The following is a 56194-nucleotide window of genomic DNA, read 5'->3' on the forward strand; positions in this document are numbered from 1 at the left end:
GAAGCCGTGATCCGCCTGGAGCACGGGCAGCCGATCCGCTTCGGCGCCGACCGCGCCAAAGGCGTCGTACGCGACCCCGCGACCGGCGACCTCAATGTTGTCCCGGTTACACCTGAGACCGAGTCTCAGATCCTCATCCACGACGCGCACTCGACCTCGCCGACCCAAGCCTTCGCGCTCTCCCGCCTCGCCGACCCGGACACCCTCCACCACACCCCCATCGGCGTCTTCCGCAACACCCAACGCCCCGTCTACGACACCCTCATGTCCGACCAACTTGACACCGCCATCGAACAGAACGGCAAAGGCGACCTCGCCACCCTCCTCGCCGGCAACGACACCTGGACCGTCATCGGCTGACCGCAACCCACATCAGCCCCCTGCAGATTTAATTCGAGTACAGCTTGACCTGAACCGCGCTTCAGGTTGGAAGGTGGATACATGAAGCCGAGCGAAACAACCCCCCGCCGTGTCGAGTTCTTCTACGACCTTGTCTGTGTTCATTCCTATCTCGGGTACGCCCGGTTCTCCGCGGCCATCGAGCGGTATCGCGAAAAGGGCGGAGAGGTCGAGGTGGTCTTCCGTCCCTTCCACCTGTCGTCGGACGAACCGGTCACCGGGCGGCCGTTGTTCGAGGTGCACCGGGACGCCTTCGGCGAGGAAAGGGCCAAGGCCATTTCCAAGGACCGGTCCTTCGGCGCGGAGGACGGCCTTGACGTGCACTTCGACCGTGCGATCTTCACCAATACGGGCGCCGGGCACCGCCTGGTGCTCGCGGCGGCGGAGCAGGGCAAGGGCGAGCGCATGGTGGAGCGTTTGTTCCGTGCCTATTTCACCGACGGGGTGAACATCGCCGAACCCGAGACGTTGCGACGCCTCGCGGACGAGGTCGGGGTCGTCCCGACCGATGTGGGCGACGAGGCGCTGAACGCAGGACTTTCCCGCGTGCGCGAGGCGAAGGTGAGCTCCGTGCCGCTGTTCGTCTTCGATGACGGCGCGAGGATTTCCGGAGCGCAGGCGATCGAGGAGTTCTCGGAAGCACTGGAAAGGGTTCCGCACAGCAACTGAGCCGATTGTTCGGCCGTTCACACGTAACACACGCTATACACGCAACACACACGCAGCGGGTTGCGCCGGGAAAACCGGCGCAACCCGCTGCTTTGCGTGCCCGCACACCCATCGCGAACCCCGAGGAGACGACATGCCGTCGACCGAGCTGATCTGCGTGGAAAAGGGCTCCCCGACCCCCGAGGAGCTTGCCGCCCTCACCGCCGTCCTGCTGAGCCGTCAGGCCCTGGACGCCGCCCCGGACGACACCTCCCGTCACCACCGCGCGACCGCCCGCTGGAGCCGGCCCGACCGGACCCCGCGCTCCCCGGGCCCGCGCAGCTGGCGTGCCTGAGCCGTGCGAGCCCACCGCGCCCACGCACCCGCGCCCGTCCGTACCCGCCGAGGAAGGAACACACCTGTGATCACCGATGAGGCCGAGCTCACCGTCCGCCGTCGCCCCGACCCGCGCTCCCTGCACGCCACACCCCTGCCGGTGCCCCTCCTCGCCGGTGAGGACGAGACCGACGCCGGTGAGCCGCACATCCTGCGCGGACTCGACTGAGGCCCCCGCCACCCCGTCCCGCCCCACCCCGCCCGCCCACTGCCCATCGCCCGGCCCAGCCCTGCCCGCACGACCACCGGAGCCCAGATCTTTATGCCTGCCTCGCGTGCCTTGCCCGCCTCGCCCGCTCCCACGTCTTTGGGAGTCCGCCGCATCCTCCTCGATGGGGCGGGCGTCACCCTGTCCGCGCTCCTCGCCGAAGCCCCGCCGCACCACCCGCCGCGCGCCACGATCGTTGCGCTGCACGGCGGAGGGATGAGCGCCGGCTACTTCGACGGGCAGGCGCACCCCGACCTCTCGCTGCTCACCCTCGCCGCGAGCCTCGGATACAACGTCCTGTCCGTGGACCGGCCCGGTTACGGCACCTCCGCGGCCCAACTCCCGGACGGCCAGACCCTGGTGGAGCAGGCGGCCACCCTGTACGCGGCCCTGAAGCACTACGCCACGCAGTACGAGACCGGGGCCGGGTACTTCGTCCTGGCGCACTCCTACGGCGGCAAACTGGCGCTCACCGCCGCCGCCGACGAGCAGGGCGCCGCCCTGATCGGGCTCGACATATCGGGCTGCGGCCACCAGTACGCCGTCGGACCCGACGACCTGCCGGGTGCCCGCGGCCACGGTCGCTGGTCGCTGACCTGGGGCGCGCTGCGTTACTACCCGCCGAACACCTTCCTGAGCAGCGCCTCGCTCGTCGCGCCGATGCCCGCCCGTGAGGGCAGGGAGGCCGCACTCTGGCCGACCACGTTCCCGGACGTCGCCGCCCGCGTGCGGGTACCGGTCCGGCTGACCTTCGCCGCGCACGAGGCGTGGTGGCGGCACGACGAGACAGCCGTCGCCGACCTCACCGCCCGCCTCGCCTCGCCGCGTGTCGTCATCGACCGGGTCCCCGAGGCCGGGCACAACATCAGCCTGGGCTGGGCGGCCCGTTCGTACCACCTCAAGGCCCTGGCGTTCCTGGAGGAATGCCTCGCCGGGCGGGTGTGAGCGCTTCCCATGCAGACGTTCCGCTCGCTCGCCGTACGCAACTTCCGTCTCTTCACGGCGGGCCAGGTCGTCTCCGTGGCGGGCACCTGGATGATGGTCGTGGCCCAGGACTGGCTGGTGCTCTCCCTCACGGACGACTCCGCCACCGCCCTGGGCATCGTCACGGCCCTGCAGTTCACACCGCTCCTCCTGCTCACGCTCTACGGCGGCCGGCTCGCGGACCGGCACGACAAACGGCTCCTGCTCACCGTCGCAAATGTGACGTCGGGGCTGCTGGCGCTGCTGCTCGGTCTCCTCGTGCTCGGCGGCCGGGCCGAACTGTGGCAGGCCTACCTCTTCGCACTGGGGCTCGGCACCGTCAACGCCCTGGAGATTCCCACCCGCATGGCGTTCGTGAGCGAGATGGTCGGCGCCGAGCTGCTGCCCAACGCATCGGCGCTCAGCGCCGCGTACTTCAATGTCGCCCGCGTCGTCGGACCCGCCCTCGCGGGCCTGCTGATCAGCAGCTTCGGCATCGGTCAGGTGATGGCGCTGAACGCGCTGAGCTACGCGGCGACCGTGGTGGCGCTGCGCATGATGCGGCCCGGCGAGCTGCACCGGGCCCCGCGCCCGGCCTCGCGCGCCCGGGTCGTCGACGGGCTCCGTCATGTGCGGGGCCGCCCGGACCTCATGCTGCCGCTGGCGCTCGTCGCGGTGATCGGGGTCTTCGGGTTCAACTTCCAGCTCACGCTCCCGCTTCTCGCCAAGACCGAGTTCCATTCCGACGTCAGCGCGTTCGGCCTGCTCACCGCGGCCCTGGCCGCCGGGTCCCTCGCGGCGGCCTTCGTGACCACCGCGCGCCGGGGCCGACCCACGAGCCGCACGGTCCTGGTGGCCGCGCTCGGCTTCGGTGTCCTGGAGACGGCCACCGGTCTGGCGCCGTCGTATGCGGCGGTCGTGGTCCTGCTCGTGCTCACCGGCTTCGCGACCGTCTGGTTCGCCCAGGCGGCGAACCACCGCATCCAGCTCGGCACCGACACGGAGTTCCGCGGCCGGGTGATGGCGCTCTACACCCTGGTCTTCCAGGGCTCCACGCCGCTCGGCGCCCTGTTCGTCGGCCGGCTCAGCGAGGAGGCGGGCGCGCGCTCGGGCCTCTACGTCGGCGGGCTCGTCTCCTGCGCGGCGGCCGTCGCGGCGCTGGCGGTCGACCGGGCCGCACGGCAGCGCCCCGCGTCAGATGCCCATGCGGACGCCGATCCCGTCGAGCACACAGTCCAGACCTGACTCGAACTTCGCGCCCGGGTCCCCGAAGTGGCTGGCCGCGCTGGCGCTGCGCTGGTAGGTGGGGTAGCGGCCGGTGCTCATCAGCCAGGTGAACTCGGGGGCCATGGCCATCTTGACGTCATCGCTGTGGGTCCAGCCCTGCCCCTTCATGAGCAGCTGCATCGACGCCTCGGTGTAGGCGCTGCCGTACGCGTAGGCGTTGACCGTCTCGAACACGGCCATGCTCAGCTCGGGGCTCAGCCCCGCCGCGTCGAGCGCGACCAGAGCCTGCTCGTTGACGGCGAGACGGTTCGGCGTCGGCGCGAACATGGCCTTCGAGAGCCTGGCCAGCCAGGGGTGCGCGAGCACCAGCTCACGGGTGTTGACCGCGAGGACGCGCATGGTCTCGCGCCAGTCACTGGGGTCGTCGGGGACCTTCAGGTCGCCGTAGACGGTGTCGACCATCAGCTCCAGGACGTCGTCCTTGCCCGACACGTACCGGTACGCGGCCATGGGCGCGACCTCGAGCTCGGTGGCGAGCCGTCGCATGGTGACGGCGTCGATGCCCTCGGCGTCGGCGATGGCGACGGCGACCGACGCGATCCGGCTCGAGGAGAGCACCTGGGCGCGCGGAGCGGCGATCGGCCGCTCGAGGCGCTCCCACAGGGAAACCTTGTCGTCGTCCCCGCACTGCGATGCGGCGGGGGACTTCTTCTCACTGGCCACGAGTGTGGCCTCCTTCCCGTTCACCTGGATACAGCGTATCAGCAGTAGACAACGTACACACTGATGTGTACGTTGTATTTGTCGCCGGATACAGCGTACACAAACATCATCGAGGAGCTTCGCATGGCCGAGAAGAACGAGGGCCCCCTGAACGTCGCGGTCATCCTGGGATCGACCCGTGACGGGCGCTTCGGACCGGTCGTCGCCGACTGGGTGCTCGGTCACCTCGGCCAGCGCGACGACATGACCGCCGACCTCGTCGACCTGGTGAAGACGCCGGTCCCCGCGGTCCTTCCGGACTTCACCAAGGCCCCCGAGCCGGCCAACTCCGCCCTCCTGGAGAAGATCTCCCCGCGGCTCGAGGCGGCCGACGCGTTCATCATCGTCACGCCGGAGTACAACCACAGCTTCCCTGGCGGCCTGAAGAACGCCATCGACTGGCACAACCCGCAGTGGCACGGCAAGCCCGTCGCCTTCGTCTCGTACGGCGGCCTGTCCGGCGGACTGCGGGCGGTGGAGGGGCTGCGCCCCGTCCTGGCGGAGCTGAACGCGGTGACCATCCGCAACACCGTCAGCTTCCACAACTACCCGGCGAACTTCGACGCCGAGGGCAAGCCCACGGACCCCGCCTGCGACGGCGCGGCCAAGTCGCTGCTCGACCAGCTGGCGTGGTGGGGCCTTGCCCTGCGCGACGCCAGGTCCATCCGCCCTTACGCGGCCTGATCCACCACCTCTGATTGGGGAGTCGCGATGACGACCATCGAAGCCGGGCAACCTGACACCACGGCAACCGAAACGAAGAACCCGGCACGCCAGAGGTCGATCTACTTCGGCGTCTTCGGGCTGATGCTCGGCATGTTCCTCGCCATGCTGGACGGCCTGATCGTCGGCACCGCGCTCCCCACGATCGTGGGTGACCTGGGTGGCCTCGACCGGTTGTCCTGGGTGGTGACCGCCTACCTGCTCACCACCGCCTCCTCCACCCCCATCTGGGGAAAGCTCGGCGACATGTACGGCCGCAAGGGCTCGTTCATGACCGCCGTCGTGATCTTCCTGATCGGCTCGATGCTGTCGGGCGTGGCCCAGGACATGAACCAGCTCATCACCTTCCGGGCCGTCCAAGGTCTCGGCGCCGGCGGCCTGATGGTCGGCGCGATGTCGATCATCGGCGTACTGGTGCCGCCGCGCGAGAGCGGCAAACTGCAGTCCATGCTCGGCGTGATGATGCCGATCGCGTACGTCTCCGGACCGCTCATCGGCGGGTTCTTCACCGACCACCTGAGCTGGCGCTGGGTCTTCTACATCAACGCGCCCCTGGGAGCGATCGCCCTGGTCGTGGTCGGCCTGGGCATCCGCCTGAAGCGCGAGCGCTCCAAGGCGAAGATCGATTACCCGGGCGCGGCGCTCCTGGTCACCAGCGTCCTGGCGCTGACCCTGCTCTCGACGTGGGGCGGCAGCAGCTACGCGTGGCTCTCCCCGCAGATCCTCGGTCTCGTCGCGGTCGCGGTCCTGGCGTTCGCCTGGTTCGTACGGGTGGAGAAGCGGGCCGAGGAGCCCCTGATGCCGCCGCGGCTGTTCCGCAACCGGAACTTCACCATCGTGCAGGTGCTCAGCCTCCTCGTGGGCGCGGTCATGTTCGGCGCGACCAACTACCTGCCGCAGTACATGCAGTTCGTGAAGGGCCTGTCGCCGACCGCCAGCGGCATGCTGCTGCTGCCCCTGATGTTCGGCATGCTGGCCGTGCAGATCACCGTCGGCCGGCTGATCAGCAAGACGGGCAAGTACCGTATCTACCCGATCCTCGGCGGCGCCTTCAGCGTGGCGGGCACGCTGGTCCTCCTGATGCTCCAGGTGGACACCGCGGTGGCCCTCGTCTCCGGCCTCACGCTGGTGCTCGGAATCGGCCTCGGCTTCATGATGCAGAGCACGATCCTCATCACGATGAACAGCGCGGAGCCCCGCGACATGGGCGCTGCCAGCGGTTCCGTCACGCTGATCCGTACGCTCGGCGGCTCGCTGGGTGTCGCGGCGCTCGGCGCGGTCTACGTCAACAACCTGTCGGGCGAGCTGACCGCCCGGCTCGGATCGGCGGAGGCCGAGAAGCTGACCAAGGACGGCGCCAGCATGACGCCCGAACTTCTGAAGGGCATGCCCGAGAAGATCCGGGACGCCTACGAGGCCGCGGTCACCAGCGGCCTGCAGGGCACCATCATCGGCGCGGCTGTCCTGGCGGTGCTCATGTTCGGCATCGCCTGGCTGATCCGCGAGGTCCCGCTGCGGACGGTGGCGGCGCAGGACCTCGAGGACGCCGAAAACGACGAGGGCGCCGAGAACGCCCAGAACGCAGAAAAGGTGGCCTCCGTGGAAATCACAGAGACCACGGAGACCACAGAGACCGGTGAGACGGAAGCGCGCGTCGATCACACGGCGAAGAGCATCCCGGTCAAGTCCACAACCCCCTGACCACGGTCCGGAGACCGGTACGGGCTTACTTCCCCCGGAGCCCGTGCCCGGCCCCCGGCCGTGCCGCAGCCCCTCGTCGTACCTTCCGGTACGGCGAGGGGCTCGCGGCGTTTCAGGCCCTGTACGACGCTGCCAACTGCTCCAGCGTGGCGACGATGTCGTTGGGGCTCGGCTCGGCGAGCGTGTCCCGGTGCAGGCCCCGGACGCCGTCCTTGAACGACGGGTCGTCCAGGATGCCGACGAGCTGCTTGCGCACGGTGTCCACGTCGAAGGGATCGTTGTCGACGACGAGACCGGCGCCCCGCTCGGCCACGAACCGGCCGATGTCGGTGACGTGCGGTCCGTCCTCCGCGCAGACGAGCTGCGGCACCTGATGGGCGACGGCCGCGGCGAACGTCCGCCCGCCGCCGTGGTGCACGATCGCCGAGCAGGTGGGCAGGAGCAGGTCGAGCGGCACGTACTCGATGCAGCGCACGTTGTCCGGCAGCGTGCCCACCTCGGCGATCTGCGCGTCGTTGAGGGTCGCCACCACCTCGACGTCGAGGTCGGACAGCGCCTCCACGAGACCGGCCAGCGGGAACCTGCCGGCGCCCGCGAAGACCTTGCGCATGCTCACCCCGGCGGACAGCGCGACACGCGGCCGCTCCGGCGCCTGGCGGAGCCAGTCGGGGAGCGCGGCGGAGCCGGTGTAGGACACCGGCCGGACGGGGACGTAGCGCAGGCCGACGGGCAGGCGCATCGCCGTGGGCATCGGGTCGATGCTCCACTGCCCGACCAGCAGCTCCTCGGAGAACTCAAGGCCGAGCCGGTCGAGCAGGGGACGCATCCGAGTGGCCATCAAGTCGTCCTCGGAGCCGGGCCGCACGCCCGACAGGCGCAGCTGCTCCCGGGTCCAGCCCATGTCGTCGACCGACCAAAGGAAGCGTGCGTGCGGTACACCGACGGCCTCGGCGGCGATGCCGCCCGGGAAGAACATCGGGTCCCAGATGATGAGGTCGGGGCCCCAGGAGCGGGCGTACGCGATCAGGTCGTCCACCGCCGAGGCCGCGCCGTCCGTCGGCGGCCCGGCGTTGCAGAGGCTCATGAACGCGCTCAGCATGGGGCGCGGCGGCAGCGGCTTGCGCGTGTGCCACACCGGCGACTTGTCCCGCAGGGACTCGGCGAGGGACGCGAGCAGGGCGGTGCCCGACTCGATCTCCTCGTTGATCGCGGCGAGGAAGCCCGCCTCGCCGATGGGGACGGACGTGAGCCCGGCCTTGACGACCGTGTCGACGAGTTCCGGGGGACTGGCGACCCGGACCTGGTGCCCCGCGCCGGTCAACGCGTCGGCCAGCGGGACGATCGGATAGACATGGGCCGTCGCCGGCACCATCGCGAACAGAATCTTCATGGGAGGTCTCCGCGGTGGGAAGGGAGTGGTGGAAGGGGTGGTCAGAGCCGTTCCAGCTCGCGGACCACGTCAGAGGGCAGGGGCAGTCCTGCGATCTCCCGCGCGAGCTCGCCCGCACTGCGGCGGTACGAGGCGTCGCCCAGGATCTTCTCGGCGGCCGCGGCGGTCTCCTGCGGGCTGTCCTGCCCCGGCAGCAGGGTGAGGGCGCAGCCCTGTGCGGTCAGCCGCTGCGACGCCGGAATGGCCAACGGGCCGTTGGGGAGCGAGAGTTGCGGGACGCCCGCGTTCATCGCGGTCATCATGGTGACCCCGCCCCCGTGATGGATCATCAGGTCCGCGGTGGGGGCGACGACGTCCAGCGGGAGCCAGCCCGCGCGGATTTGGGCGGACTCGGCGCGCAGTTCGGCGGCGATGTCCTCCGGTGCCGCGATGACCAGCTCCACGTCCAGGGCGCCGATGGTCTTCGCCATGTCGCGCAGGAAGGTGAAGCTGTTGTCGTGGCCGTCGCGCGAGGCGCGGCTGCCGGACGTCAGACAGACACGGGGCCGGTCGCCCTTCGCGTACATCCAGGGCTCCACGACCTGCTGCTGGTTGCCGGGTATCCAGCGCATCAGCTGCGCGGGGGCGGCGCCCGGGGGCTGCAGGGACGGCGGGCAGATGTCGATCAGGAGGTCGGGCTCCGGAAGCCGGTCGAGCCCCATCTCCCTCAGTTCCGGTTGGAGTTCCGCGTCGGCTCCGGGGTGGATCGTGTCGGCCTCGGAGATGTCCCAGGCGTGCCGGACGACGGGGATGCCGAGCCGGGCGCCGAGGAGTCCGGCCGCGTACGACATGGTGCCGCCGACGATGACGTCGGGCCGCCAGTCGCGGGCCAGCTCCAGGAGCGGCCCGATGTTCGCGGCCGCCATCCGGCCGAACGCGCCCCCGGCGAAGGGACCGCCCTCGGCCGGGCCGGCGGGCAGGGGGAGTTCGCGCCCGGAACGGTCTCGGCTGATGAACTCCCACAAGGGGCGGTCGGTCAGTCGTACGGCCGGGAGTCCGACGCCCACCACGGCGGGCATCGCCTGTGCGTGGGCCGCCATGAAGACCTGGTGACCGCTGTTGCGTGCGGCGGTCGCCAGGGGTGCCAGGGCATAGACGGTCGCCGAACTGCCGGAGGCGACAAAGAGAATGCGCATGAGAAGTCCCACCGTTGGGCCGGTAGACCGGCGGTGAACGTGATCCTTGCTGGGGCTGGCGCTACTGGGGCCTGTGCTCGCCCCGCGCGAGCTGCTCCAGGTCGGCGACGACGCGCGAAGGCGACGGCATGTCCGTCATCTCCCGGCGCAGCTCCTGGGCGGCCTTGCTGTGGCCGGGATTCGTGAGCAGCTCGGTGAAGGCGTCACGGAGCGATGCGGGGTCGTTCTGGGAGTCGGCGTCGTCGAGCGTGATGCCCGCGCCCGCATCGGCGATCCGGTCGCCGTGCGCGAACTGGTCGGCGAACTGCGGCACCACGAGCTGGGGCAGGCCGAAGGCGGTGGAGGTCATCGTGGTGCCCGCGCCACCGTGGTGGACGACCGCCTCGCAGGTGTGCAGGAAGAGGTTCAGCGGTGCCGGATCCACCAGGCGTACGGTGCCGGGCAGCGTGCCGAGCGCCTCGCGGTGCCGTTCGTCCACGGTCGCGATCACCTCGACGTCCGGCTGCGCGCCGAAGACGTGCAGCATGCGGCGGAGCATCGGCACCCCGTTCATGTCCAGGGTGCGACCGCCGAGCGAGACCGCCACCCGGCGCGGCACGTTCCCGGCCCGGGGGCCACCGACCCACTGGGGCAGCCTGCCGTTGCCGTTGTAGGGCACGTACCGGATCGGGGTTCCCGCGGTGGTGCCGGGCAGTTGGAGCGAGGGCGGGCAGGGGTCGAGCACCAGCGCGGGGTCGGGGTAGGCCCCGAGGCCGAGCCGCTCGGACATCGCCCGCAGGGACTGCCCGGCCTGGGCGTGCGCCGTGTCCGAGAGCGGATCGACGCCCCACCGGTGGCGCACGACGGGGGCGCCGGTCAGGGCGCCGACGATCAGTGCGCTGAACTCCAGCGGATCGCACACCACCAGGTCGGGGCCGAAGGCACGCGCCGTCTCCACGTAGGCCTCGCAGAGGTAGCGGGTGTGCACGGACCAGCCCATGCCCGCCTTGCCCAGCTTGCTCTCGTGCTCGGCGCGGGGCTGCGCCTCGATGGGCCGCGTCCCCTCCTTGACCGTGTCGGCCAGCAGATCCTCGACGTGGTAGGCCGAGCCGACGCTCACGCCGTTGAGGCCGGCCGCGGCGACCGCGGGCATCACATCGGGCTGGCCCGCCACCAGCACCTCGTGTCCGGCGGCCCGCAGCGCCCAGGCCAGCGGGACCATCGGGGTGAAGTGCGTGGGGACGGGCGTGGACATCATCAGAACGCGCATCAGGTCTCCTTGTGGGGGGTGGAGAGGTCAGTCCGCGGCACGCCGGCCCCAGGCGGTGATCAGCAGGGCCGTCAGGTCCCGGCCCTCGGGGGTGCCGAGCAGGTCGAGGAAGTCGGTGAGCTCCGCGGCCGTCACCAGGCCGTTGTCGACGAGGCTCTGGCCCTCCTGCCGCAGCCGCAGCCCGATCAGCTCGTCGTCGGCCGGGGACTGTCCGGGGCCCGCGCCGGTGAGGTGGCTGCCGACCGAGGTGAAACCGGTGCGGGCCAGGGCGGCGGGCAGCCCGCGTGCCCAGCTCATGTCGGCGCCGACGGACCTCATGTGGTCGACGTAGCCGCGCAGCAGGGTGCGGCCGACCGCGGTCGGTGCCTCGTCGGCGGGCAGGTAGTAGAAGTCGGCCACGACGAGCCAGCCGCCGGGGGCCAGCCACTCGCGGGCGCGCGCGAGAGCCGCGTCGGGGTCCCGCAGGTGCTCCAGCGTGGCCCGCGTGAAGATGAGGTCGAACGAGCCGGGTTCGAGGTCGAGGTCCTCGATGTCGGCCTGCCTGACGGTGAGGTTGGCGGCCTGCCCGGTGTCCAGGAACGTCGTGTCGACGTCGACGGCGAGCACGCTGCCGAGGTGGGCCCGCCCGGCGAGCCAGTAACTCATCGAGCCTGCTCCGGCGCCCAGTTCGAGGCAGCGCCAGGCCGGGTCGAAGGGGAGGCTGTCGAGCACCTCGACGGACATGGGGTCGTACTTGAGCTCGAACAGCCGTATCTGGCTGAGCGGGGACACCGACCCGGTGGTCAGTGAGCCCGTGCTGTGCGCGCTCGCCCCGGACCCGGCGGTGGCCGCGTCGATCTGCTCGGCGAGGGTGCACAGGACGAGGTGCGGGGGAGCGGTCTCCAGTCGCGCGACGGCGTCCTGCCCCGCGCGGTTCTCCGGGTGGTCCATGTAGGCGCGGAAGGATGCCTCGTCCACCCACTGCGGATAGTTGACGTAGGTCGAGCCGTCGTCGCCGATGTACGGCGTCGCGGAGACGAAGCCGGGGTGCAGGTGTTTCCAGCCGCCCGCGTCACGCAGCAGGGCCGCCAGGGCGAGGGCGTTGTCGCGCCCTCCGACGTGCCGCAGGGCGTAGCACATGATGCCCGCGGGCTGGTCGGCCGCGGGCCCTTCGAGCCCGCTCTGGGGGACGCCGCCGAAGGAGGTGTGCGAGAGGACTCCGGGCTGCTCGGACAGGGTGCGCAGCGGGCTGTCGGCGGGGCTGTTCTCGGCGGTGGCGACGAAGTGCTTCTGCTCGGCCCACTCGACTCGGCTGACCACCGTCGTACGGTCGAGGCTCAGGTGGAGGCGTGCGGAGAGGAATCCCTCGCGTCCGCTGACCCACCCCCGTATCTCGGCGGCGAGCAGGTCGACGAGGCGCTCGGCCGTGGCGGGCGCGTCGGTGCGCAGCTCCTCGAAGACGGCGTATCCAACTGCGGTCTGCTGTGCGGGTGTTGTCGTCATGGGTTTCTTCTCCTGGGCTCGGGTCACTTGCGGTGCCGCGCGGTCAGCTGTTCGAGGACGGGGACGATGGCGCCGGGGCTGGGGACGGCCGCGGCCTCGTCACGCAGCTCGACGGCGCCCTGCAGGAAGGACGGCTCCTCGAGGAGCCGGACGATCCCGTCCCGCAGCCGCCCCGGGGTGAAAGCGCCGCTGTCGACGACCAGTCCGGCGCCGCGCTCCGCGACGTGCCCGGCGATCGCCTTCTCGCCCCAGAACTCCATCGGCACCACCAGCTGCGGCACGGCATGGGCCACGGCCGCCGCGAACGTCCCGCCGCCGCCGTGGTGCACCACGGCCGAGCAGGTCGGAAGCAGCAGATCGAGGGGGACGTACTGCGTCATGCGTACGTTGTCGGGGACCGGCCCCGAGGTCGCGTACCGCCCGGCGTCCAGGGTCGCCACCAGCTCGATGTCCAGGTCGGCGACCGCGTCGAACAGCTCGGGCAGGGTGACGCCGCTCTCCCGGAACACCTGTCTGCCGCGGCCTCCCACGCCCAGGGTCAGACACACCCGGGGCGCGCGCACCGGCTCCCGGAGCCAGTCGGGCAGCGCGGCCGTCCCGTTGTACGGGACCCGGCGCACCGGCACGTTCTCCAGGCCGAGCGGGAGGCGCAGGGCCGGCGGCATCGGGTCGATCGTCCACTGGCCGAGCAGCAGCTCCTCCTCGAAGGCGTACCCGAACTTCTCCAGCATGGGGGCCATCAGGCCCGTCACGGGGTCCTCGTCGGCCGGGCGCCCCGCGAGCCGCCGGAGCGACTCCGCGCGCAGCCAGCCGATGTTGTCCCGGCCCCACAGGAGGCGGGCGTGCGCGGCGCCGGTGGCCTGCGCGGCGACCGGCGCGGCGATGCTGAAGGGGTCCCAGATCACGAGGTCGGGCCGCCAGCTCTCGCAGAAGGTGACCAGGTCGTCCAGGGCGCTGCGGGACGCGTGGAGCGGGCCCAAAGTCTCGGACCACTTGCGGGCCCAGAGCTCGCCGTCCCCGTCGTCCTCGCCTTCGTCAAGGGAGAGCCGGGCGTTGAGGACGTCGAGCAGTTCGGGGTTGCTCGCGAACTCGACCACGCCGGTGAGCTGCTTGGTGGCGCCGAGCGGCACCGCCGTGAGCCCCGCGGCGCCGACGGTGTCCGCCATGCCCGGGTGCACGGCCACCCGCACCTGGTGGCCCGCCCCCTGCAGCGCCCAGGCCAGCGGCACGATCGGCTGCACATGCGCCACTCCGGGGAAGGGCACGAACAGGACGCGCAGCGCCGGGCTCCGCGGGGCGGGTTCGGCCGTGGGCGGCGCGCCGGGCGTGACCTCACCCAGGCCCTCGCCCAGGTGCTCACCCAGCTGGTCGCGCAGCGAGTCCTCGAGCGAACGGCGCGGCCGCCAGCCCAGTACGTCCCGCGCCCGGGAGATGTCGACCTGCTGCCATGCGGCCCCGCCGACCCCGGCCCCCTGCTCGGCGGGCCGCTCGCGCACGGCGTCCGGCACGCCGCCGAACGCGACGAGCCGCTCCACCAGCTCCCGTACCGGAACCGCCTCGCCCCGGCCGACGTTGAAGATCCGGCCCACGGCGGCCCCGCCCGGCGCGTCGGCCACCGCGAGCACGGCGTCGGCGACATCGCGTACGTCCACGTAGTCACGGCGGGCCACCAGCGGGGACACCTCCAGCGGGGGCGGCGGCTCCTCGTCCGTCGCGTGGCGCGCCACCTGGGCGGAGACGAGGCCGAGCAGGCTCGCGGGCGGGGTGCCGGGACCGCAGACGTTGACGATCCTGAGCACGGCGGCCCGCAGCCCGTCCTCGCGCACGGCCTTGAGCAGGGCCTGGGTGCCCAGCAGTTTGGTGCGCCCGTAGTGCGTGATCGGCGCGGTCTCGTGGTCCTCGCCGATGCTGGTGCCTTCGGGCGCGGGACCGTACTCGTGCACCGTCCCCAGCTGGACGAGCAGCGGGCCGCGCGCGCTGCGGACGGCCGCGGCGGCCAGCCGGGCCGCGAAGTCGGCGTTGAGCCGCCGCATGCCGTCCTCGTCGGACTGCCAGGCGATGCCGGCCGCGTTCACCACGACGTCCGGGCGGGTGTCGGCGAGCAGCCGGTCCAGCTCCGCGGGTCCGGCGGCCGCCAGGTCCACGGCGACGGACCGGCCGCCCCCGGACGCGGTCCGTGACACGCACACGGTCTTGGTGCCCGCCGCCTCGAACGCCGCCGCGATCCGGCGGCCGAGGAACCCGGTGCCCCCGAGTACGAGTGCTCTGCGCTCCGTGCTCATGAAGGTCCTCCTTGGGAAGGGCCGCCGGGAACCCCACGCGGCCGGACATGACACAGGTCAGGGGCGCGCGGTCTCCCACGCGCCCCTGACCTGAGGTGGGGTGTCGTCAGACGGTGTAGGGGGTGCGCTCGCGCGCCCCGCGCAGTGCGTCGGCCCACCACACGAGCTGGTCGAGCAGCTTCGTGGCGGCGGCCTCGCTGCCCTCGGGGCTGGCCGGCTCGCCCTCCTTCTGGAAGTCCGCCCACGCGTTGTGGAAGCTGAGCATCTCCCGCACGGTCATGGCGTGGACCTCGGCGAAGATCTGGCGCAGGTGCTCGGAAGCGCGCAGGCCGCCGCCCACACCGCCGTAGGAGACCAGGCCGACCGGCTTGGCCGCCCACTCGGCGAGGTACCAGTCGATGGTGTTCTTCAGCGCCGCGGGCAGGGTGTGGTTGTACTCGGGCGTCACGACGACGAACGCGTCGGCGTGGCCGAGCCGCTCCTTCAGGGCGTTCCACACGGCGGCGACGTCCTCCGGGGGCTTCTCCCCGAAGGCGGGCATCTCCAGCGGCAGCGGGTAGTCCGCGATGTCGATGGTCTCGACCTCGACATCACCGTGCAACTCCGCCTGGCCCGCGAACCATTCGGCCACCGTGGTCCCGAATCGTCCGCCGCGGACGCTGCCGATGATGACGGCCAGTTTGATCGGGTTCTCAGGCATGCATAAACCTCTCAGGACGTGAGTGCCGCAGACAGTGCGCTGGCAGCTATCACCAACGGTCTTCGGGCCGCGATCGGCAGTCAACGCACTTCACCTGGAATTGACATAGATCTGTCCTGGTCAGAGCGCCGGCCGCGGTGGGCTACTCATCGACGCGCTCCGGCAGTTCGCCGCCGCGTGGCCGGATTCGCATCATTCCGTGATCAACTTACGCAAGTTACATTCGTTGGACCGGGGAGCAGAGGCACCCTCACGGAGAGGCCGATCATGAACATCTCCTTCTTCGGCAGGTGGCGCAGGCAGCAGTCCGCCGACCGGAGCCCAGGACTCGCCTCGGCGTTCGGCGAGGATCCGGCCGGGGTGGCCGAACTCCTCGCCGAATGCGAGCTGCTGCGCTCCCAGGCAGCCACCGCCGGGCTCGAACTCGACGATTCCCCCGCCTCGTTGACCGCGCTCGACCAGCTCCTGCCGCGCTGGCGCGACGACCCCGAGCTGCTGCCGTGGCTCGGCAACGACGCGGGTCTCTACCTCGGTTCGGTCATCGTCCGTACGGTGTCCGGCGCCACCTGGCATGTCTGGCCCGGCGGCAGCCCCGTCGTGCTGCTCGCGTCGGGGCGGGAGATCCAGGTGGTCGAGGCGGGGCTCGACTGGGCGGTGACGGGTGCTCCCGAGCTGTCCCAGGTCTACGCGGAGGCGTCCGAGGCGTAGCCGCGGGATGACGTAACTGGAAATACGGTTAATGCCCATAAGAGCGTGTCGTCCAGTAAGTCCCGTTTTCGCGTGGATAGTTTGCGCGGACCGACACCGCTGAGAGTGGGCAGGGCAGGGCATGGCCGTCGATCCGCTGATCGAGCTGCGTGATGTGAACAAGTACTACGGGGAGCTGCATGTCCTCAGGGACATCAACCTCACCGTCGGCAAGGGGGAGGTGGTCGTGGTCATCGGCCCGTCAGGGTCGGGGAAATCAACGCTCTGCAGGACGATCAACCGGCTGGAGACCATCCAGTCGGGAGCCATCGCACTGGACGGGCAGCCGCTTGCGGAAGAGGGCAAGGCACTGGCCTCGCTCCGTGCCGACGTGGGCATGGTGTTCCAGTCCTTCAACCTCTTCGCACACAAGACGGTGCTGCAGAACGTCGCCCTCGCGCCGGTCAAGGTGCGGGGCAAGAAGAAGGACGACGCCACGCGGCGCTCCCGCGAGCTCCTGGAACGGGTGGGCCTCGCGACCCAGGCCGACAAGTACCCGGCACAGCTCTCGGGCGGCCAGCAACAGCGCGTCGCCATCGCACGCGCGCTCGCCATGGAGCCCAAGGTGATGCTCTTCGACGAGCCGACGTCGGCCCTCGACCCCGAGATGATCAATGAAGTGCTCGAGGTCATGCAGGGCCTCGCCCGCGACGGCATGACCATGGTCGTCGTCACCCACGAGATGGGCTTCGCCCGTTCGGCCGCCAACCGCGTCGTCTTCATGGACGCAGGCCGCATCGTCGAGGACCGGGCCCCCGAGGACTTCTTCAGCAACCCGGAGAGCGACCGCGCCAAGGACTTCCTCTCCAAGATCCTGAAGCACTGACGGGAGGCCGGCCATGATGCGTACGACACGTCTGCTCGCGGCGCTCGTCCTCGCCGCCTGCGCCGCGACCGCCTGCGGCAAGGAGGGCAGCCCCCCGGTGAAGGGGCCACAGCCCGACGAACTGCCCGAGTACCAGGTGGCGAAGGGGTTCACGCTGCCGGACTCCGGCACCTGGAAGAAGGCGAAGCGGCGCGGTCACCTCGTCGTCGGCGCCAAGGAGGACCAGCCGTTCCTCGGCGAGAAGAACCCCGCCACCGGGCAGTACTCCGGCTTCGACATCGAGATCGCCAAGATGGTCGCGGCCTCGCTCGGCTTCGAACCCAAGTCGATCACCTTCAAGACGATCGCGTCGGCGAACCGCGAGACCGCCCTGCAGAACGGGCAGATCGACTACTACGTCGGCACCTACACCATCAACGACCTCCGCAAGAAGCTCGTCGGCTTCGGCGGCCCCTACTACATGGCGGGACAGGGCCTCCTCGTGCGCACCGACGAGGACGACATCGAGGGGCCGCAGGACCTGGACGGCAAGCGGGTCTGCTCGGCGGCCGGGTCGACCCCCTACCAGCGCATCCAGAAGGACTACCCCAAGGCGACGCTCGTCGCGTACGACACCTACTCGGTCTGCGTCGACAACCTGCTGACCTATCAGGTCGACGCCGTCACCACCGACGACGCCATCCTCATCGGATACGCGGCCAAGGTGCCCGACGAGCTCAAGGTGGTCGGCAAGCCGTTCTCCAAGGAGCCCTACGGCATCGGCGTGCCCAAGAGCGACAACGCCCTGCGGTTCGCCGTCGACGACGCGCTGGCCGCCCGGGAGAAGAACGGCGACTGGAAGAAGGCCTACGACGCCACCCTCGGCCTCTCCGGGGTCCCGGCGCCGAAGCCGCCCGCCATCGACCGCTACCCGGCGAGCTGAGGAGGCGTCGTGGACGTACTGACAGACAACTTCTCCACCTTCGGCAAGGGGTTCGTCGGCACCGTCGAGCTCACCGTGTACTCCTCGATCCTGGCCCTGGTGCTCGGCTTCGTGATGGCGTCGTTCCGGGTGGCACCGGTCGGCTCCTTCCGGGCGTTCGGCACCGCCTGGGTGACGGTCCTGCGCAACACCCCGCTCACGCTGCTCTTCTTCGCGGTGCTGCTCGGACTCCCGCGCTTCGGACTCGTCCTGCCCTTCAAGGTGTTCGCGGTCCTCGCGCTGGGCTGCTACACCTCCGCCTTCATCTGTGAGGCACTGCGTTCGGGCATCAACACCGTCCCCAAGGGCCAGGGCGAGGCAGCCCGCAGCCTGGGCATGTCCTTCGGGCAGACGCTGTCGATGGTCGTGCTCCCGCAGGCCTTCCGGTCCGTCATCCCGCCGGTCGGCTCCACCCTCATCGCCCTCGCCAAGAACTCCGCCATCGCGGGCGCGTTCAGCGTCACCGAGCTGCTCGGCACGTACAAGACACTCAGTGAGCTCGGCTACAACATCATCTGGACGTTCGTCTGGATCGCCGTCGGCTACCTGATCATCACCCTCGCCATCAGCGCCGTGTTCAACGTCCTCGAGAAGCGCTGGGGAGTCGCCCGATGAAAGCCCTCTCCCACGAGTCCACCGCCCTCTACGACGTGCCGGGACCCAGGACCGAGCGCCGGCACCGGCTCTACGGTCTGCTCTCCACCCTGGTCCTGCTCGCCCTGGTCGGCTGGCTCGTCTACCTGCTCTTCGACACCGACCAGTTCACCGCGACCAAGTGGACGCCCTTCGAGTACAAGGGCATCCAGGAACTCCTCCTCAAGGGCCTGGGGAACACCCTCAAGGCCTTCGCCATCTCGGCGGTGCTCGCGCTCGCGCTCGGCGGGCTGCTGGCCATGGGGCGGCTCTCCGATCACCGTCCCGTGCGCTGGCTGGCCACGCTTCTCGTGGAGTTCTTCCGCGCGATGCCGGTCCTGGTGATGATCTTCTTCGTCTTCGTGGCGCTGAAGGTCCAGCCGCTGCCGGCCCTGGTCACCGGACTCACGCTCTACAACGGCTCGGTGCTCGCCGAGGTCTTCCGTTCGGGCGTGAACTCCGTGGAACGCGGGCAGCGCGAGGCGGCGTACGCGCTCGGGATGCGCAAGACGCAGGTCATGACGCACGTCCTGGTGCCCCAGGCCGTGCGTGCCATGCTGCCCGCCATCATCAGCCAGTTGGTGGTGGCGCTCAAGGACACGTCGCTCGGCTATCTGATCACCTACGAGGAGTTCCTCCACGCCGGGAAGCTGATCGCGTCGAACCTCGACTACGATCTACCTTTCATCCCCGTGGTTCTGGTGATCTCGCCGATCTACATCGGGATGTGCATGCTGCTCTCGTGGTTCGCCCAGTGGGTGTCCAGACGACAGCGGCGCAATCCCAAGACCGAGGCCGCGGAAGTGGCATCGGCCGAACCAGGGACGCTGCTGCCGGGTCCGCAGTAGCTAAAGGGGCCAGGGCCCACCCGGCAGCAGCCGGTGATCACTGTTCGCGCAGCGGGACCGACACGTACGACGGGTCGGACGCGGGCGAGGAGAAGGTCAGCTGTGCGCCGGACGGGTTGTGCTCGATGTAGAGCGGGTCGACCGTGTCGACCACCAGGGCGAGCCTGTGTCCTGCCGGTACGTCGTAGGCCGTGGAGAACAACTCCAGGTCTACGCCGAACGGCCGGCCGGGGGTCTTGCCGTGGAAGGTGTACGGCGCGTTGCTGACCAGCTTGCCGAGGCCGAGCGGGCCCACGTCGTAGAGGTACGCGACGAGGGTGCCGCTCTCCTTGGTGCTGGTGAGCGTGGTGTGCAGCTTCGCCGTCCCGCGCACCCGCTGCTGCGTGCCGTACTTCTCCGACTGCCAGACGGCCGCGTAGCGCCGCGGGAGCAGCGGCACCGAGGTGATCGGCGGGATCTTGAGGAACTGGTCGAGGGCGTTCGAGAGCAGCACCGTGCCGCCGTTGGCGCCCGAGTCGACGTTCGTGCGGAGCGTGGTGGTGCCCGCCAGGTCGATCTTCTTCTTCGTGGCGCCCACGGACTTCCAGTCGGGGTAGCCCTCGTAGCCGCCCGTGGAGCGGGACTTGAGCTGGACGGGCTGCTCGGTGTCGATGCCGTTCTTCTCGCCCTTGAGGTAGCGGTCGAACCAGCGCTGGGTCGAGGTCCAGGTGTCGTTGGGCAGGCCGAGCAGGCCGGTCAGTTCGGCGGTCGCGTGGTCTCCGGGGCGGAATTCGAGGCGCTTGGGGCCCGTCAACTGCTCGTAGAACTCGGCGTATTGGTTGGGCGGGAAGATGGTGTCGCCCCAGGCGTTGCCCAGCATGACGGCCGCGCCGTTCTTGTTGATGCGGTCGATGTACGTCGCGGGGGAGCGCTTGGCGCCCCACGCGATCATCTCGTCCTCCTGGTCCAGGTTGGACCCGAGGAAGTCCTTCAGCGTCTGCTGGAGTTCGGGGCTCGGGCGGCCCGTGAGGACACCGGCGCCGCCGAGCAGACCGGCGGCCTGGCGGTGCTGGGTGCGGCCGCTGTAGATCGAGTCGATGAGGTCGCCCCAGCCGCTGAGCGCGGCCACGGCCTTGATGCGCTTGTCGTGGCCCGCGGCGAGCAGGCTGATGCCCGCGCCGTACGAGACACCGCCCATGCCGATCTTCCCGGGGTCGGCCGGGGTGTTCGCCAGGGTCCAGTCGATGACCTTCGAGGCGTCGGCGATGTCCTCGGGGCCGCCGGTCTCGATCTCGCCGCCGGACAGCCAGAAGCCACGCGAGTTGTAACTGACCACGACATAGCCGGAGTTCGCGAGCTTCTGGGCCTGTGCGACGTACTCGACCTGGGGCATGGCCCAGCTGGTGGGCAGCACGATCGCCGGGAACTTGGCGCCCGCCTCCGCGCCCTTGGGGGTGAAGACGTTGGCCTTGAGGATCGTGCCGCCGTCGCCGGGGATGTCGACGAAGCGCACGTCCGCGGCGCTTGCCGTCTGTGGAGCGGCCGCCGGAGCAGCCTGGGCGGCCGGGGCGAGGCCGAAGGCGGCGCCGGCGACGAGAGTCGCCGACGCGGCGCCCACGGTGGTCGTACGCAGAGCCTTGCGCGGTTGTCCCACGGGTCACTCCTTACTCGTGCAAGCAAAGTGACCCGACGGTAACCGCGTCGGCTTACCGGTGGTAACCCGTCGGTAAGTTACGCACCGGTAACGATTGTTGAGCTGTGTACCTTCGCGGCGGCCGTCAGTTCAGCGCGCTCTTCGTCTGCCAGTCGGACCAGGAGATGTTCCACTCGCCGTAGCCGTTGCCCGGGTCGGGCACGCCCTTCGAGCCGCTGCCGGAGACCTCGAAGGGGTCGCCGACCTGGACCTGGCCGTAGAGCCACGAGGCGTCGCCGTCGCTCATGCCGATGCAGCCCGAGCTGTGGTTGGTGTTGCCGAAGTACGAGGCGTTCCAGGGGGCCGCGTGCGCGTACATGCCCGACCAGGTCAGACGCATCGAGTTGTCGACCATCTTGTCGTAGGCGTCGCCCAGGCCGACCGTCTCGGAGCGCATGTTGATCGTGCCCTCCTTGGCCATCAGGACGGACGTGCCGCCCCAGGACGCCTTGTCGCCGCCGGGGGTGCCCGCCGACATCGGGACGGTCTTGACGCTCTTCCCGTCACGCACGAGCGTGGCCTGCTTGCTGTCGAGGTCGACCTTGACCTTCTGGCTCTTGCCGACCGTGAAGCCGGTCGCGTAGTCGCGGACGAACCAGCCGCCGTCGGTGCCGGAGTCGACCCCGCCGAGACGGGCGTCGAGCTTCACCTTGGTGCCGGACTCCCAGTACTCCTTGGGGCGCCAGTCGACGCGGTCCTTGCCGTCATAGTTCTTGATCCAGCCCCAGGACCCGGTCGTGCCGTTCGAGGTCGTCACCTTCAGGTGCTTCTCGACCTCCGCCTTGTTCTTCACCGGGTGGTCGAAGACGACCGACAGGGGCTGCGCGACGCCGACCGTGGTGTCCTTGCCGGGGGTCAGGGACAGCTTGTTGACCTGCTCCGGGGCGGCCGTCCTGAAGGAGGCCCGCGCACTGGCGCCCTCGTCCGTCGTCGCCTTCACCTTGTACGAGGTGCCGGGCACCGCCTTGCGGTCCGAGGTCCAGGTGGTGCCGTTCGCGGCGACCTCGCCGGTGAGCCGCGCGCCCTTCGCGTCGGTCACCGTGACCTGCTTCAGCTTGCCGTCGGCCAGTTTCACCTTGACCGGGGAGCCCGCCTTGGCCTGCTTGCCCTGCAAATTGACGGATATGTCCGGCTTGTCCGCTGTCGTGTCGGCGGACGCGGGGGAGCTGCCCGAACAGGCGGTCAGGGTGGCGGTCAGCGCCGCCAGGCCCGCGGCCATGACCGCGGCCCCGGTGTGGCGGGAACGTATCGGGCGTCGGCGACTCGGCGAGCTCAGGGGCCTCAAGGGAACGTACCTCCGTGCGAATGTGGAACTGCACGGTGAGAGGGCCAAAGGTCCCGGTGGGTTGCCTCTTGCCCCGAATTTCCCGACTAGGTCACAGAGGCGACGTATGAGACGGGCGCGGCCGTCGGCGCTCGGTGAGGTCGCGGCTACTTGGCGCGATGGGACGCGCGCGGGGGAGCGGGCGCCGGAGCCGGGGCCTGGGCGGCGCGCGTGACGTCACCGACGAGCTCGACGACGTCGGCACCGTACGCCTGGGAGTTGACCACCTTCAGGAGCAGGACGAAGGTGTTGCCGCCGTGCTTGCGGGCGAGGCGCTCGTGGTGCCGGGCGAGATAGCGGGTCGCCGCCTGGTTGGTGATCGCGCGCTGACCGCAGAACAGGAAGACGGGTCTCGCCTCCTGGCCCTGGCCCGCGGTGAGCCGCGCGAGGATCACGTACTCCGCGATGCCGCCCTCCATGCGGTAGCGCTCGCTGCCGATCTGGAAGGCGCCGCGGTCCGGGCCCGGCTCCGGATCGGTGTTGACGCGGACGCCGGGCAGCAGGGAGTGCATGTGCGCGGCCATGCGGCGGTTGACGGTCGGCGAACCGACACAGAATTCCGTGCGCTCGCCGAAGCTCTGCTGGGCGGCGTCGTGCGCGACGAGCTGGGCGTGCGCCCCGCAGTCCTTGATCAGTGCGGCCAGTTCGAGCAGCGCGAACACGTCGTGGCGTACGACGGTGAGCTCGGGGCCGCCCGCCTCGCGGTTGACCACGAGCAGCGACTCGGAGTTGTCCGGCAGCCCGAAGAAGGCCTGCTTGCGGCGGAGCTTGCGCCGCCAGAGGTAGGTACGGGCGAGCCAGCCCAGCACGGCACCGAGGCCGGCCGCGATCAGGCCGAGGACGATGTTGCGCACGTCTTCAGTCATGGGGGCGCATGCTAGCGGTCCCTAGGACCGGTGTTCGAGGGGGTCCTGACGTGGACGGGACAGCGAAGTTACGCTGCGCGGACGGCTGTTGACTGGAGGTACGGATGCGTCGTGCTGTCGTACGGAATCTGACGCTATTGGCGGTCGGAGGGGTGTTGGTGTCGGTCGGAGCGGCCGCGCCCCCTTCGTCCCCGCACACGGCCGAAACGGCCTCGTCACCCCGCGCCTCGTCCCCGGAGAAGGTCCCGGTGGCCGTCGGCTCCGGCGGTGCCGTCTCCAGCGTCGACGCGGACGCGTCGGCCGCCGGGATCGAGGTCCTGCGCAAGGGTGGCAACGCGGTGGACGCGGCGGTCGCCACGGCGGCCGCCCTCGGCGTGACCGAGCCCTACTCCGCGGGGGTCGGAGGCGGCGGCTACTTCGTCCACTACGACGCCAAGAGCCGCAAGGTGGGCACGATCGACGGCCGCGAGAAGGCCCCGCGCACGGCCGACTCCGGCCTCTTCCTGGAGAACGGGAAACCGATCCCCTTCGCGGACGCCGTCACCAGCGGCCTGGGCGTGGGCACTCCCGGCACCCCGGCGACCTGGCAGTCCGCCCTGGACAAGTGGGGCAGCAAGCGGCTCGGCACGCTCCTGAAGCCCGCCGAGCGGCTCGCGCGCGACGGGTTCACGGTGGACGGGACCTTCCGCTCGCAGACCGAGGCGAACCAGGCGCGGTTCGCCGACTTCCCCGACTCCGCGAAGCTGTTCCTGCCCGGCGGGGCGCTGCCCGTGGTCGGCTCGACGTTCAAGAACCCCGATCTCGCGAAGACGTACGAGCAGCTGGGGCGCGAGGGCGTCGGGGCGATGTACCGGGGCGGCATCGGCAAGGACGTCGTACGGACCGTGAACAAGCCGCCCGTCGATCCGGCGTCGGGGCGAGTGGCCAGGCCCGGCGACCTGTCGACGAAGGACCTCAAGGCGTACGCGGTGAAGCGGCAGGCGCCGACGAAGACCTCCTACCGGGGGCTCGACGTCTACTCGATGGCACCCTCGTCCTCCGGCGGCACGACCGTCGGTGAGGCGCTCAACATCCTCGAGCGGACCGACCTCTCGAAGGCCTCGAAGAAGAAGTACCTGCACCGCTACATCGAGGCCAGCCGCATCGCCTTCGCCGACCGCGGCCGCTGGGTGGGCGACCCCGCCTTCGAGGACGTACCGACGAAGGAGCTGCTCTCGCAGCGGTTCGCCGACGCGCGGGAGTGCCTGATCCGCGACGACGCGGTCCTGAAGAGCCCGCTCGCGCCGGGGAACCCGCGGGACCCCGCCTCCTGCAAGGCGGGTGACAAGGCCGCACCGACCACGTACGAGGGGGAGAACACCACGCACCTCACGGCGGCCGACAAGTGGGGCAACGTCGTCGCTTACACCCTGACCATCGAGTCGACGGGCGGCAGCGGCATCACCGTGCCGGGGCGCGGGTTCCTGCTCAACAACGAGCTGACCGACTTCTCCTTCGCGCCGGCCGACCCGGCCGTGCACGACCCGAACCTGCCGGGTCCGGGCAAGCGGCCCCGCTCCTCGATCTCGCCGACGATCGTCCTGGAGAAGGGCAGGCCGCTGGTCGCGCTGGGATCGCCCGGCGGTGCCACGATCATCACCACGGTGCTGCAGACCCTGACCGGGTTCGTCGACCGGGGCCTCCCGCTCGTCGACGCGATCGCCGCGCCGCGCGCGAGCCAGCGCAACGCCGCCCAGACCGAGCTGGAGCCGGGCCTCTGGGAGAGCCCGCTGCGGGCCGACCTGGAGGCGATCGGGCACTCCTTCAAGCAGAACCCCGAGATCGGCGCGGCCACCGGGGTGCAGCGACTGCCCGGCGGGAAGTGGCTCGCCGCCGCGGAGAAGACGCGCCGCGGCGGCGGCTCGGCGATGGTGGTGCGGCCGCAGTGAGGCGGGGGCGGGCGGGCCTGCGAGGGCCCGCCCGCCGGACCGTCCCACCGGCCGTCCTGTCGGCCGTCCTATAGATTCACAGCGCCGTCAGGATGCGCGGCCCGTCGTTCGTGATCGCCACCGTGTGCTCCGCGTGGGCCGCGCGGCTGCCGTCGTTCGTGCGCAGGGTCCAGCCGTCCGGCGCCGGGTGGTAGTGGTCGCTGCCGCTCGCGATCACCATCGGCTCGATGGCCAGGGCCATGCCGTGCCGCAGGGGCATGCCGCGGCCCGCGCGGCCTTCGTTCGGAACGCCCGGGTCCTCGTGCATGCTGCGGCCGATGCCGTGCCCCCCGAAGCCGTCCGGGATGCCATAACCCGCTTCCCTGCACACCGTGCCGATCGCGTGGGCGATGTCGCCGATGCGGTTGCCCACGACGGCGGCGGCGATGCCCGCCTCCAGGGCGCGCTCGGCGGTCTCCACGAGGCGTACGTCCTCGGGGCGGGGGGTGCCCACGATGAAGCTGATCGCCGAGTCGCCCGCCCAGCCGCCGAACTCGGCGCCGAAGTCCGCGGAGAGCAGGTCGCCGTCGCGCAGGCGGTAGTCGGTCGGGATGCCGTGCACGATCGCGTCGTTCACCGAGGCGCAGAGGACCGCGGGGAACGGGGTGGGGGCGAAGGAGGGGCGGTAGCCGAGGAAGGGCGACGTCGCGCCCGCGTCCTTCAGTACGGCGTGCGCCACCTCGTCCAGTTCGAGCAGTGAGACGCCGACGCCCGCTGCCTCCCGCACGGCCGCCAGGGCCTGGGCGACGATCCGGCCCGCTTCACGCATCGCGTCGATGGATGTGTCTGTCTTGAGTTCAACCATGCCAATAACTATACCGGTATGAGAATGGGTTTCTGCACGGAGAGCGACTAGACTGACCGCATGGTGCGGACCCCCCTGACCCCTGAGGAGCGCGAACGCGGCGAGCGGCTCGGCCGCCTCCTGCGTTCGGCGCGTGGCGAGCGGAGCATGGTGGAGGTGGCCGCGAGCGCCGGGCTCTCCGCCGAGACGCTCCGCAAGATCGAGACGGGCCGGGCCCCCACACCCGCGTTCTTCACCGTGTCGGCGCTCGCGGTGACCCTCGGCCTCTCACTGGACGAGGTCGCCGAGACCTGCGCGCTGGTGCCGCTCGCACCGGCCTGAGGCCAGGCCCTCGCGGCCCGGCTCACGGCGCGGGCGGCGGCGTGTGAGGTGCTGTCGGGCGGCCGGAAAACCGCGTGTAGTCGTCCCGTAACACGTCTGGTGTTATCTTCCGGACCTGAAGACTCCAGGCTCCATGGGGCGGTGCTGGCTCGGATGGCAGTAGGACAACTCCCTGATCAGGTCCGGGAGTTCGCGAGGTACCTGAGAGACCTCCTGGCGCGCCTCGACACGGGCGCCGGGTGGTGCGGCGTGTTCTGGTCGCGCGACCCCGAGGGGATGCAGGCCTGCCTGGATGGCTCGGAAGTGCCCCCCTGGGACGTGGTGGAGGCGCTGCTGCACGACCTGGCCGCGGGGTACGGGACGCAGGCCGCCGGGCGCGAGACGGAGCGGGCGAGGTCTCTGCACGCGGCCTCGCTTGCCGCGTACGACGCGCGCCCCGGAGGCCGCGGGCTGCTCGAAGAGCGCCTCGACATGATGCTCACCGAGCAGCGGTTCGCCGTGGAGCGGCAGGTGGAGCTGGGCTATTCCCTCGCGGCCGCGGACACACCGGACGAGGTGGAGCGGCTCAACCGCGATCTGGCCTGGGTCCGCGACGACCACGAGCGGGCGACCGCGCGGTGCGCCGAACTCCGCGAGCGCATCGAGCGGTTGGACCGGGCGGACCGACCGCAGTGGGTCGACTTCGGGACTCCGCTGTCGGACGACTTCGCGGCGGTGGGGTCGGACGACTTCGCCGACTCCGGTGACTACGACGAGCAGCCACGGAACGCCTTCGGTGCGCCTGCCGCCGACGACTTCGGAGTCGGTGGTGGTGGCCCTGTCGGCGCGGCCGTCGACCCCGGCGCCCGTGCGCCGGAGTTCGGTGCCGCACCGGACGGGCAGGACGTCCAGGCCCCCGATGCGCGCACCCTGTCGGCCGACCCCGCGGTGCACCCCGAGGAGACCCGCGTCCCCCAGCAGGGCCGTAAGTCGCGTGACGCGTCCCGCCGCCCGCGCCGGCCCCGCGGCGCCCGCTTCGCGGGATTCTCCGGGGCGGACGACGAGGGCGCGGACGCGGCCGACGGTTCCGGCGTGCGGACGCCCGCGCAGTCGCCCGCCGCGAACAGCCCGCGCGGCGCGCGGTTCGGGAGCACCGCCGACAGGCCGGACGACAGCGGGCGCCAAGACGCCGCGGAACCGGACCACGACGCCGAGCGGGCCACCGCCGAAGCCGTCGCCGCGCTCATCAAGCTCCGCGGCGAGGGCCGCAGCGGCGAGGCGCACGGCGTACTCGTCGAGGCCGCGGGCTGGCCCGCGCGGCGCCTGCCCGTGTTCGCCGGTGAACTGCACCGCGCGGGCCTCGGCGCCGACTGGTCGACGCTGCTCTGGGAGGCCGCGTCGCTGCCGCCCGACCGGCTCGTCGCCCTGGCCGACGCCCTCGCCGGAGCGGGCCGCGGCGACGACTGCCGCAAGCTGCTGCGCCAGGGAGTGTCCAGGCCCGCCCCGGAGATCGCCGAAGCGGTGCTCGCGCTGATCGACGCGGGCCGCGAGCGCGAGGCGCGCGCCCTGCTCGACGCCTACATCCGCGTACGGACCCCCGAGGACACGGCGGGCTGCGCGCACACCGATCCGTACCGCCTCATCCCGCTGCTCCTGCAAGCGGCTCAGGGGGTCTCGGACGAGCGCCACTGGGACCTCGTGCACGCGCTGCGTGTGGCCGGATTCAGCGCCTGAAGCGCCTGGCGCACGTGTTGCGTCTGCGCGTTCCGCGGCGCTTCTCGCCCGCTTGGGTGCGAAACATGATCGACTCCGCCGGTTCACGGCGATGGTCTTGCCCCGCCCGTCGGGGAGGCTTACGTTTTCCTGTCTACGCACCAAGTCTACGGGCGTAGAGGCTCTCTGACGTCCCGTCGAAGGAGCAGCTCATGGCCAACGTCGTACGCGCCGCACTGGTCCAGGCAACCTGGACAGGCGACACCGAATCCATGATTGCCAAGCACGAGGAGCACGCCCGCGAGGCGGCCCGCCAGGGTGCGCAGATCATCGGCTTCCAGGAAGTGTTCAACGCCCCCTACTTCTGCCAGGTGCAGGAGCCCGAGCACTACCGGTGGGCCGAGCCGGTGCCCGACGGGCCCACCGTCACGCGGATGCGGGAACTCGCCCGCGAGACCGGCATGGTCGTCGTCGTCCCGGTCTTCGAGGTCGAGCAGTCCGGGTTCTACTTCAACACCGCCGCCGTCATCGACTCCGACGGCTCGTACCTCGGCAAGTACCGCAAGCACCACATCCCCCAGGTCAAGGGCTTCTGGGAGAAGTACTACTTCAAGCCGGGCAACGCCGGCTGGCCCGTCTTCGACACCTCGGTCGGCAAGGTCGGCGTCTACATCTGCTACGACCGCCACTTCCCCGAGGGCTGGCGCCAGCTCGGCCTGAACGGCGCCCAGATCGTCTACAACCCCTCGGCCACGTCCCGCGGCCTCTCCGCCTACCTGTGGCAACTGGAACAGCCCGCCGCGGCCGTCGCCAACGAATACTTCATCGCCGCCATCAACCGCGTGGGCGTCGAGGAGTACGGCGACAACGACTTCTACGGCACGTCGTACTTCGTCGACCCTCGCGGCCAGTTCGTCGGAGAGACCGCGAGCGACAAGGCCGAGGAACTCGTCGTCCGGGACCTGGACTTGGGTGTGATCGAGGAAGTGCGCCAGCAGTGGGCGTTCTACCGGGACCGGCGTCCCGACGCGTACGAAGGACTGGTGCAGCCGTGAGTGACCTCCACGCCCGCCACAAGGCCGTTCTGCCCGAGTGGCTCGCCCTCTACTACGCCGACCCGCTGGAGATCACCCACGGCGAGGGCCGCCGCGTCTGGGACGCGGAGGGCAAGCAGTACCTCGACTTCTTCGGCGGCATCCTCACCACCATGACCGCCCACGCGCTGCCCGAGGTCACCAAGGCGGTCAGCGAGCAGGCCGGACGGATCATCCACTCGTCCACGCTCTACCTCAACCGGCCGATGATCGACCTCGCCGAGCGGGTCGCGGGCCTCTCCGGCATCCCGGACGCCCGGGTCTTCTTCACCACGTCGGGCACCGAGGCCAACGACACGGCCCTGCTCCTGGCCACCGCCCACCGCCGCTCGAACCAGATCCTGGCGATGCGCAACAGCTACCACGGCCGCTCCTTCACGGCCGTCGGCATCACCGGCAACAACTCCTGGTCGCCCACCAGCCTCTCCCCGCTCCAGACGCTGTACGTCCACGGCGGCGTCCGCGGCCGCGGGCCGTACGCCGAGCTGAGCGACGCCGAGTTCATCGAGGCCTGCGTCGCCGACCTCAAGGACATGCTCGGGCAGGCGCGCGGGGGAGTGGCGGCGCTGATCGCCGAGCCCATCCAGGGCGTCGGCGGCTTCACCTCGCCACCGGACGGGCTCTACGCGGCCTTCCGCGAGGTCCTGTGGGAGCACGGCGTCCTGTGGATCTCGGACGAGGTGCAGACCGGCTGGGGACGCACCGGTGACCACTTCTGGGGCTGGCAGGCGCACGCCGAGAACGGCCCGCCGGACATCCTGACCTTCGCCAAGGGCATCGGCAACGGCATGTCCATCGGCGGTGTCGTCGCGAGCGCCGAGGTCATGAACTCCCTCGACTCCAACTCCATCTCGACCTTCGGCGGCTCCCCGGTCACCATGGCGGCCGGCCTCGCCAACCTCACGTATCTCCTGGAACACGACCTCCAGGGCAACGCGCGGCGCGTCGGCGGGCTGCTCATCGAACGGCTGCGCGCCATCTGCGCCCAGCTGCCCGTCGTACGCGAAGTGCGCGGACGGGGCCTGATGATCGGCATCGAGCTGATCGACCCCGAGACCGGCCAGGCCAACCCCCGGGCGGCGGCCGCCGCCCTCGAGGCGGCCCGCGAAGGCGGACTCCTCATCGGCAAGGGCGGCGGACACGACACCAGCGTCCTGCGCGTCGCCCCGCCGCTCTCGCTCACCGTCGCCGAGGCGGAAGAGGGGGCGTCGATCCTCGAACAGGCGCTGCGGAGCGTCTAGTTCACGTACACGCGGGCGAGTATGAACCTGCGTACGAGCATGAAAGGGAGCGCCCCATCATGAGTACCCGCACCCTGATCCGCGGCGGACTCGTCATCACCGCCGCCGAAGAGACCCACGCCGACGTGCTGATCGAGGACGGCAGGATCGCCGCGCTCGCCGCCCACGGCTCGGGCGCCGCCGAGGCGTGGACCGCGGACCGCGTCATCGACGCCTCCCACAAGTACGTGATTCCGGGCGGAGTCGACGCGCACACGCACATGGACTTCCCCTTCGGCGGCACCTTCTCCTCCGACGACTTCGAGTCGGGCACCCGGGCCGCCGCCTGGGGCGGCACCACCACCATCGTGGACTTCGCGGTGCAGACCAAGGGGAAGGCGCTGCGTGCGGGCCTGGACGCCTGGTACGCGAAGGCGGACGGCAAGTGCGCGATCGACTACGGCTTCCACATGATCCTCTCGGACGTCAACGAGAAGACCCTGAAGGAGATGGACCACCTCATCGAGGAAGGGGTCAGCTCCTTCAAGCTCTTCACCGCGTACCCCGGAGTCTTCTTCAGCGACGACGGCCAGATCCTGCGCGCGATGCAGCGGGCCGCCGTCAACGGCGGGCTGATCATGACGCACGCGGAGAACGGCCTCGCCATCGACGTCCTGGTCGAGCAGGCCCTCGCGCGCGGCGAGACGGACCCGCGTTACCACGGAGAGGTACGCAAGTCGCTCCTCGAGGCGGAGGCGACCCACCGGGTGATCAAGCTCGCCCAGGTGGCGGGGGCGCCGGTGTACGTGGTGCACGTGTCGGCGCAGGAGGCGGTGGCCGAACTGGCCAGGGCCCGCGACGAGGGCCTGCCGGTGTTCGGCGAGACCTGCCCGCAGTATCTGTTCCTCTCCACGGACAACCTCGCGGAGCCCGACTTCGAGGGCTCCAAGTACGTCTGCTCGACCCCGCTGCGCCCGCGCGAGCACCAGGCGGCGCTCTGGCGCGGCCTGCGCACGAACGACCTCCAGGTCGTCTCCACGGACCACTGCCCGTTCTGCTTCGTGGGGCAGAAGGAGCTGGGCCGCGGCGACTTCTCCAAGATCCCGAACGGCCTCCCGGGCGTCGAGAACCGCATGGACCTCCTCCACCAGGCCGTCGTCGACGGGCACATCAGCCGCCGCCGCTGGATCGAGATCGCCTGCGCGAGCCCGGCCCGGATGTTCGGCCTGTACGGCAAGAAGGGCACGATCGCGCCGGGCGCGGACGCGGACGTCGTCATCTACGACCCGGCCGCCGAGCAGGTCATGTCCGCCGAGACGCACCACATGAACGTGGACTACTCCGCGTACGAGGGCAAGCACGTCATGGGCCAGGTGGAGACGGTCCTCTCCCGCGGTGAAGTGGTCATCGACCAGCGGAAGTTCACCGGCCACGCCGGGCACGGCGCGTACGTCCCGCGCGGCACCACCCAGTACCTCGGCTAGTCGGCAAGGGGAGAGCGCATCATGGACTTCGGACTCGTCCTGCAGACCGATCCGCCGGCCGCCCAGGTCATCAGCCTCATGAAGCGTGCCGAGCGCAACGGCTTCACGTACGGCTGGACCTTCGACTCGGCCGTGCTGTGGCAGGAACCCTTCGTCATCTACAGCCAGATCCTGGCGAACACGGACCGGCTGATCGTCGGCCCGATGGTCACCAACCCGGGCACGCGGACCTGGGAGGTGACGGCCTCCACGTTCGCCACGCTCAACGACATGTACGGCAACCGCACCGTCTGCGGCATCGGCCGCGGCGACAGCGCGATGCGGGTGGCGGGCCGCACCCCGAACACCCTCGCCCGGATCAGCGAGGCCATGAAGGTCATCCGCGCGCTCGCCTCGGGCGAGGAGGCGGACCTGGGCGGCACCACGGTCCGTTTCCCCTGGATCGGCCAGGACGCCCAACTCCCCGTCTGGATGGCCGCATACGGGCCCAAGGCGCTGAAGATGGCGGGCGAGGAGGCCGACGGCTTCATCCTCCAGCTCGCCGACCCGTATCTGACGCAGACCATGGTCAAGGCGGTCCGCGACGCCGCCGCGGCGGCGGGCCGCGACCCGTCCTCGGTCACGATCTGCGTCGCCGCCCCCGCCTATCTCACTCAGGACGACTCACCCGCCGCCCTCGCCCACGCCCGCGAGCAGTGCCGGTGGTTCGGCGGGATGGTCGGCAACCACGTGGCCGACCTGGTGGCGAAGTACGGCGAGCACTCGGACCTGGTCCCCGAGGCCCTCACCGAGTACATCAAGGCCCGTGAGGGGTACGACTACTCCCACCACGGCCGCGCCGACAACCCCGACACGGCCTTCGTGCCCGACGAGATCGTGGACCGCTTCTGCGTCATCGGCACGGCGCGACAACACATCGCCAAGCTGGAGGAGTTGAAGCGCCTGGGCGTCGACCAGTTCGCCCTGTACGCGATGCACGACGCCCGCGAGGACGTGATCGAGGGGTACGGGGCCTCGGTCATTCCGGCCCTGTCGTGAGGGGCCCTGTCGTGAGCAGCCCCACCTCCAGGTCGGCGACGACCCCGTAGTGGTCACTGGGCCATGTGCCGTCGGTGGGTTTGTCGAAGGCGAGGTCGGCACTCCGCACGCGGGCGAAGGCGTTCGGGTGCGCGTGCGGGGAGCCGACGAAGATGTAGTCGATCCGGCGGCGGTGACCGGGCTGACGCACCAGGAGCTCGATGTCCTCGGTCGCGTACGGGTTGTCGGCGGTCCAGGTGTGTCCGGGGCCGGACCCCGCGACGTCCCACGCGTCGTGGAAGTGGGTGCCGCGCCCCGAGAGTGATTGGCGTCCGGTCAGATAGCGGATGCTCGCGGAATCGGGGTCCGCGTTGAAGTCACCGGCCATGATCGTGGGCAGGGTGGTGCGGTGGCGGGCGTCGAGATCGCTCAAGGCCAGTACCTGACGCTCCCGTTGCGCTTCCGCTTCCAGCCGAAAGGACGTCGTGGGCGCGATGAACAGCACGTCGTCGAGTCCGGGCAGCGGCACCAGGGCGGCCGGCGTGAGCCAGGGGACGTCGGGCGCGTCCGATCCGCGCTGGTCGAGGACCTCGACGACGCGGTGCGGCCACCGTGTCGCGATCGCCGTCCCGCCGTAGCGATCCGCGTGGGGCGGGGCCGTCGCGGCGGTCTGCGCCTGGTGGGTGCCGTGCAGGCCCGTTCCCTCGATCAGTCCGGGCAACTGGTCCGGCAGCACTTCCTGGAGGGCGACGAGATCCGGCGCGAGCCGTCGCAGCTCGGCGTTGATCAGCGCTGTCCGCGCGGCGGCGTCACCGCGGCTGTTCCAGACGTTCAGCGTCACGACGCGCAGATTCGTCGCCATCGGGTTCCTCTCCACGTTCTTCGCTTGCGGGGCCTGGGGCATCGGGGGGTCAGGGCTGTCGGACGGCGATGACGTCGAACTCCAGCGTCACCTTCGGGCTCACGAGGACGGAGGTCGCGGCGTTCCAGTTCAGGCCCCAGTCCTTGCGGTTGATGGTGGCCTTGCCCAGGAAACCGACCCGGAGGTCGCCCCGCGCGTCCGTCTCGGCGGCGGTCAACTCGACGTGGAGGGTGACCGGCTTGGTCACGCCGCGCATCGTCAGATCGCCGGTGACCTCGTAGGTGGTCTCGCCGAGCGGCCGTACCTCGGTCGAGTCGAAGATGATGAAGGGGTGGTTGTCCGTGTCCAGGAACGTGCCCTGCAGTTGTTTGTCGCGCTGCCTTTGGTGCGTACGCAGGCTCGTCGCCCGGATGGTGAGGCGTGCGCTCGACTTCGACGGCCGGTCGCCGAACAGGTACGCGCTGCCCTCGTACTCCTCGAACTCCCCGCGGACCCTGGTGGACAAGGTGTGCCGGCCGACGAAACCGACCCGGGAGTGGGCGGCGTCCAGGACGTAGGCGCCGGTCAGTTCGCTGAGGCTGATGTGGGTGGGGGCGGGCATGGTGTCTCCTGCCGTTTTTGTCGTCATGGTGCTCTTTCCTCGTCATGGCGTGTGGACGGCTGGGCCCGGCCCCGCTCGGGCCGGGGCGCCAGCCGTGGTGGATCTCGGTCAGCCGAACTGGCCGACCTTGTAGTCGCCCGCCGGGTGCTGCGTGAGCACGTTCAGGCGGTTGAAGGCGTTGATGAGGGCGATGGTCGACACCAGGGCGGCGAGCTGGTCCTCGTCGTGGTGCTTGGCGGCGTTCGCCCACACCTCGTCCGGCACGCCACCGGCGGCGTCCGCGATCCTGGTGCCCTCCTCCGCCAGCTCCAGGGCGGCCCGTTCGGCATCGGTGAACACCGTGGCCTCGCGCCAGGCGGCGACCAGGTGCAGGCGTTGCTGGGTCTCTCCGGCGTGCGCGGCCTCCTTGGTGTGGATGTCGACGCAGAATCCGCAGCCGTTGATCTGGCTGACGCGGAGCTCGACCAGCTCCCGCGTCGCGGCCGGCAGCGTCGACTCCAGGAGCGACCTGCCCGCGATGGCGATGTGCTTGACGGCACCGGCCGAGACCGGGTTGGCGAGGAAGTCGAGACGGGCCTGCATGGTGATCTCCCTGTTTCGTGGCCTGGTCGGCCGCTTCGTTTTCGTGGCCTGCTGGGCCTGCTGGGCCTGCTTGGCCTGCTTGGTCTGCTTGGCCGGTTCGCCCGGTGGGCGGAACGGCTGTGCGCGGGATCGTCGTCGTCCCAGCAGTACCGACGAGGCAGTCCCGCGGAATGTGAGGCGCGGGCGTGACGTCACATTCCGCGGGGCTGTCTCGTCGGAAGTCGGAGAGGCTGTTTCGTCGGATGCGGGACGGCCCGTCGGATGCGGGACAGCTGACGCGGGACAGCTGACTCGGTCCGGCTGACGCGGCAAGGGAGTGGCGACACCATGGGGACCCAGTTCGAGCCCGGCGACGGCCAGATCGACGCGAGCCTGAGCGCGGTCATGGGCGAACGGCGGCAGTTGATCAATCTCGCGTACCGGCTCCTCGGCTCCCTGGCGGACGCCGAGGACGTCGTACAAGAGGCCTACGTCCGCTGGTACGCGATGTCCCCGCGGCAGCAGGAGGCCATCGAATCCCCCGGTGCCTGGCTGACGAGGGTCGCCGGGCGCATCTGCCTCGACCAGCTCCGCTCGGCACGGGTCCGGCGCGAGAGCTACGTGGGCGAATGGATCCCGGAGCCGCTGCCCGACCGCACGGAGTGGGCCGACGGGCGGCAGGGCGGGGCGACCGCCGACCCGGCCGACCGGGTCACCCTCGACGAGTCGGTCAACATGGCCTTCCTCGTCGTGCTCGAATCGATGACCCCGGCCGAGCGCGTCGCGTTCATCCTGCACGACGTCTTCCGCTACTCCTTCGCGGAAGTGGCCGAGATCGTCGGCCGCAGTCCGGCGGCCTGCCGCCAACTGGCGTCATCGGCGCGCCGCCGCACGCGCGCCTCCTCGGAGGTGCCCGCCACTTCGGCGGCCCGGCGCGCCGCCGTCGTCAAGGACTTCAAGCACGCCTGGGAGACCAAGGACATCGCCGCGCTCATCGGCGTACTCGACCCCGACGCCACAGCACTCGCCGACGGCGGCGGGCTGGTCAACTCCGCGCCCCGCCCCATTTCGGGAAGCGAGGAGATCGCGCGCTATCTGGTCGCCGTCTCGGTCATCGTCGACGAGCAACCGTTCCATCAGACGATCCTGGAGCGCACGGTCAACGGCCAGCCCGGCCTGGTGGTCCAGCACGACGGCATCACCACGTCCGTGCTGGCCTTCGACGTCGAGGGCGACCGGATCACGCGCCTGTGGGCGGTACGGAACCCCGAAAAACTCAGGCCCTGGACGTCGTACGGTAAAGTGATGAATTGAGCCAAGGTGCTCTGTTGAGCGGCCAACCTGCTCCGTTGAGCAACCGGCCGCTCAACCATCAAGCAGGCGACGGTGATCGCCGAGGCCGGAGAGGTGGGGGCAAGGCATGGGCCAGGCTGTGCGCGCCCCCCGAGTCGTACGCGTCGACAACTCCGCCCGCGACAGCGTGCCCGATACCTACGGCACCATGACGAGCGACCCGCGCCGCTGATGTGACCGGGGCCCCAACTCCGGCTTGCCCGCGCCCAGTTGCCGTCCTTCCGCGCCTGCCCGACAGTGCGCGTGCCGCCCACCCCGCACCGCGTCGCGTCGCGTCGCCGTGTGTGCCTTCGCCGCCCTGCGCGGCCCGCTCCCCAGCCATCGAACCCGTCGAGGGAGAGCTGATGACCACCCAGGAGATCCCCGAGCAACTGCTCGACGGCTACGCCGACATCCTCACCCGCGCTGCCGCGACCGGCCGCCGTCTGACCCGAGAGGAACTGACGTCACGCCGGGCGCTCGGCGCGCAGGCCGCGCACGCCGGATACGCGTGGCGCGTCCTCATACGCGAGCACCTCAGCGCCACCCGGATCCACCGCCCCGCGGCCGGCGACCCGGACCACCTGCTCGCGACCGCCGAGCAGGCCATCGACGCCTTCGCCGAGGGCTACGAACAGGCGCAACGTCTCGTCGTACGCCAGGAAGAAGCCGCCCGCCGCGAGCTGATCGACGACCTGCTGTACGGCCGAGGGGACCTGGGGCGGCTCGGCGCACGGGCCGAGCGGTTCGGCCTGCGGCTGTCACACGCGCACGCGGTCGCCGTGGCCGAGGGGCCCTGCGCCTACGACGAGACCGACCCCGTGTCGCGGGACGTGGAGAACGAGATGGTCGGCCGCTTCGGCGACCGTCACATCCTGCTCACCACCAAGGACGGGCGCCTCGTCTGCATCGCCCCCGCCCACCAGGACGAGGTCCTCACCCACTTCGCCAAGCGCGCGCACGCCGCCACCGACGGCGGCCGCATCGCCATCGGCCGGCCCCAGCCGGGCGCGGCCGGCATCGCCCACAGCTACGAAGAAGCCGTCAGCACCCTGGAACTCGCCACCCGCATGGGCTTCGACGAACCCGTGCTGCGCGCCGCCGACCTCCTGGTTTTTCCCGTCCTCGCGCGTGACCGGCAGGCCCTGGTGGACCTGGTGCTCAACACGCTCGGCCCGTTGGAGGAGGCCCGGGGCGGCGCCGGGCCCCTCCTGGAGACCCTGATCGCCTACTTCGACACCGGGTGCGTGGCGGCCCAGGCGGCGCGTGAACTGTCGTTGAGCGTACGAGCACTCACGTACCGCCTGGAACGCATCCGCACCCTCACCGGATCCGACCCCGCCGACCCCCTGGACCGCTACACCCTCCAGACGGCGGTCATCGGAGCGCGGCTCCTCGGCTGGCCTGCCACGTCACTGTGAGGGGGCGCGGACGGGGCGGTCCGTCACTCAGTCCGTTGCTCGGTTACTCCGTTACGTCGATCTTGCCGTTCAGCTTGGCGGCGGCGGCCGGGGTGGCGGCCGGCGTGGCGGTCGGGTCCACGGGCGTGAGGGACATGCCGCCGGTGATGCCCTTGAGGAGGCCGGCCACGTCGACTCCCGTGGTGGAGCTGAGGAGTTCCATGCCCTGGGCGACGTTGTCGGCGACCGTGCGGGAGAGGCTGCTCGCGCCGTCCGTGGAGATCACGGTCATCTTGTCGATCGCGCCGAGCGGTTCGGACGCCTTGGCCACCACGGCGGGCAGCACCTCGACGAGCATCTGCAGCACCGCCGCGTCGCCGTACTGCGCGAACGCGTCGGCCTTCTTGCGCATCGCCTCCGCCTCGGCGGCCCCCTTGGCGCCGATCGCGGCGGCGTCGGCCTCACCCTCCAGGCGTACGGCGTCGGCGAGCGCGGCCCGCTGGGCCTTCTCGCCCTCACCGGTCAGACGGGCCCGCTCGGCGTCGGCCTCGGCCTGCTTGACCAGGGAGACACGGCGGGCCTCGGCCTCCTGCTCGGCCTGATAGCGCGCGGCATCGGCGGGCTTGCGGATCTTGGTGTCCAGCTCCCGGTCGGTCAGGGCGGCCTGCCGCTGGGCCACCTTCTCCTGCTCGGTGAGGACCTCCTGCTGGCGCGCGGCCTCGGCGAGCGGACCGGCGGCCCCGGCGCGGGCGGACGCCTCGTCGGTCTCGGCCTTGATCTCGGCCTGCTTGAGGGCGAAGGTCCGCTGGGCGACCGCGATCTCCTCCTCGGCCTTCAGCCGGGCCTGCTCGGCGGCGCGGCGCGCCACGGCCTCGGCGATGTCGGCCTCCTGCTTGGCGCGGGCGGCCTCGGGCCGGCCCAGATCCTCCAGGTAGGAACCCTCGGTGGTGATGTCCTGGATCTGGAAGGCGTCGAGGACCAGGCCCTGCCCGGACAGGCTCGCCTCGGCCTCCTCGGCGACCTGCCCCGCGAACGCGGCGCGGTCACGGATGATGTCCTCCACCGACATCCGGCCCACGATGGAGCGCAGCGCACCGGAGAGCACCTCCTGGGTGAAGCCGACGATGCCGCCCTGCTGGGCGAGGAATCGCTGCGCCGCGGCGCGTATGGAGTCCTCGGTGCCGCCGACCTTGACGATCGCGACGCCCTCCAGGTTGGCCTTCACGCCGCGCAGCGTGACGGCGCCGCGCACCGCGATCGGGATGTGCCGCGAGGAGAGGTCGAGCGTGAACTTCTGCTGCACGAACGGCACGACGAACACGCCGCCGCCCACCACGACCTTCTGGCCGCTGTTGTCGGTGAAGATCCGGCCGGTGTCGGGATCGGTGGACTTCTTGCCGCGCCGCCCGGTCACGATGAAGGCCTCGCTCGGCCCCGCGACCTTGTAGCGGGTCACGACGACGAGCGCGAGCAGGACGAGGAGTACGACGACTCCGATGACGGCGGTCAGGACTGGACTCATGGTGATTCCCCCCTGCCGCCCCAGGAGCGGCAGATCGGTGATGACGTGCGTGGTGTGCGGCGGGTTCTCGTGTTGTGGGGTGGGCGTTGGCGGGATGGTCAGCGCTGTACGGGGCGGACCGCGACCGAGGTGGGCGACAGGGCCGCCTCCACCCAGATCTCGGTGCCGCGGGTGACGGCCTCGCCGCTCTTGGCGGCGAACTTGACCGGCTGGCCCGCCAGTTGGAGCAGCACCTCGCCATATCCGTCGACCGGGATCGCGGTGACCACGGCGCCCGCGCTGCCCACGAGGTCGTCGCCCCGCGGAACGGCCGCGGTCTGATCCCGTATCAGGGCGCGGCTGAACTTCCACGTCAGCCAGCCCGCACCCACACCGACGGCCGCCCCGACCGCGGTCGCGCCGCCGGCCCCGAGCCCGGTCGTGCCGAGCACGATCGCCCCGCCGAAGCCGAGCATCGACACGAACCCGGCGACGACGGGAAGGGACAGCAGCCCGTCGAAGAGGCCGTCGAGAACTCCGATGCCGTCGAAGAGCCCCTCAAGGACCCCGTCGAAGACGAGAGAGAGGACCAGCAGAGCGATTCCCGCGATGCCAAGCCCAAGAAAAACGGTCACCTGAGCACCTCCTCAACTTGCCGGATGTCTCGGTGAGGTGGGAATCGTCGCAGGTGAGAGGGGAGGTGCACATTGCCGTGTTCCGGCAGTCATCAAAGGTTTTCCATGCCGGTCCCGGCCCGGCGTGGCAGCGCTTCTATGGGCCGGCCGCGTCCCCCCGGGATCGGGCAGGTGCGGGATCGGGTCAGATAGGCGGCGTGTAGTGGGGGGTGGGTGTCGATGGGGTACACCGCCCGGCGCGATCCGGCCGACCGGGAGAAGGATTGCCGGTACCGCCGCCCGGGGAAACTGGCGAGGAAGCCAGATCTGAGGACTCTCGAGCACCTACCGATACCACCACCCCCACCAGTACCTGACCTGAGTCGACCCGTCTTGATCCGCGGTGACCCGAGTAAGGAGCCTGGGCATGAACTTCGGACGTGTGCCGCAGACCGAATCGCCCGCCGCGTGACCGGCACCGTCCCCACGGGGCCGGCCGCCGCGGAACCCGGCGACACCTCCCAGACCGTCGCCGAAGACGGCCGCGTCGAACTGCGCCCCGGAGCCTTTCCGGACCACAGCCGCTTCGCCAACGACGACCTCAAGCCCATCCCCCTCGCCGAACGCCACTGGAGCACCTACAACTTCGCCGCCCTCTGGGTCGGCATGGCCCACAACATCCCCTCCTGGACGCTCGCCTCTGGCCTGGTCGCGCTCGGCATGGACTGGCGCCAGGCCGTTCTCACCATCGCCGCCGCCAACGTGATCGTGCTGCTGCCGATGCTCCTGACGGGGCACGCGGGCCCGAAGTACGGCATCCCGTTCCCCGTCCTGGCCCGCGCCTCCTTCGGCCTGCGCGGGGCGAACCTGCCCGCGCTGATCAGGGCCGCCGTGGCCTGCGGCTGGTTCGGCATCCAAACCTGGATCGGCGGCCAGGGCATTTACGTCCTCCTCAACCAGGTCTTCGACGGCGCGTGGAGCGACGAGTCCCGCATCGGCGGTTACCCGTGGCCACTGTGGCTCTGCTTCGTCCTGTTCTGGGCCCTCCAACTGGCCATCATCTACCGGGGGATGGAGGCACTGCGTCGCTTCGAGAACTGGGCGGCCCCCTTTGTGCTCGTCGGTGCCGTGGTGCTGCTCGTGTGGATCGCGGACAAGGCGGGCGGCTTCGGTCCGCTGCTCGACCAGCCGTCCACGCTGGGCTGGGGCAGCGACTTCTGGCCGGTGTTCTTCCCCGCACTGATGGGCATGATCGGCTTCTGGTCCACGCTGTCCCTGAACATCCCCGACTTCACCCGGTTCGGGAAGGGGCAGCGGGCGCAGGTATGGGGCCAGACCCTCGGGCTCCCGACCACCATGACCGCGTTCGCCCTCCTCTCGGTTCTGGTCACCTCCGGTTCGCAAGCGGTGTACGGGGAGCCGATCTGGGAGCCCGTCGACCTGGCCGCCAAGGCCGACAACGTCTTCGGTCTCCTCTACGCCCTGGTGACCGTCCTGGTCGCCACGGTCTCCGTGAACATCGCGGCCAATGTGGTCTCACCCGCGTACGACCTCGCGAACCTCGCCCCGAAGTTCATCAACTTCCGTACGGGCGCGCTGATCACGGGCGTCGTGGGTGTGGTCATCTTCCCGTGGAAGCTGATTGAGACCCCTGAGCTCTACATCTTCGTCTGGCTCGGCGTCGTGGGCGGGCTGCTCGGCACGGTCGCGGGAATCTTGATCGCCGACTACTGGGTGGTGCGCCGGACAGCTCTCGACCTTGCCGATCTCTACCTCCCTGAAGGTCGCTACTGGTACACGGGCGGGTGGAATCTGCGGGCCGTCACGGCCTTCGTGATCGGGGGTGTGCTCGCCGTGGGCGGCTCGCATTCGGACCCGGGGAAGGGCCCGTTCCCGGAGGACGGCCTGATCCCCGCGCTGAAGCCGCTCGCGGACTACGGCTGGGCGATCGGGCTGGCTTCGGCGTTGGTCGTCTATGTGGGGTTGATGGCGATGGGGAGAGGTGTGGGCTCGGGGGGTTCTGCGGGCTCGGGGGATTCGGGGGGCTAGGGGGCTAGGGGGCCGGGGGGCTCGGCAGGCTCGGTGAGCTCGGCGGAGTAGGTGGAGCGGACGGGGCCGACGGATCAGGTGGGCGCGGTGGGTTAGGTGGTTAGGCGAGTTCGGTGGGCGCGGTGGGTTAGGTGGATTAGGCGAGTTCGGTGGGCGCGGTGGGCGCGGTGGGTTAGGTGAATGAGGCGGGTTCGGTGGGCGCGGTGGGTTAGGTGGGTGAGGTGGACCAGGCGGGTTCAGTGGGCTCGGCGGATTAGGCGGGTAGGGGATTCGGCTGGCCCCGGCGGCCCCGGCGGACCCGGCGGCCCTGGCGGCCCTGGCGGCCCTGGCGGCCCTGGCGGCCCTGGCGGGCCCGGCGGCCCTGGCGGATCCGGCGGGCTTTGCTGGCTTCGGCGGAGGCCGGCCTGGGGCGGTGCTCTAGGCCGGGACCACCGCTGCCACCAACCACACCCCTGCTCGCATCCGCACGCCGTACTCGGTCGCGTGCGGTCGGAACGCCTCCTCGAGGGCGGCCCGCTTCCTCGCCGTGACCGCCCTGCTCGGGGCGCGCGACAGCATGAAGTCGACCGCGTCTGCCGGGGTTTGACCCCACACCGCCTCCACCGGAACGGGACTCACCGTCACGTCCTCATAGGCGGTGAGCACGGCACGTATGCGGGCTGGGTCCGAGAGCGACGCCATGGCGGTGCGCGCGGCGGTCGCGTCGGCTGCGGAGGCGGGTTCGGCATGAGCTTCGCGTTCGGCCTCGGCCTCGGGCTCGGCCTCGGCTTCGGCTTCCGCTTCGACCCCAGGTTCGGATATGCCTGGTGTTGCGTGCTCCGGGCTTGCTTCGGGGCCTGCCCCTTCCGTCGGCTCCGCGAGGAGCTTGGCGAAGAGGCTAAGCGTCCGGGACTCCTCGGTCTCCTCGCCGACCGGCTGCGGGCCGACGAACACCAGCCGCCCGCCAGGGCGCAACGCACGGGCGATGTTCGTGAACGCGGCGGTGTGGTCGGCGAAGAACATCACCCCGCCGCGGCTGATCGCGACGTCGTAGCCGGCCTTGGGGAAAGGGTGGATCTGGGCGTCGGCCTGTTCGTACGCCGCGTTCGTGATGCCCTCGGCGACTGTGTTCGCACGGGCGCGGTCGAGGAGCGGCGCCGAGATGTCGACTCCTGCCGCGTGTCCATGCGCGGCGCGGCGGGCAGCGATGCGGGTGGTGACGCCCGCGCCGCAGCCGATGTCCAGGACGCGGTCGCCGGCGCTGATGGCCGCGGCTTCGAAGAGGACGTCGTTCACCCCGGACAGCATGGTGTCGTACCGCTCGTGGTGGGTGGCCCAGTGGGTGCCCACGGAGCTGTTCCAGGCCGCTGCCTGGCGGGAGTTGGGGCTCGCCGACGTCGCTGTGGTCATGACGCCTCCCTGGCGTGGTGGGCGGAGTGCTGGGCCGCGAGGACGGTCTCGATGCGGTCGACGGCGGCGAAGGCGCCGAACGAGATCAGGTGCACGAGACAGTGGTCGCTGAACGGCGGCTTCTTCCAGGCCGCCACGTCCTCGTCGGTGATGCGGTACGGAGCGAGCGCGGCGAGCAGCGCGAGCCGTGCTCCCGGGCGGGACGTGCGGTCGGGCAGGGCTTGCCAGGACAGCGGCGGATGTTCGCCGTCCCAGGCGGACACCGTCGCCTCTACGAGCTCCCGGTCGGCCTCATCAAGCAGGCCCGCGCCCCTCCGCGCCGCGTCCCGCAGCGCGGCGTAGGCGGAACCGATGGGCGTGCCGGCGGCCCAGGCAGGTCCCGGTTGTGGGTCGTCGAGCAGGGCGAGTGAGTCGCCGGGGGTGCAGGAGCGGCGCACGGTCTTCTGGAGGGTGCGGCCGCCGATCGAGCGCACCGCCCGGAAGCGCTGTGCGTTGCACGGCAGTATCTTCTCGGTGATCAGCGACGACGCGACGCGGTTGATGAAATGGAACGTGAGCGCGGTGCCGATGTGTGCGGGGGCGTGGGCGCGCGGGAAAGGCGGCGCAGCCAGCTCTGGCGCCTGCGGTGTCCGGGTGGCCTTGCCCCAGGCGAGGAGCCGCGCCTGCGCCGGGTCCTCCGGCTGCTCGCCTCGCAGGACCCGCTCCGCGACGCGGTGGTCGCCGGTGGCGTGCAGCATCATCGTGTGCGCGCTCACGCAGAACGGGCAGCGGTTGGCGAGCGAGACGCCCACGGCGACCAGCTCGCGGTCGGAGCGGGTCGTGCCGCCGCTGCCGAACGCCTCGTCGCCGCCGGCCAGCAGGGACTCGCGGAGCAAGGCCCAGGCGGCGGTGAACAGTTCGGGCGCGGGGCTGAGGGCGACCAGCGGTGCGGGCTCGGCGATGCCGAAGTCCTCTGCCATCTGTGCGTACGCGTCGGCGGTCCTGCCGGTCGCGGACTTCGCGAGGACTGGATCTGTGTATCGGTAAGTTGCCATGCCCCGATGGTCGGGGCGCCGGGTGCCTCGGGTCGTCGTCCGGCGGAAGGCAGTTGGAGCTACGCCGCCGGGGCCGTTCGGGCTCTCGACTACTGCACGGGGAGTAGTGCCGGAGCGGTCTGCTGGGGTGACGCGGTTGTCGACGGCGGCCCCTAAAGTTCTGAACACGGCGGGGGATGCGCCGCGAGGGATCCAGGGGTGCGGGGATGCGAGGGGTGCGGGGGGCTCAGATGACGGCGGACCGGGCGGGGAGATCGGCGGGTCAGGTGAACGTGCGCGAGTGGGTGCGGGACCGGGTGCGGCAGGCGTGGATCGGCGATGCGGTGCTCGCGGTCGTGGTGGGCGCGATAGTCGCGCTCTCGGTGGGCTTGGGCGAGGGCGGTGCGGGGTTCTTCGACTACGCACTTATAGGGGCAGGTTCGCTGGCCCTCGCCGCGCATCGACGAGCGCCGCGCATCGTGCTCGCCGTCACCACGCTCTGCCTGCTCGTGCAGGTGTTGTACGGGGGCGCGAGCAGTGTCGCGGCGATTCCGGTGGTCGCGGCCGTGCACACGGCCGCCCGAGCGGCCCACCGGGGTCTTGCCGCTGTCGCTGCCGGGGTATTCCTGGCGGGCTTCGCGGTGGCGGGGAAGGCGTCGGAGGACGTCGTGCAGTGGACGCTGCTGCTGGCCGGCTGGTTCCTGTGCGCCCTCGTCACGGGTCTCGCCGACAAGAACTGGCAGGCGTATCTGCGCCAGACCGAGCAACGGGCCCTGGAGGCCGAGCGGACCCGCGAGGAGGCTGCGCTGCGCAGGGCGGGCGAGGAGCGGCTGCGGATCGCGCGCGAACTGCACGACTCGCTGACGCACAGCATTTCGATCGTCAAGCTCCAGGCGGGAGTCGCCGTCCATCTCGCGCGGAAGCGGGGCGAGGAGATACCGCCGGCACTGCTCGCCATTCAGGAGGCGAGCGGCGAGGCGATGCGAGAACTGCGGTCCACGCTCACCGTGTTGCGCACCGACGAGCCCTCGGGGAGCCCGGCGCTGCTCGTCGAGCGCGCTCGGGCGGCCGGGCTCGCCGTGGAGCTGACGGTGCGGGGCAGGGAGCGGACGCTGGCCGGTGACCTGGAGAAGGCCGCGTACCGCATCGTGCAGGAGGGCCTCACCAATGCGGCACGCCATGCGGGTGGCTCTGCCAGGGTGGTGGTCGGGCTCGACTTCGGGGAGCGGGTGTTGGGGGTGCGGGTGGAGGACGACGGGGTCGCCGATGCGGGGCGGCCGCCCGTGGAGGGGACAGGACTCACGGGGATGCGGGAGCGGGTCGCCTCCCTGGGCGGGACGTTGCGGGCGGGGCCGAGGGTTGAGGGGGGATTTCTAGTGCGGGCCGAACTGCCGTTGGAATACGGGGCGTTGGCCTCCCGGGGCGTGTCTGAAGGGGGCGTCGGGGCTACGGGGGACACCGGGGCTGCGGGGGAGATCGGGGCTGCGGGGGACGTCGGGGAGAGTGGCGGCGCAGGGGGCGAAGGGCGGGGCGGGGTGCCTGTGGAGGCGGGGGTGGCCGCTGAGGCCGGGCGCTCGGGGGAGGGCGGGTGATCCGGGTGGTGCTCATCGACGACCAGGCGTTGATGCGCGCCGGGTTCCGGGCGCTGCTCGAAGCCGAGGACGGCATCGAGGTGGTGGGGGAGGCCGCCGACGGGGAGCGGGGGATCGCGCTGGTGCGGGAGTGCAGACCTGACGTGGCGCTCATAGACGTACAGATGCCGGTGATGACCGGGATCGAGGCAACGCGCCGGATCGCAGCCGATCCCCATCTCAGCGGCGTACGCGTCGTGATCCTCACCAATTACGGTCTTGATGAGTACGTCTTCGACGCCCTGCGGGCCGGGGCCAGTGGGTTTCTGCTCAAGGACACGGAGCCGGCCGACCTGCTGCACGGCATCGAGATCGTGGCGCGCGGGGAGTCGCTGCTCTCGCCTTCGGTGACCAGCAGGCTGATCGGTGAGTTCGTCTCGCGGCCGCCGGACCGGGCCACCGCGCCGGGCCTGGAGAACCTCACCCGTCGGGAGCGGGAGGTCACCGCGTTGGCCGCGCGCGGACTGACGAACGAGGAGATCGCCGAGCACATGGTGATCAGTCCGTTCACGGCGAAGACGCATGTGAGCAGGGCGATGACGAAGCTCGGGGCGCGCGACCGGGCCCAACTGGTCGTCTTCGCCTACGAGTCGGGGCTCGTCGCGGCCCGCAACGCGACACCCTAGAAAGAATGGAGGCTGCGGATGCTGCGACTTCCTGGAGGCTTCCTGGAACGGAAAGGGGGAATCTTTGGCTATGGCATGATCTCCGCGTGACCGTCATACCGTTCAGACACGTCGCCCGGGTGGGACACATCGCCGTCCTCGCGGCAGTGGCTCTGCTCGCCTCCGGATGCGGGCTCTCGGAGGAGTTCGAGCGGGAGAGGGACCCCGCGCGTACGGCGCCTGGCGAGAATGAGCGGTCTCCCACAGCGGACCGTACGGCCGCCTCTCCCGGCCCCGACTCGCTGACGGAAGCACCCGTCGAGACAGGGCCGCCGGACGTGCCCGACGTGGCCTCACCCTCCTGCCCCGCGTCCGGGGTGCGCATCGAGGCGGGCATGGTCAACCCGGCCATGGGGCTGCGCGCGATGAGCGTGACCCTGACCAACTGCGGAAAGGACACCTACCGCCTGAAGGGGTATCCGAAGATGCGGGTGCTCGACGAGCACCGGGAGCCCCTCGACGTCCAGGTCCTCGAAGGCACCGAGCCCATCATGGCGAGGGACGACGACCCCGGCCCGCGCCACACGGTCACGCTGAAGCGGGGCGAGGCGGCCTACACCGTGGTCGTCTGGCGCAACACCGTCACCGACACGACGACGACCGCCGTCAGCGGCACCTATCTGAAGGTCACCCCGGCCCCGGGCACCCGCCCCGGGACCGTGGCCCCGGAGGGCCGGATCGACCTCGGCAACACCGGACGCATCGGCACGACCGCCTGGCAGCGCAGCCCGGCGGAGGCGGACGCGACGGACCGGACCGGGACTACGGCACCCGCGCCGTCCACTCCGGCGAGCTGAACTTCGTGCGGGCGAGCTCCCGCGCCCGGGCCATCTCCTCGTCCGTGGCCTTGCCCGCCGTCAGGCCGTACCGCGTGCGGAAGGAGTCGAGCATCCGCTCGATCACTGCCTCGCGGGGCAGGCCGGTCTGGCGGCGCAGAGGGTCCACGCGCTTCTTCGCGCTCTTCGTGCCCTTGTCCGAGAGCTTCTCACGGCCGATGCGGAGCACCTCGACCATCTTCTCCGCGTCGATGTCGTACGACATGGTCACGTGGTGCAGGACGGCTCCGTGCCCGCCCGCGACGCGCTTCTGGGCGGCGCCCGCGACCTTGCCGGCGTCGGTGGCGATGTCGTTGAGCGGTTGGTACCACGCCTTGATGCCCATGTCGCCGAGGGCGTCGAGCACCCAGTCGTCCAGGTAGGCGTAGCTGTCGGCGAAGGACAGGCCCTGTACGAGGGAGTCGGGGACCGAGAGCGAGTAGGTGATGGCGTTGCCCGGTTCGCAGAACATGGCGCCGCCGCCACTGATCCGGCGCACCACCTCGATGCCGTGCCGTTCGGCGCCCGCCAGGTCCACTTCGTTGCGCAGCGACTGGAAGCTGCCGATGACGACCGCCGGGGACGCCCACTCCCATACGCGCAGTGTCGGCGGGCGGCGGCCCGCGGCGACCTCCTCGGTGAGCACCTCGTCCAGGGCCATCAGCAGGGCGGGGGACTGCGGCGCCTCGTGGATCAGCTGCCAGTCGTAGTCGGTCCAGTCGGTGGCGTGCGCGAGGGCCCGGCGCACCGCGACGCCCACGCCCTCCGACGTGAGCCCGTACAGGACCGCGTTCTCGGGGAGGGCCGCGTCGATGCGGGCGGCGAGGCCCGCAGCGTCGGTGTCGGCGGGGGCGCCCTCCAGGGCGTGGCTCAGGGCGTCGAACGCCTCGTCAGGTTCGAGGAAGAAGTCCCCCGCCACCCGCACATGCCGCAGCACGCCGTCCTCGACCTCCAGGTCCACGACGACGAGCTTGCCGCCGGGGACCTTGTACTCACCGTGCACTCTGTTTTCCTCCGGGCTCGCGTACGCCGGCCGAATCGCGAACACCGTCGGCCTGCGATTTCATATCAGGACAACTCGACCCACTAGGGATAGATTCCCGCACAGGATGGTCTGACGTCCCTCGGCGCCGGCCCTGACGGGAGCTGACGGGGAGTCCATGAGCCACGCAGAGACGAGCGACCAGGCCAAGGGCGGTGCGTCACCGGCCGTCAAGCTGACCCTCACGACGCTCACGATGATGGTCGTCGGATCGATGGTCGGCGCGGGAGTCTTCTCGCTGCCACGGCGGTTCGCCCAGGAGACCGGAGTCGCGGGCGCGCTGATCGCCTGGGCCATCGCCGGTACGGGCATGCTGATGCTCGCGTTCGTCTTCCAGGCCCTCGCCGTCCGCAGGCCGGACCTGGACGCCGGTGTCTACGCCTATGCGAAGGCCGGGTTCGGGGAGTATCTCGGCTTCTTCTCCGCCTTCGGGTACTGGGCCAGCGCGTGCGTCGGCAACGTCACCTACTGGGTGCTCATCATGTCGACGATCGGCGCCATCTGGCCGGCCCTCGGCGACGGCGACACCCTGCTCGCCGTGGTGCTGTCCTCGTTCGGCCTATGGGCGTTCTTCCTGCTGATCCGCCGGGGGGTCAAGGAGGCGGCGGCCATCAACAGGATCGTCACCGTCGCCAAGATCGTGCCCATCCTCGTCTTCGTGATCCTGGCGCTGTTCGTCTTCGACGCGTCGGTGTTCGCGGACAACTTCGGCGGCGCCGACTACGCGGGATCGCTGTTCAACCAGGTGCGCGGCACCATGCTGGCCACCGTCTTCGTCTTCCTCGGGGTCGAGGGCGCGAGCGTCTACTCCCGGCACGCCAAGCGCCGCGAGGACGTCGGGCGGGCCACGATCCTGGGCTTCCTCAGCGTCTTCGCCGTCTTCGCCTCCGTCACGATCGTGTCGTACGGGATCATGCCGATGGCGGAGATCGCCGAGCTGCGCCAGCCCTCCATGGCGGGCGTCCTGGAGGAGGCCGTCGGCACCTGGGGCAAGGTCTTCGTCAGCGTCGGACTCATCGTCTCCGTGCTCGGCGCCTACCTCGCCTGGACGCTGATGGCCGCGGAAGTGCTCTTCGTCGCCGCCAAGGACGACGACATGCCCCGCTTCCTGCGGAAGGCCACCTCCGAGGACGTGCCGGTACCCGCGCTCCTGATGACCACCGCGCTGAGCCAGGTGGTCCTGGTCGTCACGATGTTCTCCGACGACGCGTTCAACTTCGCGCTCGACCTGACCAGCGCGCTGAGCCTGATCCCGTTCCTGCTCGCGGCCGGTTTCGCCGTCAGGATCGGCCTCGGGTACGGCCGCGCGGAGATCGCCGGGCGCAGCACCCGCAAGGAACTGGTGATCGCGGTGATCGCCACGCTCTACACGGCGTTCCTGCTGTTCGCCGCCGGGCTCAAGTTCGTCCTGGTCTCCTTCATCATCTACGCCCCCGCGACGTTCCTGTTCATCAAGGCCCGGCGGGAACAGAACCGGCGTCTGTTCTCGCCCCGCGAGGCCGTCATCTGCGCCATCTCGATCGCGGGCGCCGTCGTGGGCGTGATCGCCCTCGCGGTGGGCTGGATCGAACTCTGACCGGCCACCGCACCCCTGTTGCCACCGACCGAAAGGCGCACCGTGACCAGCCACGACAATTCCGCCGCACCGACGTTCGGTGTCCACTCCGAGGTCGGCAGGCTGCGCAAGGTCCTGGTCTGCGCGCCCGGTCTCGCGCACCGCAGGCTGACCCCCACCAACGCCGACGACCTGCTCTTCGACGACGTCATGTGGGTGGAGAACGCCCAGCGCGACCACGCCGACTTCGTCATCAAGCTGCAGCAGCGCGGCGTCGAGGTCGTCGAACTGCACGACCTGCTCGCCCAGACCGTGGCGCTCCCCGAGGCAAGGACCTGGCTCCTCGACCGGAAGATCACCGCGAACGAGGTCGGCCTCGGGCTCATCGACGACACCCGCGCCTTCCTGGAGACGCTGGAGCCCCGGCAGCTCGCCGAGTACCTCATCGGTGGACTGGCCACCGCCGACCTGCCGGACGAGTTCCGCTCCGGCTACGCGGCGCTCGTACGGGAATCCACCGGCGTACGCGAATACCTGATGCCGCCGCTGCCGAACACCCTCTACACCCGCGACACCACGTGCTGGCTGTACGGAGGTGTCACGCTCAACCCGTTGTACTGGCCCGCCCGGCACGACGAGACGCTCCTGATGAAAGCCATCTACCGGTTCCACCCCGACTTCACCGGCGCCACGGTGTGGTGGGGCGACCCCGAACTCGACTGGGGACAGGCGACGTTCGAGGGCGGCGACATCATGCCCGTCGGCAACGGCGTCGTCCTGATGGGCATGAGCGAGCGGACCTCGCGCCAGGCCATCACGCAGGTGGCCTCCGCACTGTTCAAGAACGGCGCGGCCGAGCAGGTCATCGTCGCGGGCATGCCCAAGCTGCGCTCAGCGATGCACCTCGACACCGTCTTCACCTTCGCCGACCGCGACATCGTCACGCTCTACCCGAAGATCATGGACGCCGTGCACTCCTTCACGCTGCGCCCCAGCGACAAGGCGGCGGGCGTCGAGATCACGGACGAGGGCTCGCGCGCGTTCGTCGACGTGGTCGCCAAGTCGCTCGGCCTGCCCGAGCTGCGCGTCATCGAGACGGGCGGGGACGTCTACGCCTCCGAGCGGCAGCAGTGGGACAGCGGCAACAACGCGGTGGCCCTGGAGCCCGGGGTCGTCTTCACCTACGACCGCAACACCCAGACCAACACGCTGCTGCGCAAGGCGGGCGTCGAGGTCATCACCATCGTCGGCGCCGAACTCGGGCGCGGCCGCGGCGGCGGGCACTGCATGACGTGCCCGCTCGTCCGCGACGCGGTGGGCTTCTGAGAGCCCTTGTCGTGTGAGGGCTAGTACCGCTGCGCCTTGACCAGCTTCGCGGAGAGCTTCGGCTCCGGGGGCTCGTGGCTGATGGCGTACCGCTGGGCCCGCTTGCCCGGTTCGAGGTTCTCCGTGCCGATGTAGCGGGTCTCCGCGACCTTGCCCGACGAGTCGACAAAGTCGACCTGCACGGCGAAGTCCGCCGTCTTGTCCGTCCTGTTGGTGAAGGTCACCACGGAGGCGAGCACCCCGCCGGTCTCGGAGCGCGGCTTGCCCGTCATGGAGACGTCGGACATCGCGTTGCCCCGCCCGTCGACGCCCTTCAGGGCGTCCTTGGCGGCCTGGTTGGCCCGTTCCGTGTCGGCGGAGACGGACGCCTCGAACTCGTCCGCGCGCTCGGACGACGAGGCCTCCGCCTTTGACGCCGAGGCGCGGGCGGACTCGGCGGCCTCCGAGGCCTGCGACTTCAGGGGCGACGCCGTCTTCTTCGAGAAGGACGACGACTCCGGGGCCGTCGGCCGTTCGCTGACCGTCCTGCTGCCCTCGGCGGACGGGGCGTCGCTGTCGGTGCTGCAAGAGACGAGCGTGGCAGCGGCCGTCATCGTGGCGGCGAGCGTGAGGGCGGCGGACACCGCGGGCCCGCGGTGCGCGGGGCGGGTGAGGCGTGTGGGGCGCGTGGGGCGCCGCTTCCCGCGGGGCGGCAGGGGTTTCATGGGCTGCGGTCCTTTCCCTGAAGCTGTGCTGGGCGTGGGGGGTGTGGGGGGGTGTGCGACGCGTGGGGCCGACGTCAGTACCGCAGGGCACAGGCGATCCGGCCGCGTCCTGTGAGCGTGCCCTCGGGCACGAAGCGGACCTGCGCGCCGGTGTCCAGGGCACGCTCGACGATGTCGTCGACCACGTCGTCCACCGCGTCGAGGTCGTCGCCGTCGGCCGGCACCAGGTGCCCTCCGTCGTCGCGTACGGTCGCCTGGTAGGTGTCCTCGACGGCGAGGAGGCGGACCCGGTCCGTCGTCACGTTCTGCCAGACCTCGTCGAGACCGGCGGCGTACTGGCGACGGCCTTGCGCCGCGTTCAACTCTGCGACCAAGGAGTCGAGTTCGGCCCTCTCCTGGGTGGCGAGGAACGGGCGTGCCGCCTGCCACACCGCGTCCGCGGGGCCGTGCGCGAGGCCGCCGTGGGGTACCCGCGTGGCCCCCTTGATGGCCGTGCCGACGTCGTCGAGGAGGGAGAGCGCCTGGGTTTCCCCGGCCACGAACAGGGGGCGCGGGTGAGCGTGGAGGACACCGGCCACGGCGTGGTCCGCGTCGCGCAGGAACTTGCGGGTGTGCTCGTCGCGGAAAGTGCTCGGCAGGTCGCCGATCCGCTCCTTGCGCTCGGCGTCGGGGTCGTCGAGGCTCCGGGTCAGCGGGAAACCGTCCGCCGTGTGCTCGACGACCCGCTCCGGAGTGCCGTTCCACAGCGAGACGCGGTCGGCCGAGACGGCGAGGACCCAGTACGGACGCTCGGCGGCCTGCGCCGCGACGACGTTACGCGTCAGGAAGGTGTCCGAGAGCACCACGCGGGACGGCACCGTCCTTCCCAGCGACCACACCTGGTGCTCGCCCGGGGCGGCGAAGACGGCGAGCCCGTCCTCGGCGTGCACCAGGTCGATCTCCGCCACCGCCCGGTCCAGCTGCGCGGCCACCTCGATCCGCTGCTCCCTGGCCACGGCCGGGTCGGACTTCAGGCGCTCCTTGGCCTCGGCGACCAGATTGCGCAGCCGGACGGGATCCTGGGCGTTGTCCGGTTCCCTGCGGTGGGTCGGCAGCAGGACCGTGACGGCGGGGTAGGGACGCGGCCGGCGCAGCCCGGCCAGTGTGGCCGGGTTGAGGGAGGGATGCATGGAGTGACCCTTTCGGGGCGGCGGACAGGAGCCTCCAGGGAGGTTTTACGCCTTGAAATGCACCATATGCCGGTTCGTCGGCCGTGGCACTTCCCCCGGGGGCGTCATTTCGGCAGGGTTCGGTCCAGCGCGGAAGGGAGCTTCACCGCAGCCGCAAGCCTCGCCGCAGCAGGAGGCTTCACCGCAGCAGGAAGCCGAAGACGTACCCGAGGGCGTTCGTGGCCCAGTGCAGTCCCATGGGGGCGAGCAGGCTCGTGCTGCGGCGGCGCAGTTCGCAGAAGAGGCAGCCCGCCAGGGCGGTGAAGAGGACAGCCCCGGCGTCGACGACGATCACGCCGAGGACCGAGTCCCCGAAGGCGCCCCCGAGCGCGGGCTTGGCGTCGGCGAGCCCGAGCGACGGCAGGATGTGCCAGAGCCCGAAGAGCCCCGACGAGATCAAGGTCGCGGCCAGGGGCCCGCGAGCACGCAGCAGCAGACCGAACAGGACCCCCCGGAACGCCACTTCCTCCAGCAGGACCGTGCCGAACGGAACCGTCACGAGCACCCGCAGCGCGACATCCCCGCCGCTCAAACCCCTCTGCCGCTGGTCCTCGAACAGACCGCGGGTGACCGGCAGCGCGGCCGCCACGGCATACCCCGCGGCGACGACGCCGATCAGGGCCAGCGCCCACCCCAGACCGCGCAGGAGGGTGCCGCGCGCGAGGCCCACGTCGGCCCACCGCCCGCCGGACCAGTACACGATCGCGAGCAGTACCGCCGTGGCCAGGAGGGAGACGGGCAGGCTCCCGTCCCGCGCCCAGCGGTTGTTCGCGAGGTTGGTGAGGACGAGGACAGCGACGGTGGCGGTGACCGCGGTCGCCGTCGTGACCGGACGCCGCAGCAGCCGCGACGCGGGGCGGGCGTGCATCCGTCCATCGTGCGGGCGCCCGGCACACGCGGCGACCGGAGGGGCGGGGCCGCCGTGGTCGTGCGGCAGAGGCATCGCACCTACGCAGCCGACTAGCCGTGCGCACGGCAGGCGCTCAATCTGAAGGCATGGAAGAGCGCGCGTCCCGCCCGCGCCCGCAGCGCCCGCGCCCGCACCCTCCGCGCTCGGGCTCGCGTCACCTGCGCCGGCTGCAGCCCCTCGCCTGGGTCGTCGCGGTGCTGTGCGTGGCGGTCGTGGCTCTCACGGCGACGGCGCGCGGCACGGTCCTCAGCCCCGGCTTCCACCAGGGCGTCCTGAAGGACCAGGACGCCTACGACCGCCTCTACAACGAAGTCCTGGTGGATCCGCAGAGCCTCCCGGTCGCCCGCGACCTGCTGGGGCGGCTGCCGGTTCCCGAGGCGGCGGTGACGTCCAACCTGAAGATCGTGCTTCCCCCGGAGACCTTGCGCGCCCTGGCCGACCGGCAGATCGAGGAGGTGACCGGCTATCTGCGCGGCGACCACGAGACGCTGCGGCTCACGGCCGACCTGCGGCCGGTGCTCACCAATGTCGGTGCCCTGGCGCAGACGTACTTCGGTGATCTCGTCGCCTCCGTGCAGCGCAAGCCCGAACCCGACTTCCCCGCCTTCCTCACGGACCTCGACGAAGCCGCGCGGGACGTGAGCACCGGAGTGCCGCCCGCCGGGCTCCCCACCTTCGCGCTGTCCAGGGAGCAGGCCGTCACCGCCGCCCGCGCGCTGCTCCAGGTGGTGCCCGAGAGCAGCCGTGACGCGTTGCGTCCCGAGGTCGAGGTGGCCCTGGAGAGCGGTGACGTGGCCTCGGCGCTCGCCGCCGTGGGACCCGAGGCGGTCTCGGACCGCACCCGCCTGGCCACCGAGCACCTGCGGGCGACCGCGGGCGGCGACACCTGGAACATCACCGCCGACCTCGACACCTCGCGGGACGAACTCGCCCCGCTGCACCGCGCGCGTTCCGTCACCCACCTCGCCACAGGCGTGGTCGAACCGCTCGCCGCCCTGCTCGGCGTCGCCGCCCTGGCGTTCCTGTGGTTCTCCGGCCCGCGGGCTCCCGCGCGCCGGCTCATGGACCTCGGGTGGGCGCTGGCCGCGGGTGGCCTCCTGACCGGCCTCGCCGCCCTGACCGCCCGCGCGGTCATCGGCGACGGTGTGATCGATACGCCCGCGTCCTGGCCGGAGTCCGTGTCGCGACTCGTGCACGACGTGGGCAACGCGTCCCTGGACGGCGTCACCGGCACGGCGACCGTGACCGCGTACATCCTGCTCGCGGCGGGCGCGCTGCTCGTCACCGCCGGCTGGATGTGGCAGGCGAAACCGGCCGTCGCGGTCAGGCCGCGCCGGGTCCAGGTGCTCGCCGTGGGGGTGGCGGGGGCCGCGCTCGGGAGTGTGATGGTCGCGCCCCTCGCGGCCGGCCGCTCCGAACCGCGGGTCTGTCAGGGCAGCGCGCGGCTCTGCGACCGCCCGTACGACGAGATCGCCCAGCTCACCTCGCACAACGCGATGTCCACCACCGCCGATAAGTTCATCGGGCCGCTCCAGGACCCGGGCATCACGGCCCAGCTCAACGCCGGCGTACGCGCGATGCAGATCGACACCTACACCTGGGAGGGGCCCGAACAGATCGCCGAGCGCCTGGAGGGGTCGGACTTCTCGCCGCGCCTTCAGGGGCAGATCAAGGCCGCGATCAACAAGTTCAACCCGCCCCGCGACGGCCTGTGGCTCTGCCACTCGGTGTGCAGGGCCGGGGCGATCGGCCTCGTGCCGACCCTGCGCGAGACCGGTGACTGGCTGCGGGCCCACCCCACCGACGTGATCACGCTGATCGTGCAGGACGCCGTCAGTGCCGAGCAGACGGCGGACGCCTTCGAGGAGGCGGGGCTCACGGACCTTCTCTTCACGCCGGATCCGGACCCGGACAAGCCGTGGCCCAAGCTGGGCGACATGATCGACAGCGGTCGGCGCCTGGTGGTGTTCGCCGAGCGCGCCGACGGGCCGCAGGACTGGTACCGCAACTTCTACCGGTACGGCATGGAGACCCCGTTCGCCTTCCGCAGCCCCGCGGACCTGACCTGCGTCCCGCACCGGGGCGGCTCCGACAAGCGGCTCTTCCTGCTCAACCACTTCATCACCATCGACGGCGGCAGCCGTCTCGACGCGGGCACGGTCAACCGGCGCGACGCGGTGCTCGACCGCGTGCACGACTGCGAGCGGCAGCGGGGCAGGCCGGTGAACTTCGTG

The 56194-nt window shown here is 70.8% G+C and carries 49 protein-coding genes and 2 pseudogenes (1 of these 51 cut by a window edge); 29 read left to right on the forward strand and 22 right to left on the reverse strand.

Annotated features, from left to right (window positions below; genetic code table 11):
• From AB0M70_RS37030 to AB0M70_RS37055, 6 genes and pseudogenes are all read left to right on the forward strand, one after another.
• A pseudogene (locus AB0M70_RS37030) lies at positions 1 to 360 on the forward strand (2-oxoacid:ferredoxin oxidoreductase subunit beta); the annotation flags it as partial.
• A gap of 81 nt (positions 361 to 441) precedes the next feature.
• Positions 442 to 1068, forward strand: a complete 627-nt coding sequence (locus AB0M70_RS37035; protein ID WP_365827342.1) for a DsbA family oxidoreductase — start codon at positions 442 to 444, stop codon at positions 1066 to 1068.
• A 133-nt stretch (positions 1069 to 1201) separates the two neighbouring features.
• Positions 1202 to 1402: an acyl-CoA carboxylase subunit epsilon gene (locus AB0M70_RS37040; RefSeq protein WP_365827344.1), complete on the forward strand. Its 201-nt coding sequence runs from the start codon at positions 1202 to 1204 to the stop codon at positions 1400 to 1402.
• Positions 1403 to 1468: 66 nt separating this feature from the next.
• Complete coding sequence (locus AB0M70_RS37045) at positions 1469 to 1612, forward strand: hypothetical protein (RefSeq protein ID WP_365827346.1); 144 nt, start codon at positions 1469 to 1471, stop codon at positions 1610 to 1612.
• A gap of 93 nt (positions 1613 to 1705) precedes the next feature.
• Entirely contained in the window at positions 1706 to 2596 is an 891-nt protein-coding gene (locus tag AB0M70_RS37050) for an alpha/beta fold hydrolase (RefSeq protein WP_365827348.1), read from the forward strand.
• 9 nt (positions 2597 to 2605) lie between these two features.
• Entirely contained in the window at positions 2606 to 3859 is a 1254-nt protein-coding gene (locus AB0M70_RS37055) for an MFS transporter (protein WP_365827350.1), read from the forward strand.
• On the opposite strand, the gene AB0M70_RS37060 is transcribed toward AB0M70_RS37055, so the two are convergent.
• Positions 3809 to 4564: a TetR/AcrR family transcriptional regulator gene (locus AB0M70_RS37060; protein ID WP_365827352.1), complete on the reverse strand. Its 756-nt coding sequence runs from the start codon at positions 4562 to 4564 to the stop codon at positions 3809 to 3811. The genes AB0M70_RS37055 and AB0M70_RS37060 overlap by 51 nt on opposite strands.
• Before the next feature lie 123 nt (positions 4565 to 4687).
• On the opposite strand from AB0M70_RS37060, the gene AB0M70_RS37065 reads away from it, so the two are divergent.
• Together AB0M70_RS37065 and AB0M70_RS37070 are read left to right on the forward strand one after the other, a co-directional pair.
• Positions 4688 to 5287: an NAD(P)H-dependent oxidoreductase gene (locus AB0M70_RS37065; RefSeq protein ID WP_365827354.1), complete on the forward strand. Its 600-nt coding sequence runs from the start codon at positions 4688 to 4690 to the stop codon at positions 5285 to 5287.
• A gap of 27 nt (positions 5288 to 5314) precedes the next feature.
• Positions 5315 to 7027, forward strand: a complete 1713-nt coding sequence (locus tag AB0M70_RS37070) for an MDR family MFS transporter (protein WP_365827356.1) — start codon at positions 5315 to 5317, stop codon at positions 7025 to 7027.
• Positions 7028 to 7139: 112 nt separating this feature from the next.
• On the opposite strand, the gene AB0M70_RS37075 is transcribed toward AB0M70_RS37070, so the two are convergent.
• The 6 genes from AB0M70_RS37075 to AB0M70_RS37100 form a co-directional block, all read right to left on the reverse strand.
• Positions 7140 to 8417, reverse strand: a complete 1278-nt coding sequence (locus AB0M70_RS37075) for a nucleotide disphospho-sugar-binding domain-containing protein (RefSeq protein WP_365827358.1) — start codon at positions 8415 to 8417, stop codon at positions 7140 to 7142.
• A gap of 41 nt (positions 8418 to 8458) precedes the next feature.
• Entirely contained in the window at positions 8459 to 9592 is a 1134-nt protein-coding gene (locus AB0M70_RS37080; RefSeq protein WP_365827360.1) for a glycosyltransferase, read from the reverse strand.
• Positions 9593 to 9653: 61 nt separating this feature from the next.
• The gene (locus AB0M70_RS37085) at positions 9654 to 10841 is read right to left on the reverse strand and encodes a nucleotide disphospho-sugar-binding domain-containing protein (RefSeq protein ID WP_365827362.1); all 1188 of its coding nucleotides are present in this window, start codon (positions 10839 to 10841) and stop codon (positions 9654 to 9656) included.
• A gap of 27 nt (positions 10842 to 10868) precedes the next feature.
• Entirely contained in the window at positions 10869 to 12323 is a 1455-nt protein-coding gene (locus tag AB0M70_RS37090; RefSeq protein WP_365827364.1) for a class I SAM-dependent methyltransferase, read from the reverse strand.
• A 23-nt stretch (positions 12324 to 12346) separates the two neighbouring features.
• A complete protein-coding gene (locus AB0M70_RS37095) occupies positions 12347 to 14605 on the reverse strand; it encodes an activator-dependent family glycosyltransferase (protein WP_365827366.1) in 2259 nt (752 codons plus the stop codon).
• A 106-nt stretch (positions 14606 to 14711) separates the two neighbouring features.
• The gene (locus AB0M70_RS37100) at positions 14712 to 15305 is read right to left on the reverse strand and encodes an NAD(P)H-dependent oxidoreductase (RefSeq protein WP_365827368.1); all 594 of its coding nucleotides are present in this window, start codon (positions 15303 to 15305) and stop codon (positions 14712 to 14714) included.
• Between the two features lie 267 nt (positions 15306 to 15572).
• On the opposite strand from AB0M70_RS37100, the gene AB0M70_RS37105 reads away from it, so the two are divergent.
• The 5 genes from AB0M70_RS37105 to AB0M70_RS37125 all read left to right on the forward strand — a co-directional run bounded on the left by AB0M70_RS37105 (position 15573) and on the right by AB0M70_RS37125 (position 19320).
• On the forward strand, positions 15573 to 16013 hold the full coding sequence (locus tag AB0M70_RS37105; RefSeq protein WP_365827370.1) for a DUF6278 family protein: 441 nt from the start codon (positions 15573 to 15575) through the stop codon (positions 16011 to 16013).
• A 121-nt stretch (positions 16014 to 16134) separates the two neighbouring features.
• Positions 16135 to 16878 carry an amino acid ABC transporter ATP-binding protein gene (locus AB0M70_RS37110; RefSeq protein ID WP_365827372.1) on the forward strand — a complete coding sequence of 248 codons (744 nt, stop codon included), beginning with the start codon at positions 16135 to 16137 and terminating at the stop codon, positions 16876 to 16878.
• A 16-nt stretch (positions 16879 to 16894) separates the two neighbouring features.
• Positions 16895 to 17800, forward strand: a complete 906-nt coding sequence (locus tag AB0M70_RS37115; protein WP_365827530.1) for a glutamate ABC transporter substrate-binding protein — start codon at positions 16895 to 16897, stop codon at positions 17798 to 17800.
• A 9-nt stretch (positions 17801 to 17809) separates the two neighbouring features.
• The gene (locus tag AB0M70_RS37120) at positions 17810 to 18454 is read left to right on the forward strand and encodes an amino acid ABC transporter permease (protein WP_365827374.1); all 645 of its coding nucleotides are present in this window, start codon (positions 17810 to 17812) and stop codon (positions 18452 to 18454) included.
• A complete protein-coding gene (locus AB0M70_RS37125; protein ID WP_365827376.1) occupies positions 18451 to 19320 on the forward strand; it encodes an amino acid ABC transporter permease in 870 nt (289 codons plus the stop codon). The genes AB0M70_RS37120 and AB0M70_RS37125 overlap by 4 nt, the downstream gene beginning before the upstream one ends.
• A gap of 37 nt (positions 19321 to 19357) precedes the next feature.
• On the opposite strand, the gene AB0M70_RS37130 is transcribed toward AB0M70_RS37125, so the two are convergent.
• The 3 genes from AB0M70_RS37130 to AB0M70_RS37140 form a co-directional block, all read right to left on the reverse strand.
• Positions 19358 to 20953 carry a CocE/NonD family hydrolase gene (locus tag AB0M70_RS37130; protein WP_365827378.1) on the reverse strand — a complete coding sequence of 532 codons (1596 nt, stop codon included), beginning with the start codon at positions 20951 to 20953 and terminating at the stop codon, positions 19358 to 19360.
• Positions 20954 to 21077: 124 nt separating this feature from the next.
• Complete coding sequence (locus AB0M70_RS37135; protein ID WP_365827380.1) at positions 21078 to 22211, reverse strand: Ig-like domain-containing protein; 1134 nt, start codon at positions 22209 to 22211, stop codon at positions 21078 to 21080.
• 212 nt (positions 22212 to 22423) lie between these two features.
• A complete protein-coding gene (locus tag AB0M70_RS37140; protein WP_365827382.1) occupies positions 22424 to 23182 on the reverse strand; it encodes a hypothetical protein in 759 nt (252 codons plus the stop codon).
• 104 nt (positions 23183 to 23286) lie between these two features.
• Here AB0M70_RS37140 and ggt point away from each other — a divergent pair, with 104 nt between their 5' ends.
• Positions 23287 to 25110: a gamma-glutamyltransferase gene (gene ggt / locus AB0M70_RS37145; protein ID WP_365827384.1), complete on the forward strand. Its 1824-nt coding sequence runs from the start codon at positions 23287 to 23289 to the stop codon at positions 25108 to 25110.
• 76 nt (positions 25111 to 25186) lie between these two features.
• Here ggt and map read toward each other — a convergent pair whose 3' ends face one another.
• Positions 25187 to 25954, reverse strand: a complete 768-nt coding sequence (map, locus tag AB0M70_RS37150; RefSeq protein ID WP_365827386.1) for a type I methionyl aminopeptidase — start codon at positions 25952 to 25954, stop codon at positions 25187 to 25189.
• Positions 25955 to 26014: 60 nt separating this feature from the next.
• Here map and AB0M70_RS37155 point away from each other — a divergent pair, with 60 nt between their 5' ends.
• From AB0M70_RS37155 to AB0M70_RS37180, 6 genes are all read left to right on the forward strand, one after another.
• A complete protein-coding gene (locus AB0M70_RS37155) occupies positions 26015 to 26275 on the forward strand; it encodes a helix-turn-helix transcriptional regulator (RefSeq protein ID WP_363209574.1) in 261 nt (86 codons plus the stop codon).
• A gap of 153 nt (positions 26276 to 26428) precedes the next feature.
• Positions 26429 to 27988, forward strand: coding sequence for a hypothetical protein (locus AB0M70_RS37160; RefSeq protein WP_365827388.1), 1560 nt, complete (start codon positions 26429 to 26431; stop codon positions 27986 to 27988).
• Positions 27989 to 28179: 191 nt separating this feature from the next.
• The gene (locus AB0M70_RS37165; protein ID WP_365827390.1) at positions 28180 to 29022 is read left to right on the forward strand and encodes a nitrilase-related carbon-nitrogen hydrolase; all 843 of its coding nucleotides are present in this window, start codon (positions 28180 to 28182) and stop codon (positions 29020 to 29022) included.
• Positions 29019 to 30302 (forward strand): aspartate aminotransferase family protein, encoded by a 1284-nt coding sequence (locus AB0M70_RS37170; protein ID WP_365827392.1) that lies wholly within the window; start codon positions 29019 to 29021, stop codon positions 30300 to 30302. The genes AB0M70_RS37165 and AB0M70_RS37170 overlap by 4 nt, the downstream gene beginning before the upstream one ends.
• A 59-nt stretch (positions 30303 to 30361) precedes the next feature.
• Positions 30362 to 31765: a dihydropyrimidinase gene (hydA, locus tag AB0M70_RS37175; RefSeq protein ID WP_365827394.1), complete on the forward strand. Its 1404-nt coding sequence runs from the start codon at positions 30362 to 30364 to the stop codon at positions 31763 to 31765.
• A 21-nt stretch (positions 31766 to 31786) separates the two neighbouring features.
• Positions 31787 to 32803, forward strand: coding sequence for a TIGR03842 family LLM class F420-dependent oxidoreductase (locus AB0M70_RS37180; protein WP_365827396.1), 1017 nt, complete (start codon positions 31787 to 31789; stop codon positions 32801 to 32803).
• Here AB0M70_RS37180 and AB0M70_RS37185 read toward each other — a convergent pair.
• The 3 genes from AB0M70_RS37185 to AB0M70_RS37195 form a co-directional block, all read right to left on the reverse strand.
• Entirely contained in the window at positions 32784 to 33644 is an 861-nt protein-coding gene (locus tag AB0M70_RS37185; protein ID WP_365827397.1) for an endonuclease/exonuclease/phosphatase family protein, read from the reverse strand. The two genes, AB0M70_RS37180 and AB0M70_RS37185, sit on opposite strands and share 20 nt — an antisense overlap.
• A 49-nt stretch (positions 33645 to 33693) precedes the next feature.
• The gene (locus tag AB0M70_RS37190; RefSeq protein ID WP_365827399.1) at positions 33694 to 34245 is read right to left on the reverse strand and encodes a YceI family protein; all 552 of its coding nucleotides are present in this window, start codon (positions 34243 to 34245) and stop codon (positions 33694 to 33696) included.
• 108 nt (positions 34246 to 34353) lie between these two features.
• Positions 34354 to 34827, reverse strand: a complete 474-nt coding sequence (locus tag AB0M70_RS37195) for a carboxymuconolactone decarboxylase family protein (protein ID WP_365827401.1) — start codon at positions 34825 to 34827, stop codon at positions 34354 to 34356.
• Between the two features lie 327 nt (positions 34828 to 35154).
• Between AB0M70_RS37195 and sigJ the strand changes: the two genes are divergently transcribed.
• Both sigJ and AB0M70_RS37205 read left to right on the forward strand, forming a co-directional pair.
• Positions 35155 to 36120, forward strand: a complete 966-nt coding sequence (sigJ, locus tag AB0M70_RS37200; protein ID WP_365827403.1) for an RNA polymerase sigma factor SigJ — start codon at positions 35155 to 35157, stop codon at positions 36118 to 36120.
• Between the two features lie 383 nt (positions 36121 to 36503).
• Positions 36504 to 37559, forward strand: a complete 1056-nt coding sequence (locus tag AB0M70_RS37205) for a helix-turn-helix domain-containing protein (protein WP_365827405.1) — start codon at positions 36504 to 36506, stop codon at positions 37557 to 37559.
• A gap of 43 nt (positions 37560 to 37602) precedes the next feature.
• Here AB0M70_RS37205 and AB0M70_RS37210 read toward each other — a convergent pair whose 3' ends face one another.
• Together AB0M70_RS37210 and AB0M70_RS37215 are read right to left on the reverse strand one after the other, a co-directional pair.
• Positions 37603 to 39060: an SPFH domain-containing protein gene (locus AB0M70_RS37210; RefSeq protein ID WP_365827407.1), complete on the reverse strand. Its 1458-nt coding sequence runs from the start codon at positions 39058 to 39060 to the stop codon at positions 37603 to 37605.
• Between the two features lie 98 nt (positions 39061 to 39158).
• A complete protein-coding gene (locus AB0M70_RS37215; RefSeq protein ID WP_365827409.1) occupies positions 39159 to 39674 on the reverse strand; it encodes a hypothetical protein in 516 nt (171 codons plus the stop codon).
• Positions 39675 to 40121: 447 nt separating this feature from the next.
• Here AB0M70_RS37215 and AB0M70_RS37220 point away from each other — a divergent pair, with 447 nt between their 5' ends.
• A complete protein-coding gene (locus tag AB0M70_RS37220; protein ID WP_365827410.1) occupies positions 40122 to 41702 on the forward strand; it encodes an NCS1 family nucleobase:cation symporter-1 in 1581 nt (526 codons plus the stop codon).
• A 417-nt stretch (positions 41703 to 42119) separates the two neighbouring features.
• Here AB0M70_RS37220 and AB0M70_RS37225 read toward each other — a convergent pair whose 3' ends face one another.
• Both AB0M70_RS37225 and AB0M70_RS37230 read right to left on the reverse strand, forming a co-directional pair.
• Positions 42120 to 43091 (reverse strand): class I SAM-dependent methyltransferase, encoded by a 972-nt coding sequence (locus AB0M70_RS37225; RefSeq protein ID WP_365827412.1) that lies wholly within the window; start codon positions 43089 to 43091, stop codon positions 42120 to 42122.
• The gene (locus AB0M70_RS37230) at positions 43088 to 44125 is read right to left on the reverse strand and encodes a carboxymuconolactone decarboxylase family protein (protein WP_365827414.1); all 1038 of its coding nucleotides are present in this window, start codon (positions 44123 to 44125) and stop codon (positions 43088 to 43090) included. The genes AB0M70_RS37225 and AB0M70_RS37230 overlap by 4 nt, the downstream gene beginning before the upstream one ends.
• A 284-nt stretch (positions 44126 to 44409) precedes the next feature.
• Here AB0M70_RS37230 and AB0M70_RS37235 point away from each other — a divergent pair.
• The 3 genes and pseudogenes from AB0M70_RS37235 to AB0M70_RS37245 all read left to right on the forward strand — a co-directional run.
• Positions 44410 to 45510: pseudogene (locus tag AB0M70_RS37235) on the forward strand (histidine kinase); the annotation flags it as partial.
• A 182-nt stretch (positions 45511 to 45692) separates the two neighbouring features.
• Positions 45693 to 46361 (forward strand): response regulator transcription factor, encoded by a 669-nt coding sequence (locus tag AB0M70_RS37240; RefSeq protein WP_365827416.1) that lies wholly within the window; start codon positions 45693 to 45695, stop codon positions 46359 to 46361.
• A gap of 86 nt (positions 46362 to 46447) precedes the next feature.
• Positions 46448 to 47197, forward strand: a complete 750-nt coding sequence (locus tag AB0M70_RS37245; protein WP_365827418.1) for a DUF4232 domain-containing protein — start codon at positions 46448 to 46450, stop codon at positions 47195 to 47197.
• On the opposite strand, the gene AB0M70_RS37250 is transcribed toward AB0M70_RS37245, so the two are convergent.
• The gene (locus AB0M70_RS37250) at positions 47163 to 48218 is read right to left on the reverse strand and encodes a lipoate--protein ligase family protein (protein WP_365827420.1); all 1056 of its coding nucleotides are present in this window, start codon (positions 48216 to 48218) and stop codon (positions 47163 to 47165) included. The genes AB0M70_RS37245 and AB0M70_RS37250 overlap by 35 nt on opposite strands.
• Positions 48219 to 48375: 157 nt before the next feature.
• Here AB0M70_RS37250 and AB0M70_RS37255 point away from each other — a divergent pair, with 157 nt between their 5' ends.
• Positions 48376 to 49833 carry a basic amino acid/polyamine antiporter gene (locus tag AB0M70_RS37255; protein WP_365827422.1) on the forward strand — a complete coding sequence of 486 codons (1458 nt, stop codon included), beginning with the start codon at positions 48376 to 48378 and terminating at the stop codon, positions 49831 to 49833.
• 42 nt (positions 49834 to 49875) lie between these two features.
• Positions 49876 to 51138, forward strand: coding sequence for an arginine deiminase (gene arcA, locus AB0M70_RS37260; RefSeq protein WP_365827424.1), 1263 nt, complete (start codon positions 49876 to 49878; stop codon positions 51136 to 51138).
• 20 nt (positions 51139 to 51158) lie between these two features.
• Here the strand turns inward: arcA and AB0M70_RS37265 are convergent, their stop codons facing one another.
• The 3 genes from AB0M70_RS37265 to AB0M70_RS37275 form a co-directional block, all read right to left on the reverse strand.
• Positions 51159 to 51842 (reverse strand): hypothetical protein, encoded by a 684-nt coding sequence (locus tag AB0M70_RS37265; RefSeq protein ID WP_365827426.1) that lies wholly within the window; start codon positions 51840 to 51842, stop codon positions 51159 to 51161.
• Between the two features lie 74 nt (positions 51843 to 51916).
• The gene (locus AB0M70_RS37270; protein WP_365827428.1) at positions 51917 to 53011 is read right to left on the reverse strand and encodes a chemotaxis protein; all 1095 of its coding nucleotides are present in this window, start codon (positions 53009 to 53011) and stop codon (positions 51917 to 51919) included.
• Between the two features lie 178 nt (positions 53012 to 53189).
• Complete coding sequence (locus AB0M70_RS37275) at positions 53190 to 53918, reverse strand: CPBP family intramembrane glutamic endopeptidase (protein WP_365827430.1); 729 nt, start codon at positions 53916 to 53918, stop codon at positions 53190 to 53192.
• Positions 53919 to 54046: 128 nt separating this feature from the next.
• Here AB0M70_RS37275 and AB0M70_RS37280 point away from each other — a divergent pair, with 128 nt between their 5' ends.
• Positions 54047 to 56194, forward strand: the 5' portion of a protein-coding gene (locus AB0M70_RS37280; protein ID WP_365827432.1) for a hypothetical protein. 66 nt of this gene lie beyond the right edge of the window; the window shows 2148 of its 2214 coding nt (coding positions 1–2148); it begins with the start codon at positions 54047 to 54049; its stop codon lies off the right edge, out of view.

It is taken from the genome of Streptomyces sp. NPDC051214, from assembly GCF_040682375.1.
Taxonomy (GTDB): Bacteria; Actinomycetota; Actinomycetes; order Streptomycetales; family Streptomycetaceae; genus Streptomyces.

What these genes read in the sequence shown, in the direction of transcription:
- AB0M70_RS37035 (WP_365827342.1), top strand. Translation starts at nt 442, where the DNA reads ATGAAGCCGAGCGAAACAACCCCCCGCCGTGTCGAGTTCTTCTACGAC.
- AB0M70_RS37040 (WP_365827344.1), top strand. Translation starts at nt 1,202, where the DNA reads ATGCCGTCGACCGAGCTGATCTGCGTGGAAAAGGGCTCCCCGACCCCC.
- AB0M70_RS37050 (WP_365827348.1), top strand. Translation starts at nt 1,706, where the DNA reads ATGCCTGCCTCGCGTGCCTTGCCCGCCTCGCCCGCTCCCACGTCTTTG.
- AB0M70_RS37055 (WP_365827350.1), top strand. Translation starts at nt 2,606, where the DNA reads ATGCAGACGTTCCGCTCGCTCGCCGTACGCAACTTCCGTCTCTTCACG.
- AB0M70_RS37065 (WP_365827354.1), top strand. Translation starts at nt 4,688, where the DNA reads ATGGCCGAGAAGAACGAGGGCCCCCTGAACGTCGCGGTCATCCTGGGA.
- AB0M70_RS37070 (WP_365827356.1), top strand. Translation starts at nt 5,315, where the DNA reads ATGACGACCATCGAAGCCGGGCAACCTGACACCACGGCAACCGAAACG.
- AB0M70_RS37075 (WP_365827358.1), bottom strand. Translation starts at nt 8,417, where the DNA reads ATGAAGATTCTGTTCGCGATGGTGCCGGCGACGGCCCATGTCTATCCG.
- AB0M70_RS37080 (WP_365827360.1), bottom strand. Translation starts at nt 9,592, where the DNA reads ATGCGCATTCTCTTTGTCGCCTCCGGCAGTTCGGCGACCGTCTATGCC.
- AB0M70_RS37085 (WP_365827362.1), bottom strand. Translation starts at nt 10,841, where the DNA reads ATGCGCGTTCTGATGATGTCCACGCCCGTCCCCACGCACTTCACCCCG.
- AB0M70_RS37090 (WP_365827364.1), bottom strand. Translation starts at nt 12,323, where the DNA reads ATGACGACAACACCCGCACAGCAGACCGCAGTTGGATACGCCGTCTTC.
- AB0M70_RS37095 (WP_365827366.1), bottom strand. Translation starts at nt 14,605, where the DNA reads ATGAGCACGGAGCGCAGAGCACTCGTACTCGGGGGCACCGGGTTCCTC.
- AB0M70_RS37100 (WP_365827368.1), bottom strand. Translation starts at nt 15,305, where the DNA reads ATGCCTGAGAACCCGATCAAACTGGCCGTCATCATCGGCAGCGTCCGC.
- AB0M70_RS37105 (WP_365827370.1), top strand. Translation starts at nt 15,573, where the DNA reads ATGAACATCTCCTTCTTCGGCAGGTGGCGCAGGCAGCAGTCCGCCGAC.
- AB0M70_RS37110 (WP_365827372.1), top strand. Translation starts at nt 16,135, where the DNA reads ATGGCCGTCGATCCGCTGATCGAGCTGCGTGATGTGAACAAGTACTAC.
- AB0M70_RS37115 (WP_365827530.1), top strand. Translation starts at nt 16,895, where the DNA reads ATGCGTACGACACGTCTGCTCGCGGCGCTCGTCCTCGCCGCCTGCGCC.
- AB0M70_RS37125 (WP_365827376.1), top strand. Translation starts at nt 18,451, where the DNA reads ATGAAAGCCCTCTCCCACGAGTCCACCGCCCTCTACGACGTGCCGGGA.
- AB0M70_RS37135 (WP_365827380.1), bottom strand. Translation starts at nt 22,211, where the DNA reads ATGGCCGCGGGCCTGGCGGCGCTGACCGCCACCCTGACCGCCTGTTCG.
- AB0M70_RS37140 (WP_365827382.1), bottom strand. Translation starts at nt 23,182, where the DNA reads ATGACTGAAGACGTGCGCAACATCGTCCTCGGCCTGATCGCGGCCGGC.
- ggt (WP_365827384.1), top strand. Translation starts at nt 23,287, where the DNA reads ATGCGTCGTGCTGTCGTACGGAATCTGACGCTATTGGCGGTCGGAGGG.
- map (WP_365827386.1), bottom strand. Translation starts at nt 25,954, where the DNA reads ATGGTTGAACTCAAGACAGACACATCCATCGACGCGATGCGTGAAGCG.
- AB0M70_RS37155 (WP_363209574.1), top strand. Translation starts at nt 26,015, where the DNA reads ATGGTGCGGACCCCCCTGACCCCTGAGGAGCGCGAACGCGGCGAGCGG.
- AB0M70_RS37160 (WP_365827388.1), top strand. Translation starts at nt 26,429, where the DNA reads ATGGCAGTAGGACAACTCCCTGATCAGGTCCGGGAGTTCGCGAGGTAC.
- AB0M70_RS37165 (WP_365827390.1), top strand. Translation starts at nt 28,180, where the DNA reads ATGGCCAACGTCGTACGCGCCGCACTGGTCCAGGCAACCTGGACAGGC.
- hydA (WP_365827394.1), top strand. Translation starts at nt 30,362, where the DNA reads ATGAGTACCCGCACCCTGATCCGCGGCGGACTCGTCATCACCGCCGCC.
- AB0M70_RS37180 (WP_365827396.1), top strand. Translation starts at nt 31,787, where the DNA reads ATGGACTTCGGACTCGTCCTGCAGACCGATCCGCCGGCCGCCCAGGTC.
- AB0M70_RS37185 (WP_365827397.1), bottom strand. Translation starts at nt 33,644, where the DNA reads ATGGCGACGAATCTGCGCGTCGTGACGCTGAACGTCTGGAACAGCCGC.
- AB0M70_RS37190 (WP_365827399.1), bottom strand. Translation starts at nt 34,245, where the DNA reads ATGCCCGCCCCCACCCACATCAGCCTCAGCGAACTGACCGGCGCCTAC.
- AB0M70_RS37195 (WP_365827401.1), bottom strand. Translation starts at nt 34,827, where the DNA reads ATGCAGGCCCGTCTCGACTTCCTCGCCAACCCGGTCTCGGCCGGTGCC.
- sigJ (WP_365827403.1), top strand. Translation starts at nt 35,155, where the DNA reads ATGGGGACCCAGTTCGAGCCCGGCGACGGCCAGATCGACGCGAGCCTG.
- AB0M70_RS37205 (WP_365827405.1), top strand. Translation starts at nt 36,504, where the DNA reads ATGACCACCCAGGAGATCCCCGAGCAACTGCTCGACGGCTACGCCGAC.
- AB0M70_RS37210 (WP_365827407.1), bottom strand. Translation starts at nt 39,060, where the DNA reads ATGAGTCCAGTCCTGACCGCCGTCATCGGAGTCGTCGTACTCCTCGTC.
- AB0M70_RS37225 (WP_365827412.1), bottom strand. Translation starts at nt 43,091, where the DNA reads ATGACCACAGCGACGTCGGCGAGCCCCAACTCCCGCCAGGCAGCGGCC.
- AB0M70_RS37230 (WP_365827414.1), bottom strand. Translation starts at nt 44,125, where the DNA reads ATGGCAACTTACCGATACACAGATCCAGTCCTCGCGAAGTCCGCGACC.
- AB0M70_RS37255 (WP_365827422.1), top strand. Translation starts at nt 48,376, where the DNA reads ATGAGCCACGCAGAGACGAGCGACCAGGCCAAGGGCGGTGCGTCACCG.
- AB0M70_RS37265 (WP_365827426.1), bottom strand. Translation starts at nt 51,842, where the DNA reads ATGAAACCCCTGCCGCCCCGCGGGAAGCGGCGCCCCACGCGCCCCACA.
- AB0M70_RS37270 (WP_365827428.1), bottom strand. Translation starts at nt 53,011, where the DNA reads ATGCATCCCTCCCTCAACCCGGCCACACTGGCCGGGCTGCGCCGGCCG.
- AB0M70_RS37275 (WP_365827430.1), bottom strand. Translation starts at nt 53,918, where the DNA reads ATGCACGCCCGCCCCGCGTCGCGGCTGCTGCGGCGTCCGGTCACGACG.